Source organism: Saccharothrix carnea (assembly GCF_003014735.1).
Lineage (GTDB): Bacteria > Actinomycetota > Actinomycetes > Mycobacteriales > Pseudonocardiaceae > Actinosynnema > Actinosynnema carneum.
The window spans coordinates 851,690-907,037 of sequence record NZ_PYAX01000001.1 but is presented as its reverse complement, the minus strand read 5'-3'; the positions used below and the strand labels follow the sequence as shown (position 1 = coordinate 907,037).

Here is a 55,348-nt window from a genome sequence, read left to right as displayed (position 1 = left end):
GGCGCCGTTCGCTGCAGCTGCGCGTCGTGGTCAGCACGCTGGCGCTGTCGTCGGCCGTGGTGTTCGTGCTGGGCATGGTGCTCCAGGTGCAGATCACCGGCCAGCTGCTGGAGACCAAGATCGACGCGGCGGTCCGGCAGACCGAGGCCAGCGCGGCGGCGATCGCGCCCGACCTGGCGGGCCTCAACCCGGGCCCGGACAGCGTCAAGACGCGGTTCACCACCGCCCTGAACAAGATCAACACGTCGGGTGTCGACCTCGACCCGACCAGTTCCGGCGCGGGCGCGTTCGAGCCGGTGCTCCGCGACCCGGACGACACCGGCTCCGACGGCCTGCCGGTCGCGGTCGGCCAGTACGAAGACGTGCCGGACGGGCTGTTCAAGATGCTCGAACGGGGCAGCGCCGGCTACCAGATCACCACCGTGGAACGCGAGGCCGGACCCACCACGCTGCTCGTCGTCGGCAAACCGGTGAACAGCTCCGCCCGGCCCATGCACCTGTACCTGCTGTTCCCGCTGACCAGCGAGCAGGCCACCGCGGACGTCGTGCAGAGCACCCTGGTCGTCGGCGGCGTGGTGCTGCTCCTGCTGCTCGCGCTGATCGCGAACCTGGTCACCCGGCAGGTCGTGCGGCCCGTGCGGCAGGCCGCCGAGATCGCCGAGCGGTTCGCCGAGGGCAGCCTGGACCAGCGCATGCCCGTGGTCGGCGAGGACGACGTGGCGCGGCTGGCCGAGTCGTACAACGAGATGGCCGCCAGCATCCAGCGCCAGATCCACCAGCTGGAGGAGTTCGGCCAGCTCCAGCGCCGCTTCACCTCCGACGTCTCGCACGAGCTGCGCACCCCGTTGACGACCGTGCGGATGGCCGCGGACGTGCTGCACGCCTCGCGCGAGCAGTTCCCCGGCGGCCTGGCCCGCTCGACAGAGCTGCTGGTGGACGAGCTGGACCGGTTCGAGTCGCTGCTCGGCGACCTGCTGGAGATCAGCAGGCTCGACGCGGGCGTCGAGGAGCTCGCCGCCGAGCTGGTCGACATCCGCGTGCTGGCCAGGCGCGCCCACGACGCGGTGCGCGCCATCGCCAACAGCAGCGGCACCACGATCGTGATGGACCTGCCCGACCACGAGGTCACCGCCGAGCTGGACTCCCGCCGCGTCGAGCGGATCCTGCGCAACCTGCTGGCCAACGCCATCGACCACGGCGAGGGCATGCCGGTCGAGCTGACGCTGCGCGGTGACGGCGAGGCGGTCGCGGTGACCGTCCGGGACCGCGGCGTCGGCCTGCGCCCCGGCGAGGCGGACCTGGTGTTCAACCGGTTCTGGCGCGCCGACCCGTCCCGCAACCGCCGCACCGGCGGCACCGGCCTCGGCCTGTCGATCAGCCTGGAGGACGCCCGGCTGCACGGCGGCTGGCTGCAGGCGTGGGGCGAACGCGGCCTCGGCGCGGTGTTCCGGCTCACCCTGCCGTGCCGGCTGGGCCACGAGCTGACCTCCAGCCCGCTGCCGCTGGAGCCGCCCGACCTGCCGCCCGTGGTCGAGCCGGAGCCGGACGCGCCCGAGCCGGTCGAGGAGGTCGAGCTGACCGAGGAGGAGATCACGTGGCAGCCCGCGCAACCGGTCACCGGCGAACGCGAGGAGGTCCGGTGAGGCTGCTCGCGGTGCTGCTGGGCGTGCTCGTGGCCGCGGGCTGCGCGGCGATCCCCACCGAGACCTCGCCGATCGCGGTCAACCCCTCGGCGGGCAACGCCAGCGAGGCCGCCGCGCCCGAGCCGGTCGACGACATCGACCCGTTGACGCTGGTCCGGGAGTTCGTCAACGCCTCCGCCAACCCCGAGAGCGACTACGCGGCGGCCAAGGCGTACCTGACCGAGGACGCCAAGAAGAACTGGAACACCAAGGGCACGCCGACGATCATCGACACGACGTTCAACACCGTGCCGACGCCGGGCGTGACGGCGGACGACAAGAACCGCACGGTGCTGCTCCAAGGCCGCAACGTCGGCCGCCTGCAGCTGGAGGACAACTCGTTCATCCAGCTCATCGGCCCTCTCGACACGGCGATCGGGATCGAGCGCGACGCCGACGACCAGTGGCGCATCTCCGCGCCGCCGGACGGCGTCTACGTGCCGCTGGGCGGGTTCCAGCAGAACTACCGGCGGGTGACGCTGTTCTTCTACAGCCCGGACTTCAGCGTGCTCGTGCCCGACCCGCGGTGGGTCGTCATCGCGCCGTCCACGTCGATCCCGAGCCGGGTGACGAGCCTGCTGCTCAAGGGCCCCTCGGTGGGCGTGCGCGACGCGGTGACCACGGCCATCCCGAACGGCGCGACGCAGCGCCGCAACACCTCCGAGGCCAACGACGGCGCCCTCGAAGTCGACCTCACCAAGGTCGGCGACATCACCGTGCAGGTCGGCAAGCAGATCGTGGCGCAGGTGGTGAAGTCGCTCGCGGGCGTCACCAGCAGCCGCATCCGGGTGATGGTCGAGGGCCAACCGGTCAACGACGAGCAGCACGAGTGGCGGCCCGCGGACGTGCAGACCGGTGAGGAGCTGACCACGCCGAACGCCGACCTGACCGGGATGCTGGTCGGCAACGGGCGGGTCAAGCAGGTCAACGGCGACGTGGTGCCCGGTCCCGCGGGTGCGGGCGAGTACCAGGCGTTGAGCGCGGCGCAGTCGATGGACGGCAGCCAGCTGGCCGTGGTCAGCCGGGTCGGTGACGACGCGGTGCGGCTGCGGATCGGGCCGGTGCAGGAGCAGCTGGCCGAGGTCGACCTGCGCGCGTCCGCCATGACCAGGCCGACGTGGCTGCTCAGCGGTCGCCAGGGCGAGCCGGGCGTCGAGGTGTGGACGGTCGCGGACGGCGCGAACGTGGTGCGCGTGATCAAGACCGACCGCGGGTGGACGGCGAACGCGGTCAACGCCTCCGAGCTGACCGAGCTGGGCGGCATCACCGAGCTGAGGCTGTCGCGCGACGGCACCAGGGTGGCGGCCGTGGTGGGCGGGAAGCTCGTGGTGGCGGCCGTGGTGCGGGACCAGGATTCGGCGGTGTCGCTGCGGTCGCCGCGCCACCTCCAGCCGTCCGTGCTGGGCAACAACGCGTTGTCGGTGGACTGGCTGGCGCAGGACGTGCTGGTGGTGAGCACCTCGGTGTCGGCGTACCCGATCGCCAAGGTGAACATCGACGGCGTGCGGGTGGAGCGGTACAACACGTCGAACCTGACCGTCCCGGTGGCCTCGGTGACCGCCGCGCCGGGTCGCAACGTGCTGGCCGTGGACCAGCGCGGGTTGTGGAGCGCGAACGACGTGGGTGACGTGTGGCGTGCGTCGACCACCAAGGTCGACCCGGGCACCCAGGCCTTCTACCCGGGCTGAGGGTGGGGACGGGGTCGTCCCCATCTTCACCCGATCGTGCAAGGCGCGCACCTCGGCGGAGGGGCCTGTTCTGTCGGTGGTCGCCGGCATCGTCGCAGGCATGCTGATCAACCTGCTGTTCCCGCCCCGCTGTCCCGGCTGCGGCACCTGGGGCGTGCGTCTTTGTGGTCGTTGCCTGGCCCTCTTCGGGATGCCGAAGCGCGTACCCGGTACCGGGCCGCCGGTGTTCGCGCTGGCCGGGTACGGGGGCGCGGCGCGTGAGCTGGTGCTGGCGTTCAAGGAGCGCGGGCGTCGTGAACTGGCGGCCGTGTTCGGTGCGCTGGTCGCCGCCGCGGTGCCCCGGCTGCCCGGCGTGGGGCCCGATCCGTGGCTGGTGCCGGCGCCGTCGCGGGCGTCGGCGGCCCGTGCCCGCGGCGGTTCCCACGTGCTGAGAATGGCACGTGCGTCCGGCTTTTCCACCGTGCCCGCGCTCGCCTTCGCGAGAGGAGTTCGCGATTCGGCGCGGCTCGACGCGGCGTCCCGGCAGGTGAATCTGGCGGGCCGTGTCCGACTCGTCCCGGATTGCCTGCCACCACCGGGAACACCGGTTGTCCTGCTGGATGACGTGGTGACGACGGGATCGACGGCACGAGCCTGCGTTTCGGTGTTGAAAGCGGCCGGAATCCGGGTACCCGCGGTGCTCACCCTGACCACCGCACGCAGAACCCACCCACACGGGTGAATCCGCCCGGGAACCTCCCGGGACGCTCGGCCGTTGGCCGGTTATGACGCCCGCGCAGAGGCCGTTCGACGCAACCACTCTGCCGACGGGTGCCTGTGCCGGTCTCGGCCGTTCGGGTGAGCGGTGGCCGGGGTGGCGATGGAACGCGCCCGCGTGGCGTGCCGCCGGGAGGCGATTTTCGTCGCTCTGTGTTACGACAAGAAAATCTTGGAGTTCCCCCGCCCCGGGGGCTGTCGCAGCGGCGAATACCGGGCTAACGTGCACCGCTATCAGCGTTCCCGGCACGCGGGGAGGAGGCGAACAGCCCATGATCCTGGCGCCGGTGGGGCGCTGAGGGGCCACCCTCAGCGACAAGTCCGCGAAGACGATCGCGGTCCGGCGCCCAAGCGATCCAAAGCCATTGCTCGCAGCAAAGCGAGGGAGGTCGTGTATGGACATCGTCGTTAAGGGCCGCAACGTCGAGGTGCCCGATCACTACAGGGTTCACGTCGCCGAAAAGCTGGCCAGGCTTGAGCGTTACGACCGCAAGGTCATCCGCTTCGACGTGGAACTCTTCCACGAACCGAACCGCAGGCAGTCCAAGAACTGCCAGCGGGTCGAGATCACCGGCAAGGGGCGCGGTCCGGTGATTCGTTCCGAAGCATGTGCGGGCGACTTCTACGCCGCCCTCGACTCCGCGGTGAGCAAGCTCGAGAACCGGCTGCGGCGCTCTCATGATCGCAGGCGCGTGCACCACGGGCGACGCGGCCCGACGTCGGTCGCCGAGGCGACCAGCGGACTCGCGGAGTCGCTCCCCCTCCGCCCGGACGGCGACGGCGGCCAGGCACAGGGCCTGTGGCTCGGCCACACCGCGGTGCTCGAAGCGACCGAGCCGGAACCCGCGCACGAGGGCATGGCGGAAGTGCCCGCGCAGCGCTGGGAAGACGGCATCGAGGACAACCTGCCCGGCCAGATCGTGCGCGAGAAAGAGCACACGGCCAAGCCGATGACCGTCGACCAGGCCCTCTACGAGATGGAACTGGTCGGCCACGACTTCTACCTGTTCTCCGACGCCGACAGCGGCCGTCCGAGCGTGGTCTACCGCCGAAAGGGGTTCGACTACGGCGTGATCAGGTTGGCCTGAGCGCCATCTGACCACGGTCCCCGCACTCGACTTCGCCGCAACCCCCGGCGTCCCGGACGCCGGGGGTTGCGTTGCCCGGACCATTTCCCGCACCCCGGAACCGTGATCACCGGAAAATAGATCACGAACCAGCGGTGTGGCATCGCGAAATCGTCACCGTGAGCACTGCGACGTCCGTCGAAGACCGCGTGCCGGGTGACGTGGGATTTGTCTCTAAATCGGGCGAGCCGGCAGGCGCCGGTCCTCTACGTCCGTCCGGGTGACGACCTACCGGTCCTGGTCACGCAACGCGATCTTGACCCTCTGCCAGGGGCGCTGCGACAGGCGCGTCCGAGCCTCCCGCCGAGCCATTCGGGCCGGGTTCCTACCTGTGTCTGTGCACACACCTTCACGACTTGCCTACGATGGCAGTTGGTGAAGGCTCGCCATGGCCGTGGTGAGCCCCTGTGGAAGGCGCCCGTCCCCCGGGCGCGTCGCGATGAGGTAATGAGGTCGACCCGGATGGTGCTGTCCCGACTGCTCCGCGCTGGCGAGGGCAAGATGCTCAAGCGCCTGCGCAACATCGCAGCGCACATCAACAACCTCGAAGACGACGTCGTCGACCTCTCCGATGCGGAGCTGCGCGCGAAGACCGAGGAGTTCCGCAAGCGCTACGCCGACGGCGAGTCCCTGGACGAGCTGCTGCCCGAGGCCTTCGCGGTCGTCCGCGAAGGTGCCAAGCGCACGCTCGGCCAGCGACACTTCGACGTCCAGCTGATGGGCGGCGCGGCGCTGCACCTCGGTCAGATCGCCGAGATGCGCACCGGTGAGGGCAAGACGCTGACCTCCGTGCTGCCCGCCTACCTGAACGCCATCGCGGGCGAGGGCGTCCACGTCGTCACCACCAACGACTACCTGGCCAAACGTGACGCGGAGTGGATGGGCCGCATCCACCGCTTCCTCGGCCTGACCGTTGGCGCGATCCTGTCGGAGATGACGCCCGAGCAGCGCCGCGTCGCCTACAACGCCGACATCACCTACGGCACGAACAACGAGTTCGGCTTCGACTACCTGCGCGACAACATGGCCTGGAGCCGTGACGAGATGGTCCAGCGCGGCCACTTCTTCGCGCTGGTCGACGAGGTCGACTCGATCCTGATCGACGAGGCCCGCACGCCGCTGATCATCTCCGGCCCGGCCGACCAGTCGTCGCGCTGGTACGTCGAGTTCGCGCGGCTGGCCACGAAGATGCGCCGCGACACCCACTACGAGGTGGACGAGCGCAAGCGCACGATCGGCGTCACCGAGGCGGGCGTGCAGTACGTCGAGGACCAGCTCGGCATCGACAACCTGTACGACTCGACCAACACCCCGCTGGTCGGCTACTTCCAGAACGCGATCAAGGCCAAGGAGCTGTTCACCAAGGACAAGGACTACATCGTCCGCAACGGTGAGGTCATGATCGTCGACGAGTTCACCGGCCGCGTGCTGGCCGGTCGTCGTTACAACGAGGGCATGCACCAGGCGATCGAGGCCAAGGAAGGCGTCGAGATCAAGGCGGAGAACCAGACGCTCGCCACGATCACGCTGCAGAACTACTTCCGGCTCTACTCGAAGCTCGGCGGCATGACCGGTACCGCCGAGACCGAGGCGGCGGAGTTCCACCAGACCTACAAGCTCGGCGTCGTGCCGATCCCGACGAACCGCCCGATGCAGCGCAAGGACGAGTCCGACCTGGTCTACAAGACCGAGGAGGCCAAGTTCGAGGCGGTCGCCGAGGACATCGCCGAGCGGCACGAGAAGGGCCAGCCGGTGCTGGTCGGCACGACCAGCGTCGAGCGCTCGGAGTACCTGTCGAAGCTGCTCGTGCAGAAGGGCATCCCGCACGAGGTGCTCAACGCCAAGCACCACGAGCGCGAGGCGCTGATCATCGCCAAGGCGGGCCGCAAGGGCGCCGTCACGGTCGCCACGAACATGGCCGGTCGCGGTACCGACATCGTGCTGGGCGGCAACCCGGACATCATCACCGACCACGAGCTGCGCGAACGCGGCCTGGACCCGGTGGAGAACCCGGAGGAGTACGAGGCCGCCTGGGCGAAGCTGATCGAGGAGATCAGCGCCGAGGTCAAGGCCGAGTCCGAAGAGGTCCGCGCGGCGGGCGGCCTGTACGTGCTGGGTACCGAGCGGCACGAGTCGCGGCGCATCGACAACCAGCTGCGCGGTCGTTCCGGTCGTCAGGGCGACCCCGGCGAGTCGCGGTTCTACCTGTCGCTGAAGGACGAGCTGATGCGCCGCTTCAACGCGGCGATGGTCGAGACGGTCATGACCCGGCTGAAGGTGCCGGACGACGTGCCGATCGAGCACAAGATGGTCACCCGGGCCATCCGCAGCGCGCAGACGCAGGTCGAGCAGCAGAACTTCGAGATCCGCAAGAACGTCCTCAAGTACGACGAGGTCATGAACGAGCAGCGCAAGGTGATCTACGCCGAGCGCCGCCGCGTGCTCGACGGCGAGGACCTGCGCGACCAGGTCGAGCACATGATCACCAGCGTGGTCAGCGCGTACGTCGACGGTGCGACCGCGGACGGCTACGCCGAGGACTGGGACCTCGACCAGCTGTGGACGGCGCTCAAGACGCTGTACCCGATCACGCTCGACCCGAAGAAGATCCTCGAAGAGGAAGAGGACATCTCGGCCGAGGCGCTGAGGGCCAAGCTGCAGGCCGACGCCCTGGCCGCGTACGAGGCACGTGAGGCGGACATCGACGGCCGGGTCGGCCCGGGCGCCATGCGTGAACTGGAGCGCCGCGTCCTGCTCTCCGTGCTCGACCGCAAGTGGCGCGAGCACCTGTACGAGATGGACTACCTGAAGGAGGGCATCGGCCTGCGGGCGATGGCCCAGCGCGACCCGCTGATCGAGTACCAGCGGGAAGGCTTCGACATGTTCAACGGCATGCTCGAGGCGCTGAAGGAGGAGACGGTCGGCTTCCTGTTCAACCTGCAGGTCGAAGCCGCCGAGCCGGAGCCCGCCGCCGAACCGCCGGTCCAGGTCTCGATCTCCAACGGCGGCCCGCTGGCCGGCAGCCGAGCCCGGGCCCGCGCCGCCGCCGCGGCTGCCGCGCAGCAGCAGTCGGACGCCAACCAGGCCCCCGCCGGCCCGGCGCTGGCGCAACTGCAGAGCGGCAACGCCATCCCCCCGGCCCTCCGGGGCAAGGGCCTGGACGGCCGCGCCCAGCAGGGCCTGACCTACACGGGCCCGTCGGAAAGCGGCGACGCCGAAACCACCGGCAACACCCCCCAACAGGGCGGCTCCCAGCAGGGCGGCACCCGAAAAGAACGTCGCGCCGCCGCCCGCGCCCAGGCCAAGGGCCAACGCAAGGGCCCCCGCCAGTAACCAAACCCCAACCTGGAACCCACCGGAAGCGGGCCACCGACACCATCGGCGGCCCGCTTCCGCTTTCACCCCCCACCCCGTCCCCTGCGGTCTCCTCGCCCTCCCACCCGCCCCCGGCACCCGAACTCGCGCCCACACCCCGCGCCCGCTCACACCCCCGCGCCCGCCACCGGCCCTCGGCACGCGCTCCTCACTCCGTGGGCCCTCGGTACCCGGCCCTCAAACTCCGGACGCGCCCCCGGCCCCCACACCCGCCGCCTGCCGCCTCGCCGCTCATCTGAGCCGTCTCACGGTCGCCCCGCGCGTGCTCGTGCACGCCACGCCCGACACCTCGCGACTCGACCGGTCTGGGCCCACCCGGCGGTGGACCCAGACCGCCGCCGCAGGCTGCGCCGTGTGGCTCGTCCGGCCGCTACCTCGCGCACCGGACACGCCCGGCGTGGCCCGACCCCAGCGTCCGTCCCCGCGAGCGGTCGCGGTCCGCGTCGCAGCGTGGTCGGGTGGGTTGGTGGGCCCGGTGTGCGTACTCGGGGGTGGCGGGTGTTCCTTTCGTGTCTGTCCTGCGGCGGGAGGGGAGTGTCGGGGTGGGGTGGGCGGGTGGTTTTGGGTAGTCGGGGTGGTTGCGGGGTCCGTCTTGATCAACCGAGGTACGAGAACAGTGTTTCCGTACATTTTTGGGGGAATGTCACTCGATCGTGTTAGTGGGTGGGGCGGGGCTGGGGTGGGTTGGTTGGCCCCGCCCGGGTGGGGTCAGGGGAGCAGGTGGAATTCGGTGCAGTGCCAGCGGGAGCCTCGGCGTTCTACGCGGGCGGCGAAGGCTCGGACTTTGGTTGGCAGGTGGAGGGTGCCGGCCAGTTCCGCGGCGTCCGGTGACACGTGGCACAGGCGGTAGCGGCCCAGCCGGGTTTGGGTCGGGGTGGCGGCTTCGGTCACGGTGGTCAGGGCGCGGGGGGTGAAGGTGGCGGCTAGCTGGCGGGGTGGGCGGCGGCCGCTCAGGGCTTCCACCAGCGGGAACAGGAAGTGGCGGGCGTCCAGCGGGGTGGCGGGCGGTGGTGGGGTGGGGGAGCTCGGTGGTTCCGGGGACGGGTTGTCGGTGGTGGTGGGCTTCGTGGACGACAGGGTGCGGAGTTGAGGTGGCATGCTGAACCGAGGGCGCACAGCCGGGGTTTCGTACCAAGATCACCCGATGGAGGAACGGTGCGGGGACTGGTTCTCGACTTCGGCGGCGTCCTGACGGACCTCGGTGACGACCACGCGGCCACCGAACCGCCCCTGCTCGTGGCCACGCGCCAAGCCCGCCACCAGGGCATCCTCACCGCCATGCTGTCCAACGCCGACTTCCTGTGGCGTCCGCCGGCGGGGTGGGAGGACCTGTTCGACGTCGTCATCACCTCCGGCGAGGTCGGTATGGCCAAACCCGACCGCCGCATCTACCTGCTCGCCGCCGAACGGCTCGGCCTCCCGACCCGCGACTGCGTCTTCGTGGACGACCTCGCGGTCAACGTCAGGGGCGCCGCAGCAGCCGGAATGGTCGGTGTGCACCACCAGTCGGTGCGATCCACGCTCGAGGAACTGGAAATTCTGCTCCAAGTCCCCCTGCGGGGTTAATCGACCACGAACGGCGACCGCGAATACACCTGGGCGGTGAATTGCCGCTCACTCCACCTGCTCCGTACGTTCTGAGCGCTGCCGACGAACATCACGCCTGAACAGCACGACCGCGTGCTGCTGTTCCGCACCCGATGCCGTACGAGGGGCGTGGGTGCGGGACGTCGAGGGCTGGTCGGGACGGCCCGACGGGTACCGCGTCGGGTGGCTGTGGTGAGCCGCCGACCAGCCGGGTCAGGCAGCGCGGGTGTCGGAGCGGCCCTCCGGCACCCGCGCTGCGCAACCAGGACAAGAGCCAGATCTAGGCCGTTCGGCGGCGGACCACCTCGAAGCACAGCACGGCCGCCGCGCTGGCCACGTTCAGCGACTCCACCCCCGCCGCCATCGGGATCGACAGCCACCCGGTCACGTGCGGCCGCACGTCGTCCGAGATGCCCGCCGTCTCACTGCCCAGCACGAACGCCGCCCGCGCCGGCAGCTCCGCCGTGTACACCGACGACCGGGCCTGGGCGTCCAGCGCGAAGACCGGGTACCCGGCCCCCCGCAACTCGGCCACGGCCTCCGCCGCCGTCGCACACCGCAGCACGGGCGCCCGGAACGCGACCCCGGCCGACGCCTTGACCACCATCGGGTCGATCGACGCCACCCCGCGCCGCGGCACGACGATGCCGTCCATCCCGGCCGCCGTCGCCGTGCGCAGGATCATGCCGACGTTCGCCGGCGTGGTGATCCCGTCGAGCACCAGCACACCTCGCGGCCGCTCGGCCAGCCCGACCGAGAGCGGACGCATCCGCGGCGCGACGACGTCCGCCAGCACGCCCTGGTCCTGCTTGCCGTTCCCGGCCAGCACCTTGACCCGCTGCGCGGACGCCCGCTGCACCGCGACGCCGCGCCGACCGGCCGCGTCCAGGATCTCCCGGGCGGCGGCGCCGCGGGCCGTGTCGGCGAGCACGACCTTGTCGACCTCGAGCCGGGGGTCGTCCAACGCCTCCAGCACGGGCTTGCGGCCGTACACGGTGACGAACTTGTCCTTGGGTGACACATCCACGGAGCAAGTGTCCTCTACCCGTTTGGGGCTTGTTTTCCCGCTGTCAATCATGATGATCGTCACATGGCAACGCGCGACGAGGCGCACCGCCTGCTGGCCAGCGGCCGGGAGGCGGACGTCTACCTGCGTCCTGACGGCATGCTGGTCAAACGCAGCCGCACGGGCCGCGACCCGGGCCCCGAGGCCGAGCTGATGCGCTACCTGCGCCGGCACGGCATACCGGTGCCGAGGGTGGCGCACGCCTCGGAGACCGACCTGGTCATGGAGTACGTCCCCGGCCCGCGCATGTCGCAGGAGTTGGACGCCAAGCCGTGGCGCGCGGGCGCGCTGGGCCGTGAGCTGGCCGAGCTGCACGGCAAGCTGGACCGGGTGCCAGCACCGGGGTTCCTCAACGGTGACGGTGGCCTGCTGCACCTCGACCTGCACCCCGGCAACGTCGTGATGGGCCCCGAGGGCGCGGTCGTCGTGGACTGGGGCAGTGCGGGCAAGGGCGAGCGGAAGATCGACGTGGCGCTGAGCTGGCTGGCGATCGCGGTGGCGCCGCTGCGACCGTTCAAGCGGCTCGCCCGGTCGCGGATGGTGCGCGGGTTCCTGTCCGGGGTCGACGTCTCGGTGCGGGTCGAGGCACGGCGCGCGATGCCGGCGGCGGCGGCGATCAGGCTGGCCCGGCACGAGCGCGACGAAGCCGAGGTCAGCGCCGTGCGCAGGCTCGTGCGCGACTGCAGCGACTAGCCTGGACCGCATGCCCGACCGCCTGTCCGCGCTGGACGCCTCGTTCCTGTACCTGGAGGACTCCACGACGCCGATGCACGTCGGTGGGGTGGCGGTGTTCCGGCGGCCGCGCACGGGCTTCGACTACGACCGGCTGGTCGACCTGATCGAGCAGCGGCTGTCGCTGGTGCCCCGGTACCGGCAGAAGGTCGTGCACGTGCCGGGGCGGCTCGCGCGTCCGGTGTGGGTGGACGACGCGGACTTCGACGTCACCTACCACGTGCGGCGGTCGGCGTTGCCGAAACCGGGCAGCGACCAGCAGTTGCACGACCTGGTTGCCCGGCTGATGTCCCGCCCGCTCGACCACACCCGGCCGTTGTGGGAGATCTACCTGGTCGAGGGCCTGGCCCGGAACCGGACCGCGGTGATCACCAAGACGCACCAGGCGATGGTGGACGGCATCGGAGCGCCGGAGATCGGGCAGGTGATGCTGGACGTGTCCGCCACGCCCCGGCCGCCGGTGGAGTCGTTGTGGATGCCGTCGCCGGAGCCGAGCGGGTTGCAGCTGGTGGCCGACGCGGTCGCCGAGGCCGTGCAGCGGCCGGGCGAGGTGGTCGAGAACGTCCGTTCGGCGGCGATGGACACGGTGGCGACGGTGCGGAAGGTCGCCGGGGTGTTCGGCGGGTTGGCGTCCGCGGTGCGGACCGCCGCGACGCCCGCGCCCGGCAGCCCGTTGAACGTGCGGATCTCGCCGCAGCGGCGGTTCGCGGTGGCGCGGACGCGGCTGGACGTGCTGCGCGAGATCCGGCGGGCGCACGGCGGCACGGTCAACGACGGCGTGCTCGCGGTGCTGTCCGGTGCGCTGCGGAACTGGCTGCTGTCTCGCGGCGAGGTCGTCTCGGCGGGGACCACGATCCGGGCGATGACGCCGATGTCGGTGCGCGACGACGAGACCCAGGTGTCGGCGTACCTGGTCGACCTGCCGGTGGGCGAGGCGAACCCGGTCGTGCGGCTGCACCACGTGTCGCACGCGATGCGCGCGCACCAGGAGTCGGGGCAGTCGGTGGCGGCTCAGACGCTGGTGCGGTTCTCCGGCTTCGCGCCGCCGACGTTGCACGCGTTGGGCGCGCGGGCGGCGTCGTCGTTCTCGCGGCGGTTGTTCAACGTCGTGGTGACGAACGTGCCAGGGCCCCAGGTGCCGTTGTACGCGGCGGGGGCGAAGATGATCGAGATGTTCCCGGTCGTGCCGCTGGCGAAGAACCAGGCGTTGTCGATCGGTGTGACGTCTTATGACGGTGGCGTGTACTTCGGGTTGAACGCCGATCGTGACGCGATGTCCGATGTGGACGTGTTGGCGGCGATGGTCGAGGAGTCGGTGGAGGAACTGATGGGAACGGTGTCCGCATGAGGGTGTACCTCCCGGCGACCGTCGCGATGTTGCGCGACTTGGTGGAGAACGGCGAGTTCGTGCCGGTGGGCGGGACGGGGTTCGCCCTGACGCCCGCGTTGCGCGAGTCGTACGCGACCGGTGACGCGGAGGAGCTGGAGTACTCGGCCATGCTCGACGCGGCTCGCGGCTCGCTCCGGTTGATCTCGGGTGACGAGAAGGCCGTGCCGCGACGGGCGGTGGTGTCGGCGGACGTCGAGGACGTGAAGCTGCGGCCGGACCTGGACTTCTCGGTGGTGAAGCTGTCGGGTCCGGTGCCGGTGAAGGCGATCGCCGCGATCCACCTGGACACGCTGGAGGCCGAGGACGACGTGCGTGCGGCGGCGGAGGTCATCGACGCGGCGGACCTGGGTGATCCGGACGCGGAGTTCGCGCTGGGCGGGGCGGAGGATCACGAGCTGGCCTGGTACGCCCCCCAGGAGCTGCCGTTCCTGCTGGAGCTGATGTAGCACCGGGGCGCCTACATGCCCGCCGCGGGCTGCCAGAGCTCGATGCGGTTGCCCTCGGGGTCGACGCACCACCCGAACCGGCCGTACTCGGAGTCCTCGGTCTGCGGCAGCACCTCGACGCCCCGGCTGCGCAGCTGGGCCAGCAGCTCGGTCAGGTCGTCGACCCGGAGGTTGATCATGGCGCGCTGGCCGGGCTCGCCGAAGTAGTCGGTGTCGTTGGCGAACAACGCGAACGTCGTGGTCTCGGCCTCGCCCCAGTGGAACGTGATGGCGCCGCCGTCGCTCATCGGCACGCCGAGGTGCTTGCGGTACCACTCGGCCATCCGGTCGGGGTTGCGGGCGCGCAGGAACACGCCGCCGATGCCAGTCACCTTCGCCACGGCCGGTCACCGTACTACCGCCGGCCGTGGCGAGCCCATGGACGGGGTCACCTCGCCACCCGATCCGGTCAACAAGAGCACGCACCCGGCCGCGTCGCCGTGACGCTCCGCTGCGCCCCACGAACGACCGACGTGTTCTGAGCGTTGAACTCAGGGGTCCTGAACGTACGACTCTCGGGACCTGAACGTACGACTCGCGGGGTTAGTCGTATTCCTCCAGCTTGCCGCGGGAGGAGAGGAGGCGGCGCAGGGAGGCCAGGCGGCCGGGGGAGGCGTCACCCGAGCGGACCAGGTCGTCCAGCATGCAGTCCGGGTCGTCGGGGGCGCCCAGGTGGCCGCAGCCGGACGGGCACTCCTCGGCCATCGCCTTCATGTCCGGGAACGCGCCGACGATGTCGTCCGGCGTGATGTGCGCCAGGCCGAACGACCGGATGCCGGGGGTGTCCACCGCCCACCCGCCCTCGGGCAGGGGCAGCGCCACGGTCTGCGTGGACGTGTGGCGGCCCTTGCCCACACCGCTCACCACGCCCACCGCCCGGTGGGCGTCCGGCACCAGCTTGTTCACCAACGTCGACTTGCCCACGCCCGAGTGCCCGATCAACGCCGACAGCCGGTGCACCAGCCGCGCCCGCAGCTCCTCCGGGTCCTGGTCGGACCGCGTCACGACCACCGGCAGGTCCAGCTCCGCGTACGCGGCGACCAGGTCGTCCGGTGGCGCCAGGTCCGACTTCGTCAGGCACAGCAGCGGTTCCAGCCCGCCCGCGTACGCGGCCACCAGGCAGCGGTCGATGAAACCCCGGCGCGGCTGCGGGTCGGCCAGCGCCGACACGATCACCAGCTGCTCGGCGTTGGCCACCACCACCCGCTCGAACGGGTCCGTGTCGTCCGCCGTGCGCCGCAGCACGCTGCGCCGCTCCTCCACCCGCACGATCCGCGCCAACGTGTCCGGCTGCCCGGACGTGTCGCCCACCAACCCCACCTGGTCACCCACGACGACCGGCGTGCGGCCGAGTTCCCGGGCCCGCATGGCGACGACCAGCCGCGCCGGGTCGGCCGAGAGCGCGCACGTCCACCGCCCCCGGTCCACGCCGACGACCATGGCGGGCACCGCGTCCGCGTGCTCGGGCCTGCGCTTGCTGCGCGGCCGGGTCCCCTTGCCCGGCCGCACCCGCACGTCGGACTCGTCCAACCGCCGCCAGTCGCCGCGTGCCACGTCAGCGCGCCCCCGGCAACGACAGCGCGGCCGCCCACATGCCCGGGAAGTCGGGCAGCGTCTTCGTGGTGCAGCCGATGTCGTCCACCGACACGCCGTCGACGACCAGGCCGATGATCGCGCCCGCGGTGGCCATCCGGTGGTCGGCGTACGCGCGCCACAGCTCGCCGTGCAGCGGCCGGGGCTTGATGATCAAGCCGTCCTCGGTCTCCGACGCGTCGCCGCCGAGCCGGTTGATCTCGGTGACGAGCGCGGCGAGCCGGTCGGTCTCGTGGCCGCGGATGTGCGCGACACCGCGGATCCGCGTCGTCCCCTCGGCCAACGCCGCCAGGGCCGCGATGGTGGGCGTCAGCTCGCTCTCGTCACGCAGGTCCACGTCGATCCCGGTCAACCGCTCCGGCCCGCGCAGCACCAGGCCCGCGTCGGTCAGCGTCACCTCGCACCCCATGCGCTCGAACAAGTCCCGCGCAGCCCCTCCGGGCTGCGTGGTCTCGGCAGGCCAGCCGGGGATCGTCACCTGACCACCGGTCACGGCCGCCGCCGCCAGGAAAGGCGTGGCGTTGGACAGGTCCGGCTCGACGTGCCAGTCGCGGCCCTCGATCGGGCCCGGCTCGACCCGCCACTCGTTCGGCGACGCGTCGTCCACCACGACACCGGCCTGGCGCAGCATCGCCACGGTCATCTCGATGTGCGGCATCGACGGGACCGGCTTTCCGTCGTGCCGGACGGTCACGCCGCTCTCGTACCGCGCACCCGACAGCAGCAGCCCGGACACGAACTGGGACGACGCCGACGCGTCGATGGTGACCTCGCCGCCGGGCACGCCGCCCTTGCCGTGCAGCGTGAACGGCAGCGCGTCGCCCGCCACGTCCGCGCCCAGCGCCCGCAGCGCGGCCAGGATCGTGGTCATCGGCCGGGTCCGCGCGTGCGGGTCGCCGTCGAACGTGATCTCGCCGACCGCGAGCGCGGCGGCCGGCGGCAGGAACCGCATCACGGTGCCCGCCAGGCCGCAGTCGACCTGCGCCGGCCCGCGCAGCTCGTGGGGTGTGACCAGCCAGGACCCGTCCGGCCCGTCCGTGATGTCGACGCCGAGCGACCGCAGCGCGGCGACCATCAGGTTCGTGTCCCGGCTGCGCAGCGGCGCGTGCAGGGTGGACGCGCGGTCGGCCAGGGCGGCGAGCACGAGCGCCCGGTTGGTGATCGACTTGGAGCCGGGCACGGGTACCGTCGCGTCGACCGGGCCGTCGGCGGTGGGAGCGGACCACTGCTGAGTCATGGCTTGATGATTCCGCATCGGGTGGTCGACAGCTCGCACCGGGCTTTCCGACGTGCGACGATTGGTTCCGCCCGAGGGTAATCGGTGGAGAGGTGATCGGTGTGTGCGGCAGGTACGCGTCCACCAAGAACCCGGCGCTGCTCGCGGCGGAGTTCGACGCGGTCGACGGCACCGAGGGCGGCGCGCCCGGCCCGGACTACAACGTCGCGCCGACCAAGCAGGTGCTCGCCGTGGTCGAGCGGCACCCGCGTGACGACGAGGGCAACCCCGACCCGGACACCACCGAGCGCAGCGTCCGCGTGATGCGCTGGGGCCTGGTGCCGCACTGGGCCAAGGACCTGTCCGGCGCCGCCAAGATGATCAACGCGCGGGCGGAGAGCGTGCTGGACAAGCCCGCCTACCGCGACTCGGCGGCCAAGCGGCGGTGCATCGTCCCGGCCGCGGGCTGGTACGAGTGGCAGCCGGGCGAGGGCCGCAAGCAGCCGTACTTCATCAACCCGGGCGACGACTCCAGCATCGCCATGGCCGGCATCTGGTCGGTGTGGTGGCAGCAGGAGGGCGACGAGCGCAAGCCGATCATCACGTGCGCCGTGCTGACCACGGACGCGATCGGCGAGATGACCTCCGTGCACCACCGGATGCCGCTGGTGCTGCCGGAGGACCGTTGGGCGGCGTGGCTCGACCCGGACAACGCCGACCCGAAGAGCCTGCTCCAGCCCGACCTGGACCTGGTGAACGCGCTGGAGCTGCGCCCGGTGTCGATGAAGGTCAACAGCATCAAGAACAACGACCCGTCGTTGATGGAAGCGGTCGCGCTGGGGGAGTCCGAGAAGCCGGAGCCCACCTTGTTCGAGCTGACATGACCTCGCGGGTGGTCGAAACCCCGTACGGCCCCGCGCGGGCCGAGTTGCACTGCGCCTCCGAGAGCCGTGCCGCGCTGCTGCTCGGTCACGGCGCGGGTGGCGGGATCGCCGCGCCCGACCTGGTGGCGGCGACCCGTGCGGCGGTGGACGTCGGCGTGCACGTGGCGCTGGTCGAGCAGCCTTACCGGGTGGCCGGCCGCCGTGCGCCCGCGCCCGCCAAGCAGCTCGACGCGGCGTGGCTGGCGGTGGCCGACGAGCTGGGCGCGACGTGGTTCGACGACCTGCCGCTGCTGTTCGGCGGCAGGTCGTCCGGCGCGCGGGTGGCGTGCCGGACGTCGTCGGAGGGCCAGGCGGTGGCCGTGCTGTGCCTGGCGTTCCCGGTGCACCCGCCGGGCAAGCCGGAGAAGTCCCGGATCGGCGAGCTGGACGGCGTCGAGGTGGCCACGCTGGTCGTGCAGGGCGAGAACGACCCGTTCGGCCGGCCCCAGGCGGCGCACCACCGCGACGTCGTGCTGCTGCCCGGCGACCACAACCTCAAGGCCGACGTGGCCGCCGTGGGCCGTACCGTCAGTGAGTGGCTGGACCGGGTGCTGCGCCCGCTCGAAGTCTGACCACCGGCCTCAGGCCGAGATCGGCGCCACGACCGCCTGCGTGAGCCTGACCAGGTCTTCCGGTGCGATCTCGACCTCGAGCCCGCGCCGTCCGGCCGAGCAGTACACGGTCTCGAAACCCTCCGCCGACGCGTCCACCGCCACCGGCAGCCGCTTCTTCTGCCCCAACGGCGAGATGCCGCCCGCCACGTACCCGGTGGCGCGCTCGGCCGCCGCGACGTCGGCCATCTTCGCCTTCTTCCCGCCCACGGCGGCGGCCAGCGCCTTGAGGTCCAGCTGGCCGGTGACCGGAACCACACCGACCGCCAGCTTGCCGTCCACCTCGGCGACCAGCGTCTTGAACACCCGTTCGGGCGCGATCCCCAACGCCTCCGCCGCCTCCAGCCCGTACGACTCGTGGCGGGGGTCGTGCTCGTACGCGTGCAGCGCGTAGGCCACCTTCTGCTTGTCCAGCAACGCGGTGGCGGGCGTCCCTCGACCGGCCATGATCGCGCACGATAGCCGAGGGAATGCGCGGTGGGGCCGTCGCGTTGCCAGGAGCGTGGCTACCGAGGTGATGGATCAGCAGGTCGGCAGGCAGGTCAAGGCGCGGCCTCCGCGTGGCTCCGCTCACTGCCGACCGGGAGACCGCCGCGTATCCTCGACTGCGTCCCAGACAGTACCGGCCACCGCGCTGACCAGCAGGTGGGAAGGGAGCGCGGTGCCAGCCACGCGAACGCAGGACACGCCGACTGACGAGACAACGGCCGAGCGCGCCGCCAGGTTCGAACGCGACGCGATGCCGATGCTCGACCAGTTGTACTCGGCGGCCCTGCGGATGACCCGCAACCCGGCCGATGCCGAGGACCTGGTCCAGGAGACCTACCTCAAGGCCTACGCGGCGTTCGCGTCCTTCTCGCAGGGCACGAACCTCAAGGCCTGGCTGTACCGCATCCTCACCAACACCTACATCAACGGCTACCGCAAGAAGCAGCGCCAGCCGATCCAGCAGCCCACGGACGAGATCACCGACTGGCAGCTGGCGCAGGCGGAGAGCCACACGTCGACCGGGCTGCGGTCGGCGGAGGTCGAGGCGATGGACCGGCTGCCGGACTCAGACGTCAAGGAAGCCTTGCAGCGACTGCCGGAGGAGTTCCGGATCGCGGTGTACCTCGCGGACGTGGAGGGCTTCGCCTACAAGGAGATCGCAGACATCATGGGCACCCCCATCGGCACCGTGATGTCCCGGTTGCACCGGGGCCGCAGGCAGCTTCGCGACCAGTTGGCGGACACCGCACGCGAGCGCGGCATCATCCGCGACGGCCACCAGGAGGTGGCGGGCCGATGAGCTGCGGCAAACCGCACGAGACGGACTGCTCCGAGGTCCTGTCCGAGGTCTACCTGTTCCTCGACCACGAGTGCGACCAGAAGCGCAAGGAACTGCTCCAGACCCACCTGGAGGAGTGCCACCCGTGCCTGGAGCAGTACGGCATCGAGGAGCACCTGAAGGCGCTGCTGGCCCGCAAGTGCGGCGGCGAGCACGCGCCGGAGGAGCTGCGGCGGCGACTGCGCGCCCGGCTCTACCAGACCGCGGACCAGACGACGGTGGAGGTCGAGGTCACCACGACGGTGACCCGGACCGAGACCTCGAACAGCTGAGCGATCGGGGTCACCCCGGAAGTCGGACGAAGGCACTGGAAAGTCGAAGGCCCCGGAGCGGTTGCTCCGGGGCCTTCGCACGCCGTGAAGACGATCAGGCGTTGGGGCGCTTCCCGTGGTTGGCGCCACCCTTCTTGCGGTCGCGGCGCTTGCGGGCACGCTTCGACATGGGGTTCTCCTAGTGCTCGAACTACCTCGCCCCAGTGTGTCACGCGGTCACCTGGGCACGGCACCGGGCCTGAATCGTGGTTGGATGACCCCGGACGAAGGAGGACCATGGCCGAGGAAATCCGGGCCGAGATCGTGGCGAACGTGGCCCAGATCGCCGTCAAAGAGGGTGACGAGGTCACGCACGAGACCACCGTCGTGGTGCTCGAGAGCATGAAGATGGAGATCCCGGTCCTGCCCGAGGGCGCCGGCCGGATCACCCGCATCGCCGTGTCCCCCGGTGACGTGGTCCAGGAGGGCGACCTCATCGCGGTGGTGGAGTAGCTGTCCACGCTCACCGACCTCCTCGCCGAGCACACCAAGCTCTCCGGCGGCGCCGTCGACCACCTGCAACTGGTGGTCGCGGAGTGGCAGCTGCTGTCCGACCTCAGCTTCGCCGACTTCCTCATGTGGGTGCCGCTGGACGAGACGACGTTCCTGTGCGTCGCCCAGGCACGGCCGACGACCGCGCCCACCGCGCACCCCGAGGACGTCGTCGGCAGCATGGTGGACGTCGAGGAGCACCCCCAGCTGCGCCGGGCCATGACCGAGGCGCGGATCTGCCGCGAGGAGGACCCGCGCTGGCACCTGGGCGTGCCGGTGCGCCGCGAAGCCATCCCGGTCAAGCGGGAGGGCGAGGTCATCGCGGTGCTCAGCCGCAACACGAACCTGGCCGTGCCGCGCGTGCCGAGCCCGTTGGAGATCTCCTACCTCGGCAGTGCCGCCGACCTGTGCCAGATGATCTCGGACGGCACGTTCCCGACCACCGAGCCGTCCCCGGACGTGCACACCAGCCCCCGCGTCGGTGACGGCCTGATCCGGCTGGACGCCTCGGGCGCGGTGGTGTTCGCCAGCCCCAACGCGCTGAGCGCCTACCACCGCATGGGGCACGCGTCCGACCTGGTGGGCGTGCACCTGGCCCCGCTGACCCGGTCCCTCATCGGCGACCCGTTCGACGCCACCGAGGTCGCGCAGCGCATCCGGGCGGCCCTGGACGGCCACCCCTCGATGCGCATCGAAGCCGAGTCGCGTCGCGGTGCGGCGGTCCTGTTCCGCGCCCTGCCGCTGCGCCCCCGCGGCAGCGCGGCGGGCGCGCTGGTGCTGTGCCGGGACGTCACCGAGGTCCGGCGCCGCGACCGCGCCCTGATGTCGAAGGACGCGACGATCCGCGAGATCCACCACCGGGTGAAGAACAACCTGCAGACGGTGGCCGCGCTGCTGCGCCTGCAGAGCCGCCGGACCAGCAGCGAGGAGGCGCGCGAGGCGCTGGCCGAGTCGGTGCGCCGCGTCACGTCCATCGCCCTGGTGCACGAGACGCTGTCCATGTCGGTGGACGAGCGGGTGGACCTGGACGACGTGGTGGACAAGGTCATCCCGATGATGTCGGACGTGGCCGCGACCGAGTCGCAGGTGGTGGTGCGCCGCGAGGGGCCGTTCGGCATCGTGCCCGCCGAGCTGGCGACCCCGCTGGTGATGGTGCTGACCGAACTCGTGCAGAACGCGTTCGAGCACGCCTACGCGGCCGGCCAGCGCGGTGAGGTGGTCGTGCACGCCGAGCGCTCGGCGAAGTGGCTGGACGTGGTGATCTCGGACGACGGCCGCGGCCTGCCGCAGGGCTTCTCGCTGGAGCGCACCGACCGGCTCGGGCTGCAGATCGTCCGGACGCTGGTGGAGTCCGAACTCAGGGGCTCGTTGAGCTTGCGGCGGCGGCCCCGAGGCGGTACAGAGGCGGTCCTGCGCGTACCCCTCAGAGCGCGGCGTTAGACTGCTCCCCGTGCACACGTGACGACCTACCTCAGCGGAGTCACGTGGTCATGCGGGAGGGTGTGCAACACAAGCGAAAGGCCCGACACCTGGCACGGTGTCGGGCCTTTCGTGTGCTTGCTCGAAGGCAGCTCTCAGGCGTTGCTGCGAGCCCGGGTGCGAGCGTTGCGGCGCTTGAGGGCGCGACGCTCGTCTTCGCTCATCCCGCCCCACACGCCGGCGTCCTGGCCGCTCTCGAGCGCCCACGAGAGGCAGTCGGAGACGACGGGGCAGCGGCGGCAGACGGTCTTCGCCTCGGCGATCTGCAGGAGCGCAGGACCGCTGTTCCCCACGGGGAAGAACAGCTCGGGGTCCTCGTCGCGGCAGATCGCGCGGTGGCGCCAGTCCATTGGAACTACTCCTCAGCTAGGCGCGCGCGAAGGCGCGCCACTCGTCAGCGGTCGGTTTTGGGGTGCTTGTGAATGCTTTCACGAACGCCGGGGATGTCAAGGGTTTAGCCCCAACCCGGTGAGTGAACTCACCCGAAAGATCGACTGGGTTCACCTGAGCATTCACGCACTGGTGTCACAGCAGGTCTAAACGTCGCGGATGGATACCGAGCCGGTCACACCACGGTTACACAGCGACCGTGAGCGCGCCGGGCACGCCGGTGAACTCCACCTCGGTGCACGCGCCGAGCAGGTCGCCGTCCACCTGGAGGTTGACGGGCTCGGGACTCGTCACCCGGACGAACTCGACGTCGTCGCGCCGAAGCAGGTTCCCGCCTTTGGGGTTCCCGTCCGTGGCCAAGAGATGCGCGACATAGCGAAGAACTGTCGGCAATCCCATCCCGTGCAGCGCGAACAGGCCGAGACCGCCGTCGAACGAGGTGCTCGGGTTGAGCCGGATCGCCTTGTCGCCGAGGTAGGTCCACGGGTCGGTGTTCGAGATGAAGGCCAACCGCACGTCGTCGAACGGCGGCTCGTCCGGGATGTGCACGGTGAGCGTCGGCGGCTGTCTGCGCTGGGTGAAGTAGCTGGTCAGCGCGGTGCGCGCGTAGAGGGTGGGTGAGGCTTGCCGGCCCCTGGCGCGCTGGTGCTCCACGGCCGCGACCACGTCGGCGTCCCAGCCGACGCCCGCGTTGAAGGTGAACCAGCGGTCGTGGTCCAGGCCCGCGCCGGTCGCCGCGACGTGCCCGACGCTCACCTTGCGGCTGGTGCCGTGCTCGATCGCCTGCAGCAGGCGGTAGGTGGCCTCGACGGGGTCGCGCGGCAGCCCGAGGGCGCCCGCGAACACGTTCGCCGACCCGCCCGGCACGACACCGATCATGGGCAGGCCGGGCTGCGCGCCGTCCCGCAGCACGCCGTTGACGACCTCGTTCACCGTGCCGTCGCCACCGTGGGCCACGACCAGGTCGTACCCGTCCACGACGGCCTGCGCGGCGGCGTTCGCCGCGTGACCGCGGTAGTCCGTCTCGACGATGTCGAGCTTCACATCGCTGGCCAGTGCGTGCGCGAGCACGTCCCGACCGGCAGGCGTGGTTGCCGTCGCCTGCGGGTTGACCACCAGAAGTGCGCGCACCCTTGCAGGGTAAGACAGCGCGTGACCTCGGACAGGTTGCGCGTCACCCGGTAGGAGGGTTGAGAGCGCACTAAAGTGGCCGACATCTCCTTTCCGTGTCGCGTTTCCGCGTCGTCCTGCGTCTCGCGACAAGTGCACCCCGGCCCGACCGCCGGCTCGCCGAAGAGACTGGTGTGATCATCGCCCCTGGGGCGGTCGAACGGGACACGCCAACCGGGTGGCCTACGATCCGTGACGAGTACGCACCGTGAGGAAAGGTCCAGCGTGTCGACCCAGAGCAAGGTGCCGCCGGCGGTCCGCGTCGCCGGTGCGCTGACCGCGTTGCAGGGCTTGACCGGGCTGGCCTTCGCGGTCGCGCTGGTGGTGCGGTCGTTCAGCGCGGAGAAGTCCGGCGAGGTGCTCGGCGAGGCGGCCTACTTCGCCGTGCTGGCGGGTGGCGTGCTCGCCGCCGGGGTCGGCCTGGTGCTCGGCAGGCACTGGGGCCGCACGCCCGCGATCGTCGTCCAGCTCCTCCTCCTGGGTGTCGCCTGGTACATGTACGGGCCGTCCGACCGCCAGCTGTGGGGCTCCCTGCTCGGCGTCTACGCGGTGGGGACGCTGGCGCTGCTGTTCACCAACCCGGTGCGGCGGTGGGCGCTCGGCGTGGATTCGGACGAAGCGGACGCTTAGGGCGTGTATCGAAGTCCACGCTCGATGGCCGGGACTTCGGTGCACGCCCTAGGGCATTCGGCCGCCGACCATCGTCTGGCTGCTCGCCGACGAACGGCGGGTGGCCGGCGTCACTCCGACAGGTGACGCTGTGCGTGGTGAATTCACCACTCCCTGCGTTCGTTGAGGTGACAACTCCATGCGATTCACTCGCGCCCTGTCCGCGGTGGTCGGAGCCACTACCGCACTGCTGTCCGCGATCGCCCTGACCGCGCTCGCACCGACCGCGTCGGCCCAGGAAGCCGGCGGCGTCGAGCCGTACATCATCGGCGGCGGCACGGCCTCCAACGCCCCTTGGGCGGCCCGCCTGTTCCGCAACGGCCAGCAGAACTGCTCGGCCACGATCATCGCGCCGACGTGGGTCCTGACCGCCCAGCACTGCGTGGCGAGCTCCGGCACCTACACGTTCCGCATCGGCAGCCTCGACCAGACCAGCGGCGGCACCGTGGCCACCGCCACCCAGATCATCCAGCACTCGTCCGCGGACCTCGCGCTGGCGCGGCTGGACCGGTCGGTCGCGGGCACGTACGCGCCGCTGGGCACCACCACCGCCGTGGCGGTCGGCCAGACCGTGCAGCTCTACGGCTGGGGTGCGACCTGCACCAACCAGCCGGAGATCAACTGCCAGTCCCGCTACCTGAAGTACGCCAACACGCGCGTGACCTCGGTCAACGGGCGTGACTACCGCGGCGGCGTCGCGATCTCGGTGTCCCGGATCGACGGCATCGCCGCGGGCGGCGACTCGGGTGGCCCGATGTTCGCCACCAGCCCGGTCGACGGCCGCCGCTACCAGGTCGGCGTGGCCTCCACCAGCGACCGCTCCTCGCGGTCGAACTACACCGCCGTCACCCGCTACCGCGACTGGATCCGCTCCTACGCCGGCGTGTGACCCGATCACCCCGGCCGAGGGGGCAGGCATCTCTCCCCCTGCGCCGCCCCTTCGGCCGGGGCACCACGGTTTGAGTTCGGGGCCACTCACCAGTCACAATCACCCTACGTGTTCACATTTGGCGGATGGACACGAACGGAGTAGCCAGATACGGTCTGGCAGGCGTTCACGCCGCTCCGGGTGCAGTCAGGGTGAGGTGCGCAGTGCAGAACCCCCCGAGGTGGGTGTCGACCAACGGTGACGTCGAGCGCCCCAACGTGGCCCGGCTGTACGACTACTACCTCGGCGGCGCGCACAACTTCGCGGTCGACCGCGAGTTCGCCGACCGGTCCATGAGCGAGATCCCGACCGCCGCGATGGTCCAGCACACCCGGTCGTTCCTGCGCCGCGCCGTGCGGCTGTGCGTGGCGCACGGCATCCGCCAGTTCCTCGACCTCGGCTCCGGCATCCCGACCGCGGGCAACGTGCACGAGGTCGCCCAGCAGGCCGATCCGACGTGCCGCGTGGTGTACGTGGACAACGAGCCCGCCACGGTCGCGCACAGCCGCACCATGCTGCGCGACAACGAGGGCGCCGCCATCGCCCAGGCCGACATCCGGGACGTGGCCGCGGTGCTGGACGCACCGGAGGTCCGCGCCCTGCTCGACCTGACCCGGCCGGTCGCCGTGCTGATGGTGGCGATCCTGCCGTACGTCGCCGACGAGGACCGCCCGGCCGAGCTGGTCGGCCGCTACCGCGACGCGATCGCCGAGGGCAGCTACCTGGTGGTCAGCCACCTGACCGCGGACGAGCAGCCCGAGCTGGTGCGCAAGCTGGTCGGCGTGGCCGCGGAGACCGACTCGCCGATCGTGGCGCGGACCAAGGCGGACGTCGAGACCATGCTCGACGGGTTCGACCTGCTCGACCCCGGCCTGGTGCTGGCGACCAGGTGGCGTGGCGAGGGCGAGCCGGCCACCAGTGCCGAGGCGGTGGCCTACGGCGCGGTGGGCGTGAAGCGGCCGAACGGCTGATGTCGCAGGTCGTCGAACCGCCGTATCAGGTTCGGTCGGGAGCGTTCTTCCCGATCTCCGAGAGCAGGCGGGTCTGCTCCTTCAGCACGTCGACCGTGCGGACCACCCAGTCCGCGATCACCTGCTGCTCCTGCGGGCTGTAGCGCGCGGTCAGCTCGCCCATGGCCGCGCCCAGCCCGGCGAAGACCTGCCCGAACGCGCCGGGGACCGCGCTGAGCACCACCCGCCTGCGGTCACCGGGGTCGGGCTCGCGCCGCACCAGGCCCGCGCGTTCGAGCCGGTCGGCGACGCCGGTGACGGCGCCCGGGGTCAGGTTGATCTCCTTGGCCAGCTCGCCCGCCGAGAGCGGGCCCTTGCCGGCGATGAGCGCGAGCGCGCGCTGGTCCACCGCTGTCACGCCCAGCCGTGCGCCCACGGCCTCGTGGAACGCGACCACCGCCGTGCTCAGCTCACGTCCGAAGTCCCGCCCGTCCATGCCGTCACTTTACCGCGCTCGATATTTCAGTACACTGAACTAAAATGTTTGGCGGATGAGGGGGATGGGTGTGGTGACGGAGCTGAGGCTGGCGGCGGAGGTACCGCGGTGGGCCGGGCGGTTCTACCTGCGGCACTGGGCGGTGATCGTCGGGTTGTCGCTCGTGGCGTCCGTGCAGCGGCTGGTGGCGGTGAACTGGGGCCTGCCCGGGGCGCTCGGGTTCGCGTCGGAGGTCGTGGTGCTGGCCGCACGGGTGCTGCTGGTCGTCGTGATCTGGCGGCTGGCGACCCGTGGCGAGCGGGTGAGCTGGGCGAACGCGCGGTCGTTCGCGACGCGGCACTGGCCGAGCCTGCTGTGGCAGGGCGCGCTGCTGTCGGTGGCGTTCCTGGTCTTCGACGTGGGGGCGGAGCAGGTGGTCGGCGGGCTGCTGCCGGAGAGCGCGCGGCAGACCTACCTGGCCGTGCTGCTGTTCGTGAAGAACCCGACCGTGATCGCGTTCACGTTCGTGTGGTGGGTGGGGTTGGTCCGGCAGGCCGCCGTCAGTCGCCCCGTCCCAGTCGGGTGAGGTCGTCGTCGGTCAGGCGGAAGACGGTCCACTCGTCCATCGGCGTCGCGCCGAGCGACTTGTAGAAGCCGATAGCGGGCGCGTTCCAGTCGAGCACCCACCACTCCAGCCGCGCGTAACCGCGGGCGACGCACTCCTGGGCGAGGGCTTGCAGGAGCGCCCGACCGAGGCCGCTCTTGCGCTGGTCCGGCTGGACGTAGAGGTCTTCGAGGTAGATGCCGTGCGTGCCGCGCCAGGTGGAGAAGTTGAGGAACCACAGGGCCGTGCCGACGACCTGACCGTCCACTTCGGCCACGTGGCCGAACAGGGCGGGCGAGGGGCGGAACAGCGCGTCGTGCAGCTGCTCGGCGGTCAGGTGGCACTCGTGCCGGGCGCGTTCGTACTCGGCCAGCTCCTCGACCAGCCCGACGACGGCGGGCACGTCCTCCTCGCGGATGCGCCTGATCCGGGGGTCAGTCAACGTCGACCTCCCAGGCCGGGACGTTCAGCCGGCGGACCTGCGGGTCGCCGCGCTCGTCGCCGAGCACCGTCGTACCGGCCGGGTCCAGTCCGAAGTGGACACCCTCGCTCGGCGGCAGGTTGAGCCAGGTGGCGATGAGCACGCGGCTGAAGTGCCCGTGCCCGACCAGCACCACGTCACCGCCGGTCAACGCCTGCCGCGCGCGGTCGAGCACCTTGGCGGCGCGGGCGGCGACCTCGTCGTGCGTCTCGCCGCCGGGCACGGCGTGGGTCCAGACCGTCCAGCCGGGGTCGGTCTCCCGGATCTGGGGCGTGGTCAGGCCCTCGTAGTCGCCGTAGTCCCACTCGGCGAGCTCCTCGGTGCGCTCCACGTCGTGCAGCCCGGCCAGCTCGGCCGTCCGCCAAGCCCGCTGCCGGGGACTCGCCAGCACCAGGGCGGGCGGCAGGTCGGTGGCGCGCAGCCGGGCCAGCACGGCCCCCGCGCGCCGGGCCTGCTGCACCCCGGTCTCGGTGAGGGGGACGTCGGTCAGCCCGGTGTGCCGCCCGCTCTCGGACCACTCGGTTTGACCGTGCCGGAGCAGGTAGACGTGTGAGGTCACGGCTCGCAGCTTACGGAGGTCCGCCTCGCCTGGGGCCGTAGGGCGCGCGAAGGTGACCGTGAACGCAGAACGGCGCCGGCCGGTGGAAAGGACTTCCGCCGGTCAGCGCCGTGTGCCGCAAGTGATCAGGCCGCGGCCTTGGTCTCCCAGAAGATCTTGTCGATCTGGGCGATCAGGTCGAGCAGCTCCTGGCCCTTGGCCGGGTCCATGGAGCCCTTCGCGCCCGACGCGCCCGCCGCCTTCGTCGCCCGGTTGAACAGGTCGTGCAGCTCCGGGTACTTCTCGAAGTGCGGCGGCTTGAAGTAGTCGGTCCACAGCACCCACAGGTGGTGCTTGACGAGCTCCGACCGCTGCTCCTTGATCAGGATGGCACGGGCGCGGAACTCCGGGTCCTCGTTCGCCTGGTACTTCTCCTGAATCGCCTTGACCGACTCGGCCTCGATCCGGGCCTGGGCCGGGTCGTAAACACCGCACGGGAGGTCGCAGTGCGCGGTGGCCTCCAGGAGCGGGCGGCGGAGTGAACGGATGCGCGACAGAAGTCGCATCTTTCCTCCCTGACAGTGGATGCTCCGACGTGACGAACCCTACTCCGGGGCCTCGGCGCGAGCAGGTGGAGGTGATCGTTGGCACGGCCGGAAGCCAACCCGTTGCCGCTGGTTCGGGTGGTCGGACCCTCGATGGTGCCCACCCTGAGGACGGGCGACGTGGTGTGGGTCAAGTACGGGAAACCGCCGGCGGCGGGCGATCTTGTGCTGGTCAGGTGGGCGGCGCGGCCCGGGCAGCTGTCCGTGAAGCGGGCCGTCCGGCGCGACGGGACCGGCTGGCACGTGGAGGGCGACAACCCGTTCGCCTCCACCGACTCACGGACGCTCGGCGCCGCCGAGGTGGTCGGCGTGGTCCGGGCCCGGCTCTGGCCGAGGCCGCGACCGCTCCGCCGGCGGCCGGCCGCGAAGGGCTGAGCCGCCGGTCGGAGCACGACTCACGAACGCAGCTTCGCGTACCAGGCCACGCACTCGTCGTACGACGGCAGCAGGCCGGCGTCACGTGCCTCGTCGAGCGTCGGCGCGGCGGCGTCCTTCGGCGACAGCACCGGCGCCACGTCGGCCGGCCACGGCAGGTCCATCGACAACGGGTGCAGGCCGCGCTCGGCCTTCGGGTTGAACCCCTCCGAGCACAGGTACGACGCGACCGTGCCGTCTTCCAGTGCCATCAGCGCGTGCCCCAGCCCCTCGGGCAGGTACACGGAGTTGAACACCTCCTCCGACAGCTCCACCGCGTCCCACTCGCCGAACGTCGGCGAACCGACGCGCACGTCCACCACGACGTCGAGCATCCGCCCGCGTGGGCAGTGCACGTACTTGGACTGCCCCGGCGGGGTGTCGGCGTAGTGGATGCCGCGCACGACTCCGCGCTTGGACTCGCTGTGGTTGGTCTGGGCGACCTTGAGCGGGTGCCCGACGGCTTCGGTGAACACCGCTTCCTGGTACGGCGCGACGAACAAACCGCGGTCATCGGGGAACACCGAAGGGGTGAACTCGAAAGCGCCGGAAATTTTCAACTCACGTACCTGCATGGCGCACACCCTAGAACGCGCCGGCTCTTGACCGATCCTGCCTGCGGAAACTGACCGGTCGGTCCAGAAAACCGGACGTACGTTCTGTGGCACTACCTCTGACCTGCGGAAAAACTGTGATCCCCGCCGCAGACAGCAGCCGGTGACACTGCCATGCTTGCCCGCACACCGCCCCGAGAGAGCCGTCCGACAGACCGTGTGGACGACCGCAGACAGGCCCCGTCGACCCGCGTGACAACGCCGGTCCCGGTGCGCCGCAGGTTATCGCGCACCGCAGGAGGACTTCCTTGACCGCAGTCAACGACCAGCCCCAGATGACCACCGAATTGAGCGACGAGGAAATCTTCCGCGCGCACGAAGGCGGAAAGCTGGCCGTGGGCGCGACCGCGTCACTGGCGGACCCGCGCGCCCTCTCCATCGCCTACACGCCGGGCGTGGCGCGGGTGAGCCGGGCGATCGCGGCGGACCCGGCCCTGGCCGCCAAGTACACGTGGGCGCACCGCCTGGTCGCCGTGGTCAGCGACGGCACGGCCGTGCTCGGCCTCGGCGACATCGGCCCGAGCGCGTCGCTGCCGGTCATGGAGGGCAAGGCGGCGCTGTTCAAGACGTTCGGCGGCCTCGACTCCATCCCGCTGGTGCTGGACACCACGGACGTGGACGAGATCGTGGAGACGCTGGTCCGGCTGCGCCCGTCGTTCGGCGCGGTCAACCTGGAGGACGTCGCCGCGCCGCGCTGCTTCGAGCTGGAGGCCCGGCTGATCGAGGCGTTGGACGTGCCGGTCATGCACGACGACCAGCACGGCACCGCGGTCGTGGTGCTGGCCGCCCTGCGCGGCGCGAACACCGTGCTGGGCAAGGACGTGGCGAACCAGCGCGTGGTCATCTCCGGCGCGGGCGCGGCCGGGGTGGCGTGCGCGAAGATCCTGCTGGCCGCGGGCATCGGCGAGGTCACCGTGGTCGACTCGCGCGGCATCGTGCACGTCGGCCGGGACGGGTTGAACCCGGTGAAGGCGCAGCTGGCCGAGGTCACCAACGCCAGTGGCCTGCGCGGCGGCATCGCCGAGGCCCTGCGCGGCGCGGACGTGTTCGTCGGCGTCTCCTCGTCGCAGGTGCCCGAGGAGCTGATCGCGAGCATGGCCGAGGACTCGATCGTGTTCGCGCTGTCCAACCCCGACCCCGAGGTGCACCCGGACGTGGCCGGGCGGCACGCCGCCGTGGTCGCCACCGGTCGCAGCGACTTCCCCAACCAGATCAACAACGTGCTCGCGTTCCCCGGCATCTTCCGCGGCGCGCTGGACGCGGGCGCGAAGAGGATCACCGAGGGCATGAAGCTCGCCGCCGCGGAGGCCATCGCCGCGGTCGCCGCGGACGACCTCTCGGTCGACCGGATCGTGCCGAGCGCCCTCGACCCGCGGGTCGGCCCGGAAGTGGCCGCCGCCGTGGCCTTGGCAGCCCGCGAAGACGGAGTAGCCTGACTCCAAGTCGGAGTTGGGAGAGCTCCGGCCGCATCCGTCCGTACCCGTCGACAGGCAACGGAACCGCTAACGTGTTGTTTCGTTAGCCCGTTGAGGGGTGGGCGATGACGCTCCGAAGCGCTACCGTCCCTCTCCTCGGGTGAATATTGCCCGTGGAGAGGGACGCCGTCTTTGGGTGCGGTCGGGCCGGTCATCCCTGCCGTAGACACGGGAAGGTGGGACCGTGCCCAAGCGGGTTGGACGCGCTCCGGTGATGCTCGACCCAGCGCGTCCGCAGAACGGCGACGTGGCGCTGGCCGGCATCGCGCTGCCCGAGGCGCCCACGCTGCTGTGCGATCCCAAGGGCGTGGTCATGCGGGCCGGCGCCGCCGCGGTGGCGCTGACCAAGGCCCGGTCCGCCGACGACCTCGTCGGCCGTTCGCTGGGCGAACTGCTGCTCGGCGGCCCCGACGACCTGCGCCTGCACCAGGCCGATGGCGGGCTGGTGCCGGTCCGCGTGGTGCGCACCCAGGTACCCGGTACCGGTTTGCACGCCGTGCTGATGGTCGACGTGTCCGACCTGGCGCAGGCCGCCGAAGACCTGCGGGACGAGCAGCGCAGGCTGCGCACCGTGCAGCGGGTCGCGCAGATCGGCTCGTGGGAGTACGACCCGGACACCGGCGTCACGGTCTGGTCCGAGTCGCACTACGAGATGCTGGGCGTGCGGCCCGGCGAGGTGGTGCCCGGCGCGCAGGCCGTGCTGGACGTGGTGCACCCCGACGACTACGAGATGGTCGCCCGCTACTGGGCCAACCGCGAGATCGACGGCAACCCGATCGACATCGTCTACCGGATCATCCTGCCCGGCGGCGAGCAGCGGTGGATCCGCGGTGTCGCCGAGGCGAAGTTGAGATCCGACGGTCGGACCCAGTTCATCACCGGCTACATCCGCGACATCACCGACCAGTGGCGGTCCGACCGCGCCCTGGAGACCGAGCGCGCCCGGCTGCTGGAGGCGCAGCGCCTCGCGCGCATGGGCAGCTGGAGCTACGACGTCGCGTCCGGCGCGGTGCACCGCAGCGAGGTGCTGCTGGAGATGTACGCCGAGCTGGGCGTCGTCCCCGACGACGACCTGCTGTGCGGCGTGCACCCGGAGGACCGGGGCGCGCTGAAGGACCTGCGCCGCAAGCTGTTGAGGCTGGAGGACGGCGGCACCGCGACCGAGGGCCGGACGCTGGAGGCCGAGGTGCGCAGCGAGGTCGGCGACCGCGTCTACGTGTGCCGCGCGCGGGCCGAGTTCGAGGGCGGCACGGTCAGCCTGCTGCACGGCACCGTCCAGGACGTGACCGAGGCCCGCGCGCTGGAGCGCCAGCTCCGCGACGACCGCCGCCGGCTCGCCGACGCGCAGAAGGCCGCGCAGCTCGGCGTCTGGGAGTGGAACCTGCAGACCGGCGACGTGGTGTGGTCGGACATGCTGCACGAGCTGTTCGACGTGCCGCGCGACGAGCGCACCCGCTACCAGACCTACCTCGACCTGGTGCACCCCGAGGACCGCGGCTGGGTGGACGACCTGTGGCAGCAGCTGGCCACCGAAGAGGTGCCGATCCAGCTGGAGCACCGGATCGTGCGCCGCGACGGCAGGCAGCGCGTGTTCCGCTGCTACGGCGTCGTGGTCAAGGGCCCGGACTGCTTGCCGCTCGCAGTCGGCACGGCGCAGGACATCACCGAGCAGCGCGCCGCCGAGACCAGGATGAAACGGTCCAGCCAGCGCTTCGCGGACCTGGTGTCGCTCACCCCGGTCGGCATCGGCCTGTTCGACGAGGGCGAGCGGCTGGTCGACGCCAACGACGCACTGTGCGACCTGCTGGGCATGGACCTGGAGCAGCTGCGCGGCATGACCGCGAGCCGGCTCACCCACCCGGACGACACCAGCGGCGGGTTGCCGTCGATCGACGAGATGTCCGCGCCGGACGCCGAGCGCACCCACAAGGTCCCGCAGCGCATCCTGGTCCGCCGCGACGGCGTGCAGGTGTACTGCGAGCTGCACATCGCGTTGTCCGTGCAGGACGACGGCCGCCGGTTCTGGCTGATCGTGTTCCAGGACATCACCGAGCGCCGCCGCACGGCCGAGGCGTTGCGGCACCAGGCCACGCACGACGAGCTGACCGGCCTGCCGAACCGGGCGCTGGTCAAGGAGATGCTGGGCGAGCTGCTGGCCTCGCCCGCCCGGTCGAACGTCGCGGTGCTGTTCTGCGACATCGACAACTTCAAGCGGGTCAACGACTCGCTGGGCCACGACGCCGGTGACGAGCTGCTGGTGGCGCTGGCGCGGCGGTTGGAGGGCGGCCTGCCCGACGGCTGCACGGCGGCCCGCCTGTCCGGCGACGAGTACGTGATCATCTGCGAGAACCTGGACCAGGTCGGCGGCGTGGACGCGCTGGCCACGAGGGTCGCCGGGCTGCTGCGCACGGCGGTGCCGGTGCACGGGCAGCTGGTCCGGGTGTCGGCGTCGATCGGCGCGGCCGTGCCGAACGGTTCCCGTGCCACCGGCAACGACCTGCTGCGCTTCGCCGACGCGGCGATGTTCGAGGCCAAGCGGAACGGCGCGGGCCGGGTGTCGCTGGCCAGCGCGGCGCTGATCGCGTCGGCCGACCGGCAGGTGCACCTGGAGGGCCAGCTGCGGGAGGCGTTGCAGCAGGACGGGTTGGCGCTGCACTTCCAGCCGGTGGTCGGCGTGGACGGCGTGGTGCAGACCGCGGAGGCGCTGGTGCGCTGGCCGCACCCGGACCGCGGGCTGCTGCCGCCGGACATCTTCCTGCCCGTGGCCGAGCAGGGCGACCTGATGCGCGAGCTGGACCGCTGGGTGCTGCGGACCGCGTTGAAGGAGGCGTCGAGCTGGCCCGAGCCGGGCGGCAAGCCGGTGTCGGTGGCGGTGAACCTGGCCGGTCTGGTGCCGGGCGACCCGGAGTTCGCCGACATCGTGGCCGACGCGATCGCCGAGGCGGGCATCCCGTGGGACCGGGTGGTGCTGGAACTGGTGGAGACCGCGCTGGTCGACCTGCCGTCCCGGGTGCGCCAGACGATGGACGAGCTGGTGGAGCGCGGCATCCGGTTCGCCGTGGACGACTTCGGCACCGGCTACTCGTCGCTGGCCCGGCTCAAGGACCTGCCCGCGCAGATCATCAAGGTGGACCGGCGGTTCGTGTCGGGCCTGGGCAAGGACCCGTCCGACTTCGCCGTCGCCAAGGCGGTGGTCGACATGGCCCGCGCGATGGACCGCCGGTGCGTGGCCGAGGGCGTGGAGACCGCGACGCAGTTCCAGGTGCTGCGGGGCATCGGCGTGGACACCTACCAGGGCTGGCTGTTCTCGCGTCCCGTGCCGCCCAAGGAGTTCCGCGCGGTGCTGGCACTTGGTCCGTTGCACATCCCCCGCGCCGGTTGATCGGCGATACTGCGGTCCCGATGGACGCCACGACGTTGGGTGCTGCCCGGTGAACCCGGAACGGATGATCGCCGACCTCGAAGCCAGGGCCAGGGACCTGGCCGAGCGGTCCCGCGCGCTGCGGGACCGGATCGCGCGGGCGCACGCCACGCAGCGGTCGCCGGACGGCGTGGTGACGGCGACCGTCGCGCCGAACGGGTCGTTGCGGCACATCGAGTTCTCGCCGGCGGCCGAGGGGTGCTCGCCCGCGCGGCTGGGCGAGGTCGTGATGGACACCGTGCGGCGGGCGCAGGAGCAGGCGGCGCGGCAGGCGGTGGCCGTGGTCGAGCCCCAGTTCGGTGGTGCGGCGGCGATGGGCTTCCTGGTCGGTTCGGTGCCGGCGTCGGTGGAGGGCGCGAAGGCGGAGGCCGTTCCGGAGGGCGATGACCTGCCGCTGCCCCGGAGCCTGCGCGCGCCCGACGACGAGCCGGGGTCGGCGCCTTCGTGACCGGTTTCCCGGTGCTGGAGTCGACGGGGTCGGACGCGCTGGAGGCCGACCTCGCCGTGCCGACCGCGGCCGTCGACCCGCTCGGCCTGCTCGACGCGGCCGGCCTGGGGTGGCTGGTCGGGCACGTCGACGTGCTGCGCGAGCCGTTGGACTGGCTGGCGGGCCACGGCGACCGGTTCGAGGACGCGGAAGCCACCTGGCGGCAGGTCGCGACGACGTTGGACGGCATGGCGCGGCGGCGGTCGGGCGGGTGGCTGACCGCGGAGATCACGGCGATGAGCCGGCTCTGCCTCGGGGTGGCGTCGCACGTCGCCGAGGTCGGCGCGATCACCGCCGCGGTCCACGGCGTGTTCCGGGACGTGGTGGCGCTGTTCGTGCGGGACGTGCTCGCCAACGCCACCCTCGCGCTCGCCGGGGCGGAGCTGACGTGCGGCAGCTCGGTGGCCGAGTTCGCGGCGTGGGCGGTGGGGCGCGGCGCGGTCGTGCTCGACCGGATCACGCGGCGGTTGGCGGAGTTGGTGCGCGTGATGGCGCGGATCCTGAGCGCGCTGAAGGCGTTGTTCGGCCGGGCGCGGGACATGCTCAAGGCCATCACGCGCTTCGGTGAGTGAGGCGGTCGATCAGCCCCACTGGCCCTGCGGCGGCGGAGGACCGGCCACCTGGTGCCCCGGCGTCCTCGGCTTCGCACCCCGCATCGCACGGCCCACCGGCGGCAGCGCGGCGACCAGGCCGGACACCAGCCACAGCAGCAGCGCGATCGCGGGCAGCACCACGAACTCGCCCGGGATGTTCGCCAGGATGTCGATGACGACGTAGACGTAGTTCGCCACGGCCACCAGCGCGATACCCAGCAGCGCCCACCGCACGCCGGGGACCCGGCAGGCGAGCAGCACGGCGAGGACGAGGACCACCGACGCCACGGTCAGCGATACCGACACGGCGAAGTCGACGTTCCCCGTCACCTCCTCGCTGAGCGGGACGCCGATCAGCGAGACCCAGAAGTGCGGCGACGGCCTGCCGTCCGCCACGAACGGCATGGACACCACGTACAAGAGGATCACGTTCGGCAGGAACAGCAGGGCGGACACCACCGCGAACGCCTTGCTCGGCGGCTTGGGCCCGCCGGGGTGCGCCTGCGGCCCGCCGGGGTAGCCGACCGGCGGCTGACCTGGGTACGGCTGACCTGGGTAGGGCTGGCCGGGGTACGGCTGGCCTGGATGGGGCTGCTGCCCCTGGTACGGCGGCTGACCCGGGTGTGGCCGGCAGGGGTACTGCTGCGGACCCGGCTGCTGACCGGGGTGGGGATGAGTCATGAGCGCGCCTCCAGGTTCGAGCGAGAAGTTACCGGCGGAGGTGGCCCCGACGTGGAGGTTCGCCGAATCCGGCCGGCTAGTGCGATGCCGACGCGCGGATCAGCGGCAGCAGCTCGGCGATCCGGTGCCGGGGCAGGTCGATCAGCCGCAGCTCCAAGTCGTCGTGCTCGCCGATGCGCTCCCGCGCCTCCCGCTTGGTCAACGCGCCGTGCGTGGCCGTGACCAGCGCCTCCCGCCACACGTTGCCCAGCTTGCCGTGCGCCCGCATCAGCACCTCGCGCACGGTCAGCCCGCCCGCGTCCAGCGTGCCCGCCAGCACCTGGTCGGCCACCACGACGCAGTGCTTGCCGTCCGGAGTGGACCGCAGGAACCGCAGCGCGAACCTGGTGTCCACCAACGACCTCAGCTCCTGCTGGCCCGCCGCCGATGACACGTTGGGGTGGTTGTTGGGCACGAGGGCCGCCATCCGACCGGGCGAGCACGCCAGCAGCGTCCGCAGCAGCCACGGACCGGGGTCGCCGGACAGGTCCACCGCCAGCGACGCCGCGCCCTTGCCGATCGGCTCGGCCCACCCCGGCGCACGCGGCTTCGGCGGCGGCGAGGACTCCGGTCGGGGTGCGAGGTCGACGAGAGCCGCCAACGCCGTCGACCCCGGCCCGGTCGCCTCCACGGACTGCGGGCCGTGCGTGTAGATCGCGGTCTTCGCCGAGGCGGGTGACACCGAGCGGCGTGACGTGGGACGGCACACGTACAGGTCGGCGGCGCTGCCGATGGCCTGCGCGCCGTCGAACCGGTGGAACGCGGGCAGGATCGCCTCGAACACCAACCCGAGCCGCTGCAGCTCCTGCTGCACCTTCAGCCCGAGCGCGGGGGTCCGGTCGCTGAACCCGTACGCGAGCAGCACCCGTCCCCGACCGAGGTCGGCCAGGCACTCGACCGCGCGTGCGGCGAACAAGCCGATGCCCTCCGGCGTGTACGGCGGGTCGCTGAACACCAGGTCCGCCGACTCCAGCACGGCGGGAGGCAGGCCGAACCGGAAGTCGGCGTGGACCGTGCGGATCGGCCACCCGCGTTCTTCGGCGCGCCGCGCGATGTACTCCAGCAGCCGGTCGTCCACGTCGACCACGACCACCTCGACGGACGGGTTCACCGCGCACACGGCCAGCGACGTCAGGTCGTGGTCGCCCAGGCACAGCAGCGTGCGGCCGGCCAGGTCGTAGGTCGTGTCCAGCCACAACGCCCGCTTCAACGCTGTCTCGGCGGTCGCCTGCACGTGGTCCAGCGCGGCCAGCGGCGGCGGCACGTCGGCGATGTCGGCCAGGATCGACCGCAGCTGCGCGGTGTGCCGCGACACCAGCGCGTCCACCGGGTCGACCAGGTCGTCACCGACGCGGAACACCGCGTAGTCGCCGGCCTTGGCCGGGGCGAGCCGGAACCGGTCGCCGCTGGACTCCAGGTCGTCGCCGACGGCGGTCAGCAGCTCCTGCACGGTGCGCCGCGGCACAGCGGGAAGCCGAACCAGCTCGGCCAACGTGTGCCAGTCGTCGGCGAGCAGGTCGAGCACGCGCCGCAGCTTGCGGGCGTGCGGGCCGCGTTCGGCGAGCAGTGCTCGCACCGGTTCGGTTGCCACAACCGGTGCACCCTACTGACCGGATGCTGAAACGCCGTGCCCCGGTCGGACTGACGGGCTAGGGTCGTTCGACGCTTGTCGCCCATCGGCAGGAGGACCACGGGTGATCGAGTTCCGCGACGTGACCAAGCGGTTCGACGACGGGACCACCGCGGTGAACGGCCTGGACCTCGTGGTCGAGGCGGGCACGATCACGGTCTTCGTCGGACCGTCCGGCTGCGGCAAGACGACGTCGCTGCGCATGGTGAACCGGATGATCGACCCCACGTCGGGCACCGTCCTGGTGGACGGCCGGGACGTGTCGGGTGTGGACCCGCCCACCCTGCGGCGCGGCATCGGGTACGTCATCCAGCAGGCTGGTCTGTTCCCGCACCGGACGGTGCTGGACAACGTGGCCACTGTGCCGTTGCTCACCGGGTGGACGCGGCGCAAGGCCCGTCAGCGCGCCGCCGAGCTGTTGGAGCTGGTCGGCCTGCCGGCCGAACTCGGCCGCCGCTACCCCGTGCAGCTGTCCGGGGGGCAGCAGCAGCGGGTGGGTGTGGCGCGGGCGCTGGCCGCGGACCCGCCGGTGCTGCTGATGGACGAGCCCTTCAGCGCGGTCGACCCGGTGGTGCGGGAGGGTCTGCAGGACGAGTTGCTGCGGCTGCAGGCGGAGCTGGACAAGACCATCGTGTTCGTCACGCACGACATCGACGAGGCCATCAAGGTCGGTGAGAAGGTCGCGGTGATGCGGACCGGCGGCTTCCTCGCCCAGTACGCGCCGCCCGCCGAGCTGCTCACCCGGCCCGCGGACGATTTCGTGGCGGCCTTCGTGGGCAAGGACCGCGGCTACCGCAGCCTGTCCTTTGTGGACTCTTCGGGGGTCGAGGTGGCCGAGGTGCCCACGGTGGCGGAAGGAGCCCCGGTCGAGTCCTCTTCGGACTGGCGGCTCGTGGTGGACGCGGAGAAGCGGCCACAGGGGTGGATCGCGCCGGACGCGTCGGTGGTGCCCGGTGGCTCGCTGTACGAGGTGGGCGCGTCGATCCGGGGCGCGCTGGACGCGGCGCTGTCGTCACCGTCCGGGCTGGGTGTCGCGGTGGACGGTGAGGGGCGGCTGGCCGGCGTGGTGACCGCGCGGCAGGTGCTCGACGTGATCGAGAGCCGCCGTGGGTGATATCGGGAAGTACCTCAGCGACGCCGGGACGAGGGCGGCGCTGCTGGACATGCTGCTCGACCACGTCTACCTGTCGTTGGTGCCGCTGGTGGTGTCGGTGGTGCTGGCGATCGCGCTGGGGTGGCTGTGCCACCGGTTCCGGCCCGTCAACGCGACGTTGATCGGGCTGTCGAACGTGGTCTACACGATCCCGTCGCTGGCGCTGTTCGCGATCATCCCGGCGGTCATCGGCACGCAGGTGCTCGACCCGGCGAACGTGATCATCGCGTTGACGGTCTACACGACCGCGCTGCTGGTCCGGCCGGTGGCCGAGGCGCTGGCCGCGGTGCCCGCGCACATCACCGCCGCCGCCACGGCGATGGGCTTCCGGCCGCTGCGCCGGTTCTTCTCGGTGGAGCTGCCGCTGGCCGTGCCCGTGCTGGCCGCCGGTGTGCGGGTCGGCTCGGTGAGCAACATCAGCCTGGTCAGCGTGGGTGCGTTGATCGGGACGGGCGGTCTGGGCACGTTGTTCACCGACGGGTTCCGGCAGCGGTACCTGGCGCCGATCATCATCGGCATCGTGCTCACGCTGGTGCTGGCGCTGGTGGTCGACCTGCTGCTGGTGCTGCTGCGGGACCGGTTGACGCCGTGGGCGCGGGCGGGTGAGCGGCTGTGATCTTCGCGGACGCGTTCGCGTGGCTGGTCGACCCGGTCAACTGGTCGGGCGGCAAGTCGATCCCGGTGCGGGTCGGCGTCCACCTGCTGTACTGCCTGGGCGCGGTGCTCGGCGCCGCGCTGATCGCCGTGCCGCTCGGCCTGTTCGTCGGGCACACCGGACGCGGCGGGGTGGTGCTGGTCGGCGGCAGCAACGCGTTGCGGGCGCTGCCGACGTTGGGCCTGGTCACGTTCCTGTACCTGGTCGCGGGCGGTGGGTCTGCCGGGGTGCTCATCGGTCTGGTGGTGCTGGCCGTGCCGCCGATCCTGGCCGGGACGTACGCGGGCATCCAGGACGTGGACCGCGGTGTGGTGGACGCGGCGAGCGGCATGGGCATGACCGGCGCGCAGCGGCTGTGGCAGGTCGAGGTGCCCAACGCGCTGCCGCTGCTGGTCGGCGGTCTGCGCAACGCCATGTTGCAGGTGGTCGCGACCGCGTCGGTGGCGGCGTACGTCGGTATCGAGACGTTGGGGCGTCCCCTGCTGGACGGCCTGCGGGTGTTGGACTACGGGCAGTTCGTCGGTGGCGCGATCCTGATCGCGCTGCTGGCGGTCGTGCTGGACGTGGTGCTCGCGGGCGTGGGCAGGCTGGTCGTGCCCGCGGGTTTGCGGCTGTCGTCGCGAGGTCGTCGCGCGGGGGCGCGGTCGAGCGGGGCGAAGCCGAGGCGCCGGGGAGAGCCGGCGCCCGTCGAATCTGGAGGAAGTACGGCATGAAGCGCACGTTGGCCGTTGTCGTCACGGCGGCCGCTCTGGTCGTCTCCGCGTGCGGGTCCAAAGAGGACCTGGGCGGGAGCGGCCAGCAGGCCGCGTCGGGTGAGGTCGTGGTCGGTTCGGCCGACTTCACCGAGAACAAGATCCTGGCCGAGATCTACGCCGGCGCGCTGAAGGCGACCGGTGCGAAGGTGACGGTGAAGTCCGGCATCGGCGCCCGCGAGCTCGTCGTGAAGGCGTTGCAGGACAAGTCGCTCGGCGTGGTGCCGGAGTACTCGGGCAACCTGCTCAACTACTTCGACAAGACCAACACCACCACCGAGGCCGAGGAGGTCTACACGGCTCTGAAGGCCAAGACGCCCTCGGGCCTTGAGGTGTTGGAGAAGTCGGACGCGGAGGACAAGGACGTCCTGGTGGTCACCAAGGCCACCGCTGACGGCGGGGTGAAGTCGATCGCCGACCTGGGTGCCGGGAAGTACGCGCTGGGTGCCGCCGGTGAGTGGGCGCAGCGGTGGGAGGCGAAGATCGAGGAGCTGTACGGGGTGACGTTCACCGAGATCAAGACGACCGACGCGGGTGGTCCGATCACGGTGGACGCGTTGAAGAACGGCACCGTGCAGGTGGCCAACCTCTACACGACGTCGGCGGACATCAAGGCGAACGACTTCGTGGAGCTGGCGGACCCGAAGACGATGTACCCGGCGCAGAACGTCGTGCCGTTGCTGCGGTCGGACGCGGTCGACGCGAAGGGCAAGGACGCGTTGAACAAGGTGTCGGCGGCGCTGACCACGGAGAAGCTGGCGGACCTGGTCAAGCGGGTGGACGTGGACAAGGAGACGATCGCCAACGTGGCGGCCGACTTCCTCAAGAGCGTCACGCTGTAGTCCATCCCGGCACGCACGGCCCGGTCGCCCGGTGGGTGGCCGGGCCGTGTTGCGCCCAGGGCTTCAGGGGAGCCCCAAGACGATCTTCAACGCCTCGTTGACCGCGGCGAGGGTCCGGGGGCTGATCGCGCCTTGGAGTCGCACGAGCTCGTCTTTGCCGAGCTGTTCGAGATCGTCGGTGCGGATGAACCCGACGAGTGGCTCACGCATCACCGCCTACTGCTAGCTGGTGCATCACTTTTTGCATCACGTCGTGCATCACCGAGGCTACCTGGCGGGTTGGGCGAAACCGGTTCACCGAATCGGGGGACACGTGCCAGGGTGCGGGCTGGTCAGGCCCGGCCGCCGATGCGGGTGGTCAGTTCCTCCGCCGCACGGCGGGTTTCGGTGGCGAGGTCCGGCCACGTCTCACCGCACTCCGCTTCCGTCTCGCACACGTGCCGGAACGTGACGGTGATCGCGGCGATCGGGCGTTCACCGTGGTCGAAGACGGGGGCGGCGACGGAGGCGAAGCCGGCGGTCACGTAGCCGTCCTCCACCGCCCACCCGCGCCGGCGTTCGACGGCCAGCAGCCTCCGCAGCGCGGGCAGGTTGCGCGGTCCCCGTCCGGTCCGGTCGACGAAGGGGCCCGGGAACAGGGCCCTGACCTGCGCGGCGGGCAGTCGGCTCAGCACGGCCCGGCCGGACGCGGTCAGGTGGGCGGGTAGGCGCACGCCGACATCGGAGACGATGGTGGTCGGGTGGCGTGGTTGTTCGCGCACCAGGTAGAGGGCCTCCGAGCCGTGCAGGACGCCCAGGTGGGCGGTCCTGCCCACGGTGTCCACGAGGCGTCGCAGGACGGGGCGGGCCAGGCGTTCCAGCGGGTCGTGGCGCAGGTAGGCCGAGCCGAGTTCGAACGCCGCGACGCCGAGACCGTAGCGTCGCTCCTCGGGGAAGTGGGTGGCGAAACCGGCGGCGGTCAGCTCGGCCAGCAGGTGGTAGGTGGTGGACCTGGGCAGGGACAGCTCGCGCGCCACGGCCGCCGCCGACAGGGGTCCCGGCCTGCCTGCCAGCAGGCGCAGCACCGCGAGCCCTCGGCGCAACGCCGGCACGTCGCTGCTGCCTCCCACGGAACCCATTCTCAACAGAACCGCGTCCGGGCGCATTGGAGGGGTATGACGGACAGCTTCGAGGACTTCGCCACCAGGCAGGTCACCCCGCTGCTGCGCTACGCCACCGTGCTGACCGGTGACCCGCACCTCGCCCAGGACGTGGTCCAGGAGTGCCTGCTGCGCGCTCAGCAACGCTGGACGCGCATCGCGGCGGTGGACGCGCCCGCCGCCTACCTGAAGAGGATGGTCACCAACGAGTTCCTGGGCTGGCGCCGCCGACGCAAGGCCCACACGCCGCTGCACGCGGTCGACCCGCCGGGGCCCGACCCGTCGACCCACTACGACGAGCGCGAAGCGATGCTCCAGAGCATCGACAAGCTGCCGCGCAAGCAGAAGGCCGCCGTCGTGCTCCGGTACTACGAGGGCTGCGACGACGCCGAGATCGCCGCGACGCTGGGCTGTTCCCAGGGCACGGTCCGCAGCCACATCTCCCGCGCGCTGGCGACGCTGCGCGCGAACGACCGCGTGAAGGAGGCACTGTGATGGACACCGAGGACCTGATCCGGGACGCGCTGCGGGCGCGGGCCGAGCAGACGCCGCCGGCCGGCCACGTCCTGGCCGCGCTGCACCGGCCCCGCAAGAGCCGCAAGCCGCTGTTCCTGGCCGTCACGGCGGCCACCGCCGCCGCGGCCGTCGCGGTGGTCGCCACGACGGTCGGCCGACCGAGCGCGGAGGCACCGGCGGCGGCGAGCACCACCCTCCAGACGACGTCCACCACGACGACCAAGCCGACCACGGTCGCCGCCGCGCCGCTCGACCCGCGCACCCTCGGCTACAGCCCGTCGTGGCTCGTCGACGGCCTGACCGAGCGCAACCGGTTCGTGGACCCGACCGGGGCGGTCCAACGGGTCTGGAAGCACAGCAGCGAGCAGTTGCACACGCCGTCGTTGAACTTGCTCGTGCCGAAGGACGTCGCGGTTCAGGAGGTGCTGCGGCAGCAGATCGCCGGCGCCCCCGCCGCCGACCAGGTGACGATCAACGGCTCGCCCGCCCTGGTCGTGGACCCGACGAAGATGGTGCTGCCGCGGCCGGGTGAACCCGAGACGCCGGAGACGCCGGCGACGCCGGACGGGACGCCACCGGACGCGAGGGTGGTCTTCAGCCCCGAGCCGGGCCACTACGTCGAATTGGTGCTCTCGAACGCGCCGCGAGCACGTGCCGACGCGATCCGGATCGCCGAGTCCACGAGGCCGGACCAGACGGCGCTGGGCGCACCGGTTTCGGTCGGCGGCGCGCTCGCCCACCAGGCCCGCGTGAACAGCCGCGGCTGGCACGTGTCCACGACCGGCGAGATCGGCGGCGTCACCTACGGGGCGAACCTCAGCTCGTTCGTCGACGACCCGATCGGCAACCCGAGCGTGGCGCCGGTGACCGTCACCGCCCGCGGCGTGTCCGCGGAGTACCTCGGGCAGCTGGTGGGCTACCTGCGGGTCGACCTCCGCCCGGACCTGCACCTGCTGGTCCACGGCCCCGGACCGGGCACCGCGTCGGCGCAGGAGCTGATCGCGGCGGCCGAGGCGCTCACGGTCGACGTGAACGCCACCGGCCCGTGGGCGACCGGCTGACGTGACAACGCGGTGGGCGCTCCCGCGGGGTGAGCGCCCACCGCGGCACTTCAGCCGCCGAACTCGATGGAGCCGTCACGCCGGCCGCGGCGGACCATGCGGGTGAAGCTCATCGCCGCCACGGCGAGCCACCCCGCGCCGACGCACACCTCCAGCGCGAGCTGCCCGAGCACGGTCGACGCGGGCGCCTCCGCGATGAACGCCCGGATCGCCGCCAGCCCGTGCGTCATCGGCAGCACGGACGTGATCGCCCGCAGCCAGTCCGGCCAGAACGACGTCGGCACGTTGACACCGCAGAACGTCATCAGCACCAGGTAGCTGACGTTCAGCGCCAGCCACCGCGCGGACGGGAACCCGAGCACGAACGACGCCACGCACGTCCCGTAGCAGTAGCAGGACACGCCGACCACCAGGATCATCAGCGGCACGAGGGCCGCCTCCGGCCACGGCAGCCGCACCCCGAACAGCGGCGGCAGCACCAGGAACGCCGTGGTGGACGCGGCCACGCCCGAGCCGAGGTTCACCAGCCCCTTGCCCAGGTACACGGTGAGGTGGGTGGACGGCGCGGCGACCATCAGGGCCAGCGTGCCGGACTGCCGCTCGCCGACGCTGATCAGGATGACCACGGTCGCGTCGATGGCCATGACGGCGACCACGTTGCCGATGAGCAGGTAGTCGACCTGCTGCTGCGAGCCGAGCATCCGGCCGATCAGCGCGTAGAAGCACGCCTGGATCAGCAGCCGGGACAGCCACGTGAACGTCCACAGCCGCCACGTCTGGTACGCCGAGTACATGGTCCACGAGGCGATGAGCCCGTGCTTGAGCACCCGCAGCTGGTCACGCATACGTCACCGTCCCCAGCTCGCGCGCCCGGCGCAGGCTCAGCGCGAGCAGGACCCGGCCGCCGACCAGCGCGGCGACGCCGAGGCCGACGATCGCCAGCAGCCGCCACCCGGCCCCCGCGACCGGCGCGGCGGCCAGGGAATCGCGCATCAGGTCGGCCGACCACGACAGGAAGATCACGTGGGACAGCGGTTGCAGGAACTCCGGCAGGTACTGCACCGGCACCATCACGCCGGACAGCAGGTAGATCGGGAAGCCGATGAAGTTCAGGTAGTTGTTGCTGTTCTTGGACAGCAGCATGGTCACCGCCAGCAGCAGGCTGGTGCCTGCCATCGCGAACACCGACGCCGCCATCGCCGCCCAGAACACCCACGGGTGGTGCACGGTCGGCGCCACGCCGAACAGGAGCTTGCCCAGCAGCCACGTCTCGCCGAGCGGGACGACGCCCAGCAGCATCACCGCCGAGATCCGACCGAGGTACACGGGGTGCAGCGAGCCGGGCGCGGCCATGCCCAGCTCCAGCGTCGACGTCCAGCGCTCGCCGACGAGCACCTCCGCCGCCAGGCCCGTGGAGAAGCCCCACAGCCCGATCAGCGTGGGTGCGAGGAACGCGTTGGCGATCAGGTCGGGCCGGGCCGCGTGCATCACGATCGACAGCAGCATCACCACGGTGAACGGGATCGTGCACAGCGTCAGCAGCTCGTCGGGGTGCCTGCGGACCAGCCAGAACTGGGTGCGCGCACCGGACAGGAACAGGCGCACGCTCAGACCTCCATGCCGCGGCGGCCGATGAGGTCCAGGTAGACGTCCTCCAGCCGGGGCGGCACGGCGTGCACCGAGCGCACCCCGTTGTCCAGCAGGAAGTCGAGCACCGCGCGGGCCGCTCGGTCGTCGGTGGTCTTGACGCGCAGCAGGCCGTTGCGGGTCTCGGTGCCGACGACGCCGGGGATGCCGGTGACGTCGAGCGTGGTCTCCGCCTCGACCCAGCGGTGCAGGCCGGACATCTCGGCCAGGCCGCGCGGCGTCTCGGTGGCGAGCACCCGGCCGTTGTCGATCAGGGTGACGCGGTCGCAGACCTCTTCGGCTTCGTCCATGTCGTGGGTGGTGATGAGGATGGTGCGGCCTTCGTCGCGCAGCTCGGTGATGAGCTCGCGGAAGTCGCGGGCGGCCACCGGGTCCATGCCGGTGGTCGGCTCGTCGAACAGGATCAGCTTCGGGTCGCCGATCAGGCCGCGCGCCAGGTGCACGCGCTGCTTCATGCCGCGCGAGAACGTCTCCACGAGGTCGTCGGCCTTGTCGGCGAGGCCGAGGCGGGTCAGCAGCGCGTCGGTGCGCTCCTTGGCCCGCGCGTCGGGGAGCAGGTGGAGCGCGGCCCAGTAGCGCAGGGTCTGCCGCGCGGTGAGCTTGCCGTACAGGCCGCGTTCGCCGCCGAACACGATGCCGACGTGGCGCCTGATCTCGGCCGCGCCGCTCACCACGTCGTGACCGAGCACCTCGGCGGTGCCCGAGGTGGGCAGCAGGATCGTGGACAGGATCTTGCAGAGCGTGGTCTTGCCCGCGCCGTTCGGGCCGAGCAGGCCGTGCACCTCGTGCTCCGGCACGTGCAGCGTGAGCCCGTCGAGCGCGGTCACCTGGTCGCCCTTGGGCCGCCAGCCCTTGCCCTTGCGGAACGTGCGGGTCAGGTCCTGCACACGGACACTCATGGTCACCCCCCATGGTGGATTTCGTGACGCTACCGGTGGGCAAGGACGTGAGGGGAGCGATTTCGGTTGGCCGAGGCGTCTCGGATCCCAGACACGATCGGCGGATGTCGGGTCGTGCGGATCCGGTCGCCGGGTTGAGATGGGCACATGCAGCAACCCGTGCAGCTGGGTCCGAAACCCCTGACCCGCGACGACGTCCACGCCGTGGCCCGAGGCGACGCGCGCGTGGAGATCACGGAGGCGGCCCGCGAGGCGGTCACCACCGCCCGGGCGCACATCGAACGCCTGGCCACCGCCGAGCGGCCCACCTACGGCGTGTCCACCGGGTTCGGCGCGCTGGCGGTACGGCACATCCCGCCGGACCGCCGTGCCGCCCTCCAGCAGTCCCTGGTCCGCTCGCACGCGGCGGGCGCCGGGCCCGAGGTCGAGCGCGAGGTCGTGCGCGCCCTCGTGCTGCTCCGGCTGAAGACGTTGGCGAGCGGCCACACCGGCGTCCGGCTGGAGACCGCCGAGGCGATGGCCGCGATGCTCAACGCCGGTATCACGCCGGTCGTGCACGAGTTCGGCTCGCTGGGCTGCTCCGGCGACCTCGCGCCGCTGTCCGCCGCCGCCCTGGCCCTCACCGGCGAAGGTGACGTCCGGGACGCCGGGGGCAACCTGGTCCCGGCCGCCGAAGCCCTCGCCGCCGCGGGCATCGAGCCCGTCCGCCTGGCCGAGAAGGAGGGCCTGGCGCTGATCAACGGCACGGACGGCATGCTCGGCATGCTGGTCCTGGCGATCAAGGACCTGACCTACCTGCTCGACGTCGCCGACCTGACCGCCGCGATGAGCGTGGAAGCCCTCCTCGGCACGGACCGCGTGTTCGCCGCCGACCTCCAAGCTCTGCGCCCGCACCCCGGCCAGGGGCGTTCCGCGCGGCGCATGGCGGAGATCCTGCGCGACTCCGAGATCATGGACAGCCACCGCGGCCCGGACTGCACGCGCGTCCAGGACGCCTACTCGCTGCGCTGCTCGCCGCAGGTCCACGGGGCGGCCCGGGACACCGTCGCCTACGCCGAGACCGTCGCCGACCGCGAGCTGGTGTCGTCCATCGACAACCCGGTGGTGCTGGCGGACGGCCGGGTCGAGTCCAACGGCAACTTCCACGGTGCGCCGATCGCCTACGTGCTGGACTTCCTCGCCATCCCGACCGCGGACGTGGCGAGCATCGCCGAACGCCGCACCGACCGGATGCTCGACGTGAACCGGTCGCACGGCCTGCCGCCGTTCCTGGCGCACGACCCGGGCGTCGACTCCGGCCACATGATCGCCCAGTACACGCAGGCCGCGATCGTCAGCGAGCTCAAGCGGCTGGCGGTGCCCGCGTCGGTCGACTCGATCCCGAGCAGCGCGATGCAGGAGGACCACGTCTCCATGGGCTGGTCGGCCGCGCGCAAGCTGCGCCAGGCCGTGGACGGGCTGCGGCGCGTGCTCGCGATCGAGTTCCTGACCGCCGCACGGGCCCTGGACCTGCGCAAACCGCTCAACCCCGCCCCCGCCACCGCGGCGGCCGTCGCGAAGCTGCGCGAGCACGTCCCCGGTCCCGGCCCGGACCGCCACCTCGCGCCCGAGATCGCCGCCGCCGAAGACCTGATCCGGAAGGGAGCCCTGTGATGGTGCGTGCCGCCCGAGGGACCGAACTGACCGCGCGGAGCTGGCCGACCGAGGCCGCGCTGCGGATGTTCCACAACAACCTCGACCCCGATGTGGCCGAACGCCCCGAAGACCTCGTCGTCTACGGCGGTACGGGCAAGGCCGCCCGCGACTGGCCCAGCTTCCACGCCATCAGCCGCGAGCTGGCGCAGTTGAAGGACGACGAGACGCTGCTCGTGCAGTCCGGCCGCCCGGTCGGCGTCATGCGCACGCACGAGTGGGCGCCGCGCGTGCTCATCGCGAACTCCAACCTGGTGCCGGACTGGGCGAACTGGCCCGAGTTCCGCCGGCTGGAGGCCGAGGGCCTGACCATGTACGGCCAGATGACGGCCGGTTCGTGGATCTACATCGGCACCCAGGGCATCCTCCAGGGCACCTACGAGACGTTCGCCGCCGTGGCCGACAAGCGGTTCGACGGCACCCTCCGCGGCACGCTCACCGTCACCGCCGGTTTGGGCGGCATGGGCGGCGCGCAACCGCTTGCGGTCACCATGAACGAGGGCGTGGCGCTCTGCATCGAGGTCGACCCGCAACGCGCCCGCCGCCGCGTGGAGACCCGCTACCTGGACGAGATCGCCGACGACATCGACGACGCGATCGCCCGCGTGCTGGCCGCGAAGTCCGAGGGCCGGGCGCTGTCGGTCGGCCTGATCGGCAACGCGGCCGAGGTGCTGCCGGAGCTGCTGCGCCGGGACGTGCCGGTGGACATCGTCACCGACCAGACCTCCGCGCACGACCCGCTGGCGTACTGCCCGAAGGGCGTCCCGGTCGAGGACTGGCCGGACTACGCCGCCGCCAAGCCCGACGAGTTCACCGACCGGGCCCGCGAGTCGATGGCCGACCACGTCGAGGCCATGGTGGGTTTCCTGGACCGCGGCGCCGAGGTGTTCGACTACGGCAACTCGATCCGCGGCGAGGCCAAGCTCGGCGGCTTCGAGCGGGCGTTCGACTTCCCCGGGTTCGTCCCCGCCTACATCCGGCCGCTGTTCTGCGAGGGCAAGGGCCCGTTCCGCTGGGCCGCGCTGTCGGGTGACCCCGAGGACATCGCCAAGACCGACCGGGCGATCCTCGAGCTGTTCCCGGAGAACGAGAAGCTCGCGCGGTGGATCAGGATGGCCGGTGATCGCGTCGAGTTCCAGGGCCTGCCCGCCCGGATCTGCTGGCTCGGCTACGGCGAACGCCACCTCGCCGGCCTGAAGTTCAACGAGATGGTGGCCTCGGGCGAGCTGTCGGCGCCGATCGTCATCGGCCGCGACCACCTCGACTGCGGCTCGGTCGCGTCGCCGTACCGGGAGACCGAGGCGATGGCCGACGGCTCGGACGCGATCGCCGACTGGCCGTTGCTCAACGCGCTGGTCAACACCGCTTCCGGTGCCACCTGGGTGTCGCTGCACCACGGTGGTGGCGTCGGCATCGGCCGGTCCATCCACGCCGGTCAGGTGACGGTCGCGGACGGCACGCCGCTGGCCGCGCAGAAGATCGAGCGGGTGCTGACCAACGACCCCGCCATGGGCGTGATCCGGCACGTCGACGCCGGGTACCAGCGGGCGGTCGACGTGGCCGCGTCGAAGGACGTCCACATCCCGATGAGCACCGATGACTGACCTCGCGGACATCGCCGACGTCGGGCGTGACCGGCGGCGTGGTGGCTACTCGCGCCACGGGTTCGACAAGGTCGAACGGGAGCTGCGCGCGTGGTTCGTGGAGGAGGCCGAGCGGCGGGGGCTGGACGTGCGGCCCGACCGGAACGGCAACCTCTGGGCGTGGTGGGGCGAGCCGGGGCCGGATGCGGTGATCACCGGCAGCCACCTCGACTCGGTGCCGGGTGGTGGGGCGTTCGACGGGCCGTTGGGTGTCGTGTCGGCGTTGCAGGCTTTCGACCTGCTGCGCTCTCGCGGGTTCGTGCCGTCGAAGCCGTTGGCGATCGTGGTGTTCGTGGAGGAGGAGGGCGGGCGGTTCGGCGTCGCCTGCCTCGGGTCGCGGCTGATGACCGGTGCGATCACGGCGGAGGCCGCGTGCAGGTTGACGGACGCGGACGGCATCACGTTCGGCGAGGCCGCCCACGCGGCCGGGTTCGACCCGTTGCGGATGGGCCGCGACGACCGCGCGCTGGCGTCCATCGGGGCTTTCGTGGAGCTGCACGTCGAGCAGGGGCGCGGGCTGGACGTGCCGGTGGGGCTGGCCAGTTCGATCCTCGCGCACGGGCGGTGGCGGTACACGTTCACGGGCGAGGGCAACCACGCCGGTGCGACGGTGATCGAGGACCGGCGCGACCCGATGCTGCCCGCCGCCGCGCTCGTGCTGGCCGCTCGCCGTGCGGCGACGTCCGGCGCGCGGGCCACCGTGGGGCGGATCGTGCCGAACCCCGGTGGCACCAACGTGATCGCGTCGTCGGTGGACGTGTGGTTGGACGCGCGGGCGGACGACGAGCCGCGCACGCGTGAGGTGGTCTCGGACATCACGTCGGCGGCCCGTGAGGCGGCGGCCGAGGAGGGGTGCGAGGTGCGCGTGATTGAGGAGAGCTGGGGCGGGACGGTGCACTTCGACCCCGGTCTCATGTCCCGCGTCCGGGAGGCCCTCGGTGACGCCACCCCGGCGCTGCCGACCGGTGCCGGGCACGACGCCGGGATCCTGGCGGCGCACGTGCCGACCGCCATGCTGTTCGTGCGCAACCCGACCGGGATCAGCCACGCGCCGGAGGAGTTCGCCGAGGCGGACGACTGCGCGGCGGGCGTGGTGGCGTTGGCGACGACGTTGGAGCACTTGACGCGATGAAGAGCTTCTGGTGCGAGCGGGCCTGGTTGCCGGACGGCATCGCGTCGCGGGTGCTGGTGCGGGTGGAGCACGGGGTCATCTCGGCGGTGTCCTCTGTGGACACGATTCCGCTCGGCGTGGAACGGCTCTACGGCTTGGTGTTCCCCGGTTTCGCCAACGCCCACTCGCACGCGTTCCACCGGGCGTTGCGCGGGCGCACGCACGCCGATGGCGGCACGTTCTGGACGTGGCGCGACCGGATGTACGCGGTGGCCGAGCGGTTGACGCCTGATTCGTACCTGCGCCTGGCCAGGGCCGCGTACGCGGAGATGGCCGTGGCCGGCGTGACGGCGGTGGGTGAGTTCCACTACCTGCACCACGGTGGGAACGAGATGGCGGAGGCGTTGCGACAGGCCGCGCTCGACGCCGGGATCAGGCTCACCCTGTTGGACGCTTGCTATCTGGCGGGTGGGATCGGGCAGCCCGTGCGAGGGGTGCAGGAGCGGTTCTCCGACGAGACGGGGGACCGGTGGCTGGATCGGGTCGCTGAGCTGCGCGGTGATGCGAACACCAAGATCGGCGCGGCCATCCACTCGGTCCGCGCTGTGCCACGTGAAACATTGTCGCTGGTAGCGGGCGCGTTCCCCGATCGGCCGCTGCACGTACACCTGTCGGAGCAACCGGCCGAGAACGAAGCGTGCCTGGCCGCGTACGGCCTCACGCCGACCGAGTTGTTGGCGGAGGCGGGCGCCCTGACACCCCGCACAACGGCCGTCCACGGGACTCATTTGTCTACAAAGGATATCGGCCTGCTCGGCTCGACCCGCACCGGCGTGTGCTTCTGCCCGACGACGGAGGCCGATCTGGCGGATGGCATCGGCCCGGCGCGGGAGTTGGTGGAGGCCGGTTCGCCGCTGTCGTTGGGCAGCGACCAGCACGCCGTGATCGACCCGTTGTTGGAGGCGCGCGCTCTGGAGCACAACGAACGCCTCCGCACCGGCGAACGCGGCCGTTTCACGCCGGCGGAACTCGTTGCCGCCCTGACGAACCACGCCTCCATCGGCCGGCCCGAAGCCGGCCGGCTGGAAGTCGGCGCCCCGGCCGATCTCGTCGCCGTCCGGGTGAACTCGATCCGGACCGCCGGCACCGCCCCAGAGCAAATTGTCCTGGCCGCGACGGCGTCGGACGTCTCTGTCGTAGTAGTAGGGGGGAAGGTCGTAGCCCGCGACGGCGTGCACGAACAGCTGGGTGACGTCGCCAGGCTCCTGCTGGAGGCGATCCCCTGATCGGGTGGCGAGATTCCCAGTGTTGTCAGTGTCCTGTCGACCGATCTCGGCGCACACGTGGGCCAGCGCGCCCTTCACATCGAGGACCGGGAAGAGGTGGGTCGGGCTAAACTGCTGTTCGACGACCTGCCCGGGCAGGCGCTCGGTCCGGAGGATTCGATCCCTGGTCGAGCGGATCGTTGGCGAGCGTGAATGAGAGGCGGTCTTCGTGTCCGTTGTGGACCCCACCGGCTTGGTCTGGCGGACGAGCAGTTGCAGCGGTGACGCCGACAACGACAACTGCGTCGAGGTGGCCTTCTCCGGCCCGGCCGTGGGCGTGCGGGACTCGAAGAGCCCGGAGGCGGGCGTGGTGGCGTTCTCGGCGTCCGCGTGGCAGAGGTTCCTCCGTTCGTGAGCACCCTCATCACCGGCATCGGGGAGTTGACCACCAACGACCCCGAGCTCGGCCGCCTCACCGACGCCGCCCTCGTCTTCACCGACCGGGTGGAGTGGGTCGGCTCTGCGGCCTCCGCGCCGGCGGCCGACGAGCGGGTCGACGTGGAGGGGCGGGCGGTTCTCCCCGGTTGGGTGGACAGCCACACTCACCTGGTGTTCGCCGGTGACCGGACCACCGAGTTCGAGGCCCGCATGGCCGGTACTTCGTATACAGCAGGCGGTATCGCGGTGACCGTCGACGCGACGCGGGCCGCTTCCGATCGGGATCTTGTAGACAATGTGCGACGGCTGGTCCGCGAGGCCGTGGCGCAGGGGACGACCACGATCGAGACCAAGACCGGCTACGGGCTGAACGTCGCGGACGAGGTGCGGTCGGCTCGGATCGCGGCCCAGGAAGTCGATGAAGTCACCTTCCTGGGTGCACATCTCATCCCACCAGGTGCTGACGCCGACGACTACGTGTCACTGGTGATCGGCGAGATGCTCGACGCCGTCGCGCCGCACGTGCGGTGGGCGGACGTGTTCTGCGAGCAGGGCGCGTTCGACGCCGACCAGTCGCGGGCCGTGCTGGAAGCCGCTGCCGCGAAGGGCCTCGGCCTGCGGGTGCACGGGAACCAGCTCGGCGAAGGCCCCGGCGTGCGGTTGGCGGTGGAGCTGGGTGCGGCCAGCGTCGACCACTGCACTTACCTCTCCGCCGCCGACATCGACGCGTTGGCGAACTCGTCCACCGTCGCCACCCTGCTCCCGGCCTGCGACCTGTCGACCCGCCAATCGCTGCCGCCCGCCCGGCAACTCCTCGACGCGGGCGCGACCGTCGCCCTCGCCAGCAACTGCAACCCGGGCAGCTCGTACACCACCTCGATGGCGTACTGCATCACCACGGCGGTCCTCCAGATGCACATGACCATCGAGGAAGCCGTCACCGCCGCCACGCTCAACGGCGCCAAGGCATTGCAAACTGACAAAGTCGGTCATCTGTCACCCGGCGCCCGCGCCGACCTCCACATCCTCGACGCCCCATCGGCCACGCACCTCGCCTACAGGCCAGGAGTCCCGCTCACGTATGCGGTGTGGCGAGCGGGTGTTCGGCAGCGGTGAGGGCGGCGGTCGTGCTGTCGGGGTGAGCGGGCAGCAGTGGGAGGCGGACGTCCGGGGTGGGGATGTGGCCCTGTGCGTGCAGGACGGCCTTGATCACGGTGGGGTTGGGTTCGGCGAACAGCGCCGCCGACAACCGGGCGAGCCGTCCGCCCAGAGCGCGCGCCACGGCCACGTCACCGGCATGCCAGGCGTCGATCAACCGGACGAACTCGGTGGTGGCGATGTGTGCCGAAGCCAGGATGCCGCCGTGCGCGCCGAGTGCCAGCAACGGTGAGATGAACGTGTCGTCTCCGCCGAGGATCGCCAAGTCCGGCAGGTCGGCGAACAGGTCGACCGTGTCGGCGTTGATCCCGCCCGCCGCGTACTTCAGGCCCGCGATCCCGGGCACGTCCGCGAGTCGCCGCAACGCCGCCGCCGACAGGTACTGGCCCGTGCGATACGGGATATCGTAGACAATCAACGGGACCGGGCTGTCCGTCGCCAACCGGGTCAGGTAGGCCACCGCGCCGTCCTGGCCTGGGCGGACGAACGGCGGTACTACGGTCAAGGCTGCCGTTACTTCTGCATGACCCCGCAGGTTCTGCAAGGTTGCGGATGTATTTGCACCGACCACCAACGGGGCGTGCCGTGCACGGCAGACCCGGGCCGCCACGTCCAGCACCGCCTGCTGCTCGGCCGGGGTGAGGGATGAAGGCTCCCCGGTCGTACCCAGCACGACCAGGCCGCGTGCGCCGTCGTCCAACGCCCGGTTGGCGAGGGCGTCCAGGGCGTCGAGGGCCACGCCCCCGGACCGGTCGAACGGCGTGATCAGCGGTACGTACAAGCCGGTGAAGGTCATGCGCACCACCGTGCCCGCCCAAACCGTGAAGGACCAGCTCGTGTTCCTCAACAGAACCGTAAGCTGAACTGATGCTCGACGTCCGCCGCCTGCGGCTCCTGCGCGACCTGGCCCACCTGGGCACGATCGCCGCCGTCGCCCGAGCCCACGCCTACACGCCGTCCGCCGTGTCGCAGCAACTCGCCGCCCTGCAACGCGAAGTGGGCGTCCCGCTGCTGGAGCACACCGGCCGCAGCGTCAGCCTCACACCCGCCGCCACCGCACTCGTCCAGCACACCGAGACGATCCTCGCCGCGCTCGAAGCCGCGTCCGCCACCCTCGCCGCCGCACGCACCGGCCTCTCCGGCACGGTGCGGATCGGCGCGTTCCCCAGCGCCGTCCCGACCCTCCTGCCGGCCGCCCTCGTCGCCCTGGGCCGCGACCACCCGGCGCTGGACCTCCTGGTCACCGAGCTGGACCCGGTCGACATGCCGGACGCGCTGCGCGACGGCCGCCTCGACGTGGCCCTCTGGCACGACTACGACATCGCGCCCGTCGCACCCGACCCCGGTGTGGACTCCGTGCCGCTGCTGGACGA

59 protein-coding genes (2 of these 59 cut by a window edge) are annotated in these 55,348 nt (G+C 71.4%); 37 read left to right on the top strand and 22 right to left on the bottom strand.

The window, feature by feature from the left end; genetic code table 11:
* The 5 genes from mtrB to secA form a co-directional block, all read left to right on the top strand.
* Positions 1-1,643, top strand: partial view of an MtrAB system histidine kinase MtrB gene (gene mtrB, locus B0I31_RS04345; RefSeq protein ID WP_245949673.1) — the 3' portion only. 64 nt of this gene lie to the left of the window's left edge; 1,643 of the gene's 1,707 nt are visible here — the last part of the coding sequence; its start codon lies beyond the left edge, outside the window; its stop codon occupies positions 1,641-1,643.
* Positions 1,640-3,370 (top strand): LpqB family beta-propeller domain-containing protein, encoded by a 1,731-nt coding sequence (locus tag B0I31_RS04340; protein ID WP_106613920.1) that lies wholly within the window; start codon positions 1,640-1,642, stop codon positions 3,368-3,370. The genes mtrB and B0I31_RS04340 overlap by 4 nt, the downstream gene beginning before the upstream one ends.
* A 100-nt stretch (positions 3,371-3,470) precedes the next feature.
* Positions 3,471-4,091 (top strand): ComF family protein, encoded by a 621-nt coding sequence (locus tag B0I31_RS04335; protein ID WP_106614046.1) that lies wholly within the window; start codon positions 3,471-3,473, stop codon positions 4,089-4,091.
* Positions 4,092-4,521: 430 nt separating this feature from the next.
* Complete coding sequence (gene hpf / locus B0I31_RS04330) at positions 4,522-5,214, top strand: ribosome hibernation-promoting factor, HPF/YfiA family (protein ID WP_106613919.1); 693 nt, start codon at positions 4,522-4,524, stop codon at positions 5,212-5,214.
* A gap of 501 nt (positions 5,215-5,715) precedes the next feature.
* The gene (gene secA / locus B0I31_RS04325) at positions 5,716-8,586 is read left to right on the top strand and encodes a preprotein translocase subunit SecA (RefSeq protein WP_106613918.1); all 2,871 of its coding nucleotides are present in this window, start codon (positions 5,716-5,718) and stop codon (positions 8,584-8,586) included.
* A 750-nt stretch (positions 8,587-9,336) separates the two neighbouring features.
* Here the strand turns inward: secA and B0I31_RS39870 are convergent.
* Positions 9,337-9,726, bottom strand: coding sequence for an Rv3235 family protein (locus tag B0I31_RS39870; protein ID WP_146173719.1), 390 nt, complete (start codon positions 9,724-9,726; stop codon positions 9,337-9,339).
* A 57-nt stretch (positions 9,727-9,783) separates the two neighbouring features.
* On the opposite strand from B0I31_RS39870, the gene B0I31_RS04320 reads away from it, so the two are divergent.
* Positions 9,784-10,194 (top strand): HAD-IA family hydrolase, encoded by a 411-nt coding sequence (locus B0I31_RS04320; protein ID WP_106613917.1) that lies wholly within the window; start codon positions 9,784-9,786, stop codon positions 10,192-10,194.
* A gap of 301 nt (positions 10,195-10,495) precedes the next feature.
* On the opposite strand, the gene B0I31_RS04315 is transcribed toward B0I31_RS04320, so the two are convergent.
* The gene (locus B0I31_RS04315) at positions 10,496-11,242 is read right to left on the bottom strand and encodes a TrmH family RNA methyltransferase (RefSeq protein WP_425444344.1); all 747 of its coding nucleotides are present in this window, start codon (positions 11,240-11,242) and stop codon (positions 10,496-10,498) included.
* Positions 11,243-11,305: 63 nt separating this feature from the next.
* Here B0I31_RS04315 and B0I31_RS04310 point away from each other — a divergent pair, with 63 nt between their 5' ends.
* The 3 genes from B0I31_RS04310 to B0I31_RS04300 are packed head-to-tail and all read left to right on the top strand — an operon-like array spanning position 11,306 to position 13,849.
* Entirely contained in the window at positions 11,306-11,974 is a 669-nt protein-coding gene (locus B0I31_RS04310; protein WP_106613916.1) for a phosphotransferase, read from the top strand.
* Between the two features lie 10 nt (positions 11,975-11,984).
* Entirely contained in the window at positions 11,985-13,361 is a 1,377-nt protein-coding gene (locus B0I31_RS04305) for a WS/DGAT/MGAT family O-acyltransferase (RefSeq protein ID WP_106613915.1), read from the top strand.
* Entirely contained in the window at positions 13,358-13,849 is a 492-nt protein-coding gene (locus B0I31_RS04300; protein ID WP_106613914.1) for a DUF6912 family protein, read from the top strand. Before B0I31_RS04305 ends, B0I31_RS04300 begins: the two co-directional genes overlap by 4 nt.
* A gap of 11 nt (positions 13,850-13,860) precedes the next feature.
* On the opposite strand, the gene B0I31_RS04295 is transcribed toward B0I31_RS04300, so the two are convergent.
* From B0I31_RS04295 to aroA, 3 genes are all read right to left on the bottom strand, one after another.
* Positions 13,861-14,229, bottom strand: coding sequence for a VOC family protein (locus B0I31_RS04295; RefSeq protein WP_181319972.1), 369 nt, complete (start codon positions 14,227-14,229; stop codon positions 13,861-13,863).
* Between the two features lie 202 nt (positions 14,230-14,431).
* Positions 14,432-15,442 (bottom strand): ribosome small subunit-dependent GTPase A, encoded by a 1,011-nt coding sequence (gene rsgA, locus B0I31_RS04290; protein ID WP_106613913.1) that lies wholly within the window; start codon positions 15,440-15,442, stop codon positions 14,432-14,434.
* Between the two features lies 1 nt (position 15,443).
* Positions 15,444-16,718, bottom strand: a complete 1,275-nt coding sequence (aroA, locus tag B0I31_RS04285; protein ID WP_106613912.1) for a 3-phosphoshikimate 1-carboxyvinyltransferase — start codon at positions 16,716-16,718, stop codon at positions 15,444-15,446.
* A 101-nt stretch (positions 16,719-16,819) separates the two neighbouring features.
* Here aroA and B0I31_RS04280 point away from each other — a divergent pair, with 101 nt between their 5' ends.
* On the top strand, positions 16,820-17,581 hold the full coding sequence (locus B0I31_RS04280) for an SOS response-associated peptidase (protein ID WP_106614043.1): 762 nt from the start codon (positions 16,820-16,822) through the stop codon (positions 17,579-17,581).
* Positions 17,578-18,192, top strand: coding sequence for an alpha/beta hydrolase family protein (locus B0I31_RS04275; protein WP_106613911.1), 615 nt, complete (start codon positions 17,578-17,580; stop codon positions 18,190-18,192). The genes B0I31_RS04280 and B0I31_RS04275 overlap by 4 nt, the downstream gene beginning before the upstream one ends.
* 9 nt (positions 18,193-18,201) lie before the next feature.
* On the opposite strand, the gene ybaK is transcribed toward B0I31_RS04275, so the two are convergent.
* A complete protein-coding gene (gene ybaK / locus B0I31_RS04270; protein ID WP_106613910.1) occupies positions 18,202-18,678 on the bottom strand; it encodes a Cys-tRNA(Pro) deacylase in 477 nt (158 codons plus the stop codon).
* A gap of 214 nt (positions 18,679-18,892) precedes the next feature.
* Here ybaK and B0I31_RS04265 point away from each other — a divergent pair, with 214 nt between their 5' ends.
* Positions 18,893-19,519, top strand: a complete 627-nt coding sequence (locus tag B0I31_RS04265) for a sigma-70 family RNA polymerase sigma factor (RefSeq protein ID WP_106613909.1) — start codon at positions 18,893-18,895, stop codon at positions 19,517-19,519.
* Positions 19,516-19,830, top strand: coding sequence for a mycothiol system anti-sigma-R factor (gene rsrA, locus B0I31_RS04260; protein WP_073891342.1), 315 nt, complete (start codon positions 19,516-19,518; stop codon positions 19,828-19,830). The genes B0I31_RS04265 and rsrA overlap by 4 nt, the downstream gene beginning before the upstream one ends.
* A gap of 94 nt (positions 19,831-19,924) precedes the next feature.
* On the opposite strand, the gene B0I31_RS43040 is transcribed toward rsrA, so the two are convergent.
* Entirely contained in the window at positions 19,925-19,999 is a 75-nt protein-coding gene (locus B0I31_RS43040) for a 50S ribosomal protein bL37 (protein WP_096498094.1), read from the bottom strand.
* 107 nt (positions 20,000-20,106) lie between these two features.
* Here B0I31_RS43040 and B0I31_RS04250 point away from each other — a divergent pair, with 107 nt between their 5' ends.
* Together B0I31_RS04250 and B0I31_RS04245 are read left to right on the top strand one after the other, a co-directional pair.
* The gene (locus B0I31_RS04250) at positions 20,107-20,322 is read left to right on the top strand and encodes a biotin/lipoyl-binding carrier protein (RefSeq protein WP_106613908.1); all 216 of its coding nucleotides are present in this window, start codon (positions 20,107-20,109) and stop codon (positions 20,320-20,322) included.
* Positions 20,323-21,801 (top strand): PAS domain-containing sensor histidine kinase, encoded by a 1,479-nt coding sequence (locus B0I31_RS04245; protein WP_106613907.1) that lies wholly within the window; start codon positions 20,323-20,325, stop codon positions 21,799-21,801.
* A 134-nt stretch (positions 21,802-21,935) separates the two neighbouring features.
* Here B0I31_RS04245 and B0I31_RS04240 read toward each other — a convergent pair whose 3' ends face one another.
* Both B0I31_RS04240 and B0I31_RS04235 read right to left on the bottom strand, forming a co-directional pair.
* Positions 21,936-22,190 carry a WhiB family transcriptional regulator gene (locus tag B0I31_RS04240; RefSeq protein ID WP_053719541.1) on the bottom strand — a complete coding sequence of 85 codons (255 nt, stop codon included), beginning with the start codon at positions 22,188-22,190 and terminating at the stop codon, positions 21,936-21,938.
* Positions 22,191-22,416: 226 nt separating this feature from the next.
* On the bottom strand, positions 22,417-23,361 hold the full coding sequence (locus tag B0I31_RS04235; protein WP_106613906.1) for a diacylglycerol/lipid kinase family protein: 945 nt from the start codon (positions 23,359-23,361) through the stop codon (positions 22,417-22,419).
* A gap of 264 nt (positions 23,362-23,625) precedes the next feature.
* Here B0I31_RS04235 and B0I31_RS04230 point away from each other — a divergent pair, with 264 nt between their 5' ends.
* The 3 genes from B0I31_RS04230 to B0I31_RS04220 all read left to right on the top strand — a co-directional run bounded on the left by B0I31_RS04230 (position 23,626) and on the right by B0I31_RS04220 (position 25,968).
* Positions 23,626-24,030 (top strand): hypothetical protein, encoded by a 405-nt coding sequence (locus tag B0I31_RS04230; protein WP_245949646.1) that lies wholly within the window; start codon positions 23,626-23,628, stop codon positions 24,028-24,030.
* Between the two features lie 178 nt (positions 24,031-24,208).
* A complete protein-coding gene (locus B0I31_RS04225; RefSeq protein ID WP_106613904.1) occupies positions 24,209-24,958 on the top strand; it encodes a S1 family peptidase in 750 nt (249 codons plus the stop codon).
* A gap of 203 nt (positions 24,959-25,161) precedes the next feature.
* Positions 25,162-25,968, top strand: coding sequence for an SAM-dependent methyltransferase (locus B0I31_RS04220; protein ID WP_245949644.1), 807 nt, complete (start codon positions 25,162-25,164; stop codon positions 25,966-25,968).
* 25 nt (positions 25,969-25,993) lie between these two features.
* Here B0I31_RS04220 and B0I31_RS04215 read toward each other — a convergent pair whose 3' ends face one another.
* On the bottom strand, positions 25,994-26,443 hold the full coding sequence (locus tag B0I31_RS04215) for a MarR family winged helix-turn-helix transcriptional regulator (RefSeq protein WP_106613902.1): 450 nt from the start codon (positions 26,441-26,443) through the stop codon (positions 25,994-25,996).
* A 55-nt stretch (positions 26,444-26,498) separates the two neighbouring features.
* On the opposite strand from B0I31_RS04215, the gene B0I31_RS04210 reads away from it, so the two are divergent.
* The gene (locus tag B0I31_RS04210) at positions 26,499-27,008 is read left to right on the top strand and encodes a hypothetical protein (RefSeq protein WP_106613901.1); all 510 of its coding nucleotides are present in this window, start codon (positions 26,499-26,501) and stop codon (positions 27,006-27,008) included.
* On the opposite strand, the gene B0I31_RS04205 is transcribed toward B0I31_RS04210, so the two are convergent.
* The 3 genes from B0I31_RS04205 to sodN form a co-directional block, all read right to left on the bottom strand.
* Entirely contained in the window at positions 26,983-27,468 is a 486-nt protein-coding gene (locus B0I31_RS04205) for a GNAT family N-acetyltransferase (RefSeq protein WP_106613900.1), read from the bottom strand. The two genes, B0I31_RS04210 and B0I31_RS04205, sit on opposite strands and share 26 nt — an antisense overlap.
* The gene (locus tag B0I31_RS04200; RefSeq protein WP_106613899.1) at positions 27,461-28,066 is read right to left on the bottom strand and encodes a histidine phosphatase family protein; all 606 of its coding nucleotides are present in this window, start codon (positions 28,064-28,066) and stop codon (positions 27,461-27,463) included. The genes B0I31_RS04205 and B0I31_RS04200 overlap by 8 nt, the downstream gene beginning before the upstream one ends.
* A gap of 125 nt (positions 28,067-28,191) precedes the next feature.
* Positions 28,192-28,611: a superoxide dismutase, Ni gene (sodN, locus tag B0I31_RS04195; RefSeq protein ID WP_073891370.1), complete on the bottom strand. Its 420-nt coding sequence runs from the start codon at positions 28,609-28,611 to the stop codon at positions 28,192-28,194.
* Between the two features lie 78 nt (positions 28,612-28,689).
* On the opposite strand from sodN, the gene B0I31_RS04190 reads away from it, so the two are divergent.
* Complete coding sequence (locus tag B0I31_RS04190; protein WP_281262269.1) at positions 28,690-29,025, top strand: S24/S26 family peptidase; 336 nt, start codon at positions 28,690-28,692, stop codon at positions 29,023-29,025.
* Positions 29,026-29,045: 20 nt separating this feature from the next.
* Here the strand turns inward: B0I31_RS04190 and B0I31_RS04185 are convergent, their stop codons facing one another.
* Complete coding sequence (locus B0I31_RS04185) at positions 29,046-29,639, bottom strand: dTDP-4-dehydrorhamnose 3,5-epimerase family protein (protein WP_106613898.1); 594 nt, start codon at positions 29,637-29,639, stop codon at positions 29,046-29,048.
* 314 nt (positions 29,640-29,953) lie between these two features.
* Between B0I31_RS04185 and B0I31_RS04180 the strand changes: the two genes are divergently transcribed.
* From B0I31_RS04180 to B0I31_RS04165, 4 genes are all read left to right on the top strand, one after another.
* Positions 29,954-31,114 carry an NAD(P)-dependent malic enzyme gene (locus B0I31_RS04180; protein ID WP_106613897.1) on the top strand — a complete coding sequence of 387 codons (1,161 nt, stop codon included), beginning with the start codon at positions 29,954-29,956 and terminating at the stop codon, positions 31,112-31,114.
* Between the two features lie 223 nt (positions 31,115-31,337).
* Entirely contained in the window at positions 31,338-34,535 is a 3,198-nt protein-coding gene (locus B0I31_RS04175) for a sensor domain-containing protein (RefSeq protein WP_106613896.1), read from the top strand.
* Between the two features lie 49 nt (positions 34,536-34,584).
* Positions 34,585-35,022 carry a YbaB/EbfC family nucleoid-associated protein gene (locus B0I31_RS04170; protein WP_106613895.1) on the top strand — a complete coding sequence of 146 codons (438 nt, stop codon included), beginning with the start codon at positions 34,585-34,587 and terminating at the stop codon, positions 35,020-35,022.
* Entirely contained in the window at positions 35,019-35,633 is a 615-nt protein-coding gene (locus B0I31_RS04165; RefSeq protein ID WP_106613894.1) for a hypothetical protein, read from the top strand. Before B0I31_RS04170 ends, B0I31_RS04165 begins: the two co-directional genes overlap by 4 nt.
* A 9-nt stretch (positions 35,634-35,642) precedes the next feature.
* Here B0I31_RS04165 and B0I31_RS04160 read toward each other — a convergent pair whose 3' ends face one another.
* Together B0I31_RS04160 and B0I31_RS04155 are read right to left on the bottom strand one after the other, a co-directional pair.
* The gene (locus B0I31_RS04160) at positions 35,643-36,335 is read right to left on the bottom strand and encodes a hypothetical protein (protein ID WP_106613893.1); all 693 of its coding nucleotides are present in this window, start codon (positions 36,333-36,335) and stop codon (positions 35,643-35,645) included.
* A 76-nt stretch (positions 36,336-36,411) separates the two neighbouring features.
* Positions 36,412-37,965, bottom strand: coding sequence for a bis-aminopropyl spermidine synthase family protein (locus tag B0I31_RS04155; RefSeq protein WP_106613892.1), 1,554 nt, complete (start codon positions 37,963-37,965; stop codon positions 36,412-36,414).
* Positions 37,966-38,068: 103 nt separating this feature from the next.
* Here B0I31_RS04155 and B0I31_RS04150 point away from each other — a divergent pair, with 103 nt between their 5' ends.
* The 4 genes from B0I31_RS04150 to B0I31_RS04135 are packed head-to-tail and all read left to right on the top strand — an operon-like array spanning position 38,069 to position 41,406.
* A complete protein-coding gene (locus B0I31_RS04150; protein WP_106613891.1) occupies positions 38,069-39,118 on the top strand; it encodes an ABC transporter ATP-binding protein in 1,050 nt (349 codons plus the stop codon).
* Between the two features lie 49 nt (positions 39,119-39,167).
* Positions 39,168-39,773, top strand: a complete 606-nt coding sequence (locus B0I31_RS04145) for an ABC transporter permease (RefSeq protein ID WP_181319984.1) — start codon at positions 39,168-39,170, stop codon at positions 39,771-39,773.
* Positions 39,773-40,525 (top strand): ABC transporter permease, encoded by a 753-nt coding sequence (locus B0I31_RS04140; protein WP_425444346.1) that lies wholly within the window; start codon positions 39,773-39,775, stop codon positions 40,523-40,525. The genes B0I31_RS04145 and B0I31_RS04140 overlap by 1 nt, the downstream gene beginning before the upstream one ends.
* Positions 40,522-41,406, top strand: a complete 885-nt coding sequence (locus B0I31_RS04135) for an ABC transporter substrate-binding protein (protein WP_106613888.1) — start codon at positions 40,522-40,524, stop codon at positions 41,404-41,406. Before B0I31_RS04140 ends, B0I31_RS04135 begins: the two co-directional genes overlap by 4 nt.
* Before the next feature lie 63 nt (positions 41,407-41,469).
* On the opposite strand, the gene B0I31_RS40370 is transcribed toward B0I31_RS04135, so the two are convergent.
* Both B0I31_RS40370 and B0I31_RS04130 read right to left on the bottom strand, forming a co-directional pair.
* Entirely contained in the window at positions 41,470-41,616 is a 147-nt protein-coding gene (locus B0I31_RS40370; RefSeq protein ID WP_181319970.1) for a hypothetical protein, read from the bottom strand.
* 122 nt (positions 41,617-41,738) lie between these two features.
* Positions 41,739-42,515 (bottom strand): IclR family transcriptional regulator, encoded by a 777-nt coding sequence (locus B0I31_RS04130; RefSeq protein ID WP_106614041.1) that lies wholly within the window; start codon positions 42,513-42,515, stop codon positions 41,739-41,741.
* Between the two features lie 45 nt (positions 42,516-42,560).
* On the opposite strand from B0I31_RS04130, the gene B0I31_RS04125 reads away from it, so the two are divergent.
* Positions 42,561-43,040: a SigE family RNA polymerase sigma factor gene (locus B0I31_RS04125; RefSeq protein WP_106613887.1), complete on the top strand. Its 480-nt coding sequence runs from the start codon at positions 42,561-42,563 to the stop codon at positions 43,038-43,040.
* Positions 43,040-44,122, top strand: coding sequence for a hypothetical protein (locus B0I31_RS04120; RefSeq protein ID WP_106613886.1), 1,083 nt, complete (start codon positions 43,040-43,042; stop codon positions 44,120-44,122). Before B0I31_RS04125 ends, B0I31_RS04120 begins: the two co-directional genes overlap by 1 nt.
* A 50-nt stretch (positions 44,123-44,172) precedes the next feature.
* Here B0I31_RS04120 and B0I31_RS04115 read toward each other — a convergent pair whose 3' ends face one another.
* Genes B0I31_RS04115 through B0I31_RS04105 form a run of 3 tightly spaced genes read right to left on the bottom strand, consistent with a single transcriptional unit; the run spans position 44,173 to position 46,668 of the window.
* Entirely contained in the window at positions 44,173-44,967 is a 795-nt protein-coding gene (locus tag B0I31_RS04115) for an ABC transporter permease (protein WP_106613885.1), read from the bottom strand.
* Positions 44,960-45,727, bottom strand: coding sequence for an ABC transporter permease (locus tag B0I31_RS04110; RefSeq protein ID WP_106613884.1), 768 nt, complete (start codon positions 45,725-45,727; stop codon positions 44,960-44,962). The genes B0I31_RS04115 and B0I31_RS04110 overlap by 8 nt, the downstream gene beginning before the upstream one ends.
* Before the next feature lie 2 nt (positions 45,728-45,729).
* Positions 45,730-46,668 (bottom strand): ABC transporter ATP-binding protein, encoded by a 939-nt coding sequence (locus B0I31_RS04105; protein WP_106614040.1) that lies wholly within the window; start codon positions 46,666-46,668, stop codon positions 45,730-45,732.
* Positions 46,669-46,815: 147 nt separating this feature from the next.
* Between B0I31_RS04105 and hutH the strand changes: the two genes are divergently transcribed.
* The 6 genes from hutH to hutI all read left to right on the top strand — a co-directional run bounded on the left by hutH (position 46,816) and on the right by hutI (position 53,933).
* Entirely contained in the window at positions 46,816-48,321 is a 1,506-nt protein-coding gene (gene hutH, locus B0I31_RS04100) for a histidine ammonia-lyase (RefSeq protein WP_106613883.1), read from the top strand.
* Positions 48,321-49,964 carry a urocanate hydratase gene (gene hutU / locus B0I31_RS04095; protein ID WP_106613882.1) on the top strand — a complete coding sequence of 548 codons (1,644 nt, stop codon included), beginning with the start codon at positions 48,321-48,323 and terminating at the stop codon, positions 49,962-49,964. The genes hutH and hutU overlap by 1 nt, the downstream gene beginning before the upstream one ends.
* A complete protein-coding gene (locus B0I31_RS04090; RefSeq protein WP_106613881.1) occupies positions 49,957-51,135 on the top strand; it encodes an allantoate amidohydrolase in 1,179 nt (392 codons plus the stop codon). The genes hutU and B0I31_RS04090 overlap by 8 nt, the downstream gene beginning before the upstream one ends.
* Positions 51,132-52,400 (top strand): formimidoylglutamate deiminase, encoded by a 1,269-nt coding sequence (locus B0I31_RS04085; RefSeq protein ID WP_106613880.1) that lies wholly within the window; start codon positions 51,132-51,134, stop codon positions 52,398-52,400. Before B0I31_RS04090 ends, B0I31_RS04085 begins: the two co-directional genes overlap by 4 nt.
* A gap of 208 nt (positions 52,401-52,608) precedes the next feature.
* Positions 52,609-52,794, top strand: a complete 186-nt coding sequence (locus B0I31_RS04080; protein WP_106613879.1) for a DUF397 domain-containing protein — start codon at positions 52,609-52,611, stop codon at positions 52,792-52,794.
* Entirely contained in the window at positions 52,791-53,933 is a 1,143-nt protein-coding gene (gene hutI, locus B0I31_RS04075) for an imidazolonepropionase (RefSeq protein WP_106613878.1), read from the top strand. The genes B0I31_RS04080 and hutI overlap by 4 nt, the downstream gene beginning before the upstream one ends.
* Here hutI and B0I31_RS04070 read toward each other — a convergent pair.
* Entirely contained in the window at positions 53,893-54,771 is an 879-nt protein-coding gene (locus B0I31_RS04070; RefSeq protein ID WP_106614039.1) for a dihydrodipicolinate synthase family protein, read from the bottom strand. The two genes, hutI and B0I31_RS04070, sit on opposite strands and share 41 nt — an antisense overlap.
* A 71-nt stretch (positions 54,772-54,842) precedes the next feature.
* Between B0I31_RS04070 and B0I31_RS04065 the strand changes: the two genes are divergently transcribed.
* A protein-coding gene (locus B0I31_RS04065; RefSeq protein WP_106613877.1) for a LysR family transcriptional regulator crosses the window boundary here: on the top strand, positions 54,843-55,348 show its 5' portion. The gene runs 391 nt beyond the window's last position; 506 of the gene's 897 nt are visible here — the first part of the coding sequence; it begins with the start codon at positions 54,843-54,845; its stop codon lies beyond the right edge, outside the window.

What these genes read in the sequence shown, in the direction of transcription:
- B0I31_RS04125 (WP_106613887.1), top strand. Translation starts at nt 42,561, where the DNA reads ATGACGGACAGCTTCGAGGACTTCGCCACCAGGCAGGTCACCCCGCTG.
- hutH (WP_106613883.1), top strand. Translation starts at nt 46,816, where the DNA reads ATGCAGCAACCCGTGCAGCTGGGTCCGAAACCCCTGACCCGCGACGAC.
- B0I31_RS04185 (WP_106613898.1), bottom strand. Translation starts at nt 29,639, where the DNA reads ATGCAGGTACGTGAGTTGAAAATTTCCGGCGCTTTCGAGTTCACCCCT.
- hutU (WP_106613882.1), top strand. Translation starts at nt 48,321, where the DNA reads ATGGTGCGTGCCGCCCGAGGGACCGAACTGACCGCGCGGAGCTGGCCG.
- B0I31_RS04305 (WP_106613915.1), top strand. Translation starts at nt 11,985, where the DNA reads ATGCCCGACCGCCTGTCCGCGCTGGACGCCTCGTTCCTGTACCTGGAG.
- B0I31_RS04210 (WP_106613901.1), top strand. Translation starts at nt 26,499, where the DNA reads ATGAGGGGGATGGGTGTGGTGACGGAGCTGAGGCTGGCGGCGGAGGTA.
- B0I31_RS04335 (WP_106614046.1), top strand. Translation starts at nt 3,471, where the DNA reads ATGCTGATCAACCTGCTGTTCCCGCCCCGCTGTCCCGGCTGCGGCACC.
- B0I31_RS04085 (WP_106613880.1), top strand. Translation starts at nt 51,132, where the DNA reads ATGAAGAGCTTCTGGTGCGAGCGGGCCTGGTTGCCGGACGGCATCGCG.
- B0I31_RS04135 (WP_106613888.1), top strand. Translation starts at nt 40,522, where the DNA reads ATGAAGCGCACGTTGGCCGTTGTCGTCACGGCGGCCGCTCTGGTCGTC.
- B0I31_RS04300 (WP_106613914.1), top strand. Translation starts at nt 13,358, where the DNA reads ATGAGGGTGTACCTCCCGGCGACCGTCGCGATGTTGCGCGACTTGGTG.
- sodN (WP_073891370.1), bottom strand. Translation starts at nt 28,611, where the DNA reads ATGCGACTTCTGTCGCGCATCCGTTCACTCCGCCGCCCGCTCCTGGAG.
- B0I31_RS04250 (WP_106613908.1), top strand. Translation starts at nt 20,107, where the DNA reads ATGGCCGAGGAAATCCGGGCCGAGATCGTGGCGAACGTGGCCCAGATC.
- aroA (WP_106613912.1), bottom strand. Translation starts at nt 16,718, where the DNA reads ATGACTCAGCAGTGGTCCGCTCCCACCGCCGACGGCCCGGTCGACGCG.
- B0I31_RS04070 (WP_106614039.1), bottom strand. Translation starts at nt 54,771, where the DNA reads ATGACCTTCACCGGCTTGTACGTACCGCTGATCACGCCGTTCGACCGG.
- B0I31_RS04115 (WP_106613885.1), bottom strand. Translation starts at nt 44,967, where the DNA reads ATGCGTGACCAGCTGCGGGTGCTCAAGCACGGGCTCATCGCCTCGTGG.
- B0I31_RS04105 (WP_106614040.1), bottom strand. Translation starts at nt 46,668, where the DNA reads ATGAGTGTCCGTGTGCAGGACCTGACCCGCACGTTCCGCAAGGGCAAG.
- B0I31_RS04160 (WP_106613893.1), bottom strand. Translation starts at nt 36,335, where the DNA reads ATGACTCATCCCCACCCCGGTCAGCAGCCGGGTCCGCAGCAGTACCCC.
- B0I31_RS04180 (WP_106613897.1), top strand. Translation starts at nt 29,954, where the DNA reads ATGACCACCGAATTGAGCGACGAGGAAATCTTCCGCGCGCACGAAGGC.
- B0I31_RS04120 (WP_106613886.1), top strand. Translation starts at nt 43,040, where the DNA reads ATGGACACCGAGGACCTGATCCGGGACGCGCTGCGGGCGCGGGCCGAG.
- rsrA (WP_073891342.1), top strand. Translation starts at nt 19,516, where the DNA reads ATGAGCTGCGGCAAACCGCACGAGACGGACTGCTCCGAGGTCCTGTCC.
- B0I31_RS39870 (WP_146173719.1), bottom strand. Translation starts at nt 9,726, where the DNA reads ATGCCACCTCAACTCCGCACCCTGTCGTCCACGAAGCCCACCACCACC.
- B0I31_RS04240 (WP_053719541.1), bottom strand. Translation starts at nt 22,190, where the DNA reads ATGGACTGGCGCCACCGCGCGATCTGCCGCGACGAGGACCCCGAGCTG.
- hpf (WP_106613919.1), top strand. Translation starts at nt 4,522, where the DNA reads ATGGACATCGTCGTTAAGGGCCGCAACGTCGAGGTGCCCGATCACTAC.
- secA (WP_106613918.1), top strand. Translation starts at nt 5,716, where the DNA reads ATGGTGCTGTCCCGACTGCTCCGCGCTGGCGAGGGCAAGATGCTCAAG.
- B0I31_RS04225 (WP_106613904.1), top strand. Translation starts at nt 24,209, where the DNA reads ATGCGATTCACTCGCGCCCTGTCCGCGGTGGTCGGAGCCACTACCGCA.
- B0I31_RS04145 (WP_181319984.1), top strand. Translation starts at nt 39,168, where the DNA reads ATGCTGCTCGACCACGTCTACCTGTCGTTGGTGCCGCTGGTGGTGTCG.
- B0I31_RS04215 (WP_106613902.1), bottom strand. Translation starts at nt 26,443, where the DNA reads ATGGACGGGCGGGACTTCGGACGTGAGCTGAGCACGGCGGTGGTCGCG.
- B0I31_RS04275 (WP_106613911.1), top strand. Translation starts at nt 17,578, where the DNA reads ATGACCTCGCGGGTGGTCGAAACCCCGTACGGCCCCGCGCGGGCCGAG.
- B0I31_RS04090 (WP_106613881.1), top strand. Translation starts at nt 49,957, where the DNA reads ATGACTGACCTCGCGGACATCGCCGACGTCGGGCGTGACCGGCGGCGT.
- ybaK (WP_106613910.1), bottom strand. Translation starts at nt 18,678, where the DNA reads ATGGCCGGTCGAGGGACGCCCGCCACCGCGTTGCTGGACAAGCAGAAG.
- B0I31_RS40370 (WP_181319970.1), bottom strand. Translation starts at nt 41,616, where the DNA reads ATGCGTGAGCCACTCGTCGGGTTCATCCGCACCGACGATCTCGAACAG.
- B0I31_RS04310 (WP_106613916.1), top strand. Translation starts at nt 11,306, where the DNA reads ATGGCAACGCGCGACGAGGCGCACCGCCTGCTGGCCAGCGGCCGGGAG.